Raw genomic sequence first — 57,671 nt, forward strand, 5'->3', positions numbered from 1 at the left:
TATGTCGTGGTATCCGTCGGTGAAAATCGAGGACGGCGGGTCGCCGGTCGTGTCGCAGGCGGGGGCGGGATTGCTGCTGCGGACGATGGAGAAGACCGGGCTGAGCAGGGAGTTGTCCGAGAGGTTGTCGCCGTGGCGTAGATCGGGTGCGGTGCATGATCCGGGCAAGATCGTGGGTGATCTGGCGGTGATGCTCGCGCTCGGTGGGGATTGTGTCTCGGATCTGGCGTTGCTGCGGGCCGAGCCCGGTGTGTTCGGTGTAGTGGCTTCGGATCCGACGGTGTCCCGGTTGATCACAGAGTTGGCCGGTGATCCGCGCAAAGCGTTGGCGGGGATTGCTTCAGCTCGCGCGCAGGCGCGAGCCCAGGCGTGGGAATCGGCGGGAACGGCTGCCCCTGATTACGGGGTCGACGCGGCGGCGCCGTTGGTGATCGATCTCGATGCCACTTTGACCGAGGCGCACTCAGAGAAACAACACGCGGCACCGACGTTCAAACGCGGTTTCGGTTTCCACCCGTTGTGGGCGTTCATCGACCACGGCGAAGCCGGGACCGGGGAACCGGCCGCGGTGATGCTGCGCCCCGGTAACGCCGGCTCGAACACCGCCCATGACCACAAGCAACTACTGGCTGATGCTTTGGCGCAGATACCGCAGGTCAACCGGTGGCGAGTCGGCCGCAAACTGCTGGTCCGCGCCGATTCCGGTGGCGGCACCCACGAATTCCTCGACTACTGCCACCGCCGCCGAGTCCAGTATTCGATCGGGTTCGTCCTCACCGACGACATCGTGGCTGCCCTCGACGAACTCGGCGGCGGCAACTGGATCCCCGCCTGCGATGCCGACGGGAAAGTCCGGCCCGGTGCATGGGTTGCCGAGGTCACCGGCCTGCTGAATCTGTCGGGTTGGCCGCCCGGGATGCGGCTTGTGGTGCGCAAGGAACGACCGCACCCTGGTGCGCAGTTGCGGTTCACCGACCATGACGGTCTCCGGTTGACCGCATTCGTCACCAACACCACGGCCGGGGCGCTACCGGAGCTGGAGTTGCGGCACCGCCGCCGCGCCCGGTGCGAGGACCGGATCCGCGCCGCGAAGGACACCGGCCTGCGCAATCTCCCGTTCCACAACTACAACGCCAACCGCATCTGGACAGCGATCGTCGCACTCGCCATGGACCTGACCGCCTGGACACAGACACTGGCCTTCGCCGGCCATCACGCACGCCGATGGGAACCGAAAACACTACGACTGCGACTGTTCTCGATCCCGGCGCGCCTGGCCCGTCACGCCTGCCGGGTCCACCTGCGCCTGGCGGCCCACCACCCGTGGACCGGTCTCGCGCTCACCGCTTTCACCCGCCTCGCAGCTCCCTGACCAGTATCAACCCGTCCCTGCGAATCAAGAAAGACACCCTCCGGGCTCGTGGAACCCGGCAGCCCACCCGCTGGTCGGGGCGGCTCACGCCGCCCCGACCAGCGAAAACAACCACCTCGAACCCCTTCGGGCCAACTCCCACCCTCACGAAAGATCGAGGCTAGCGAACGCCGCGGGCCATCTCCAAGGCCGAAGCAGCAGTCGCCAACCTGTCGGCTGCCCAACCGGCACCGACGACGATGACTCCGGTGCACCAACGAGATTCAGCGTATCTATGCGGGCATAGGATCGTCACTCGGATCAGTCGGCGCACTGCGCCACCGACAAACCGTCCACTCCGAACCGGATTGATGGCAAAGGCCCGCAGCGTAATCACCACCGGTGCCCAGAACAGCCCCAGACCGGACACCACGGTGATCACGCGGTCTGCCGTTATCGCTGTTCCGTCGAAGAACATCGATACCATGGCTACGGTCAGCGTAGCGAGCAGAGCTGTCACGCTCAGCGCGTAGGCAGCTGCGATGACGCGATGCTGAAAGATGAGCGCGGCCATCGTGGCGACGATCATCGTGACGAACAAGGCGTCGATCAGCAGCACCAGTCCAAGGGTCGAAACCATCGATGAGAGAATTTCACCCCAGGAGGTTCCGCTGCTGCGGCTGGCGTAGGTCAGGGCAGCAGTCGGGATCGCCAGCGTCATCAGGAGGATCCCGGCGATCTCGCGGACCCACCACAACCATTTCCAGGCATTCGGGTAGGGTGCCGCCGTCCTCGCATCCGACCAGCGCGCAGATGGATCCTCAGGGCCAGGGGAACCGTCGGCGGGGGAACCCACGAGGCGGCGTAGCCGCCTGAGCTCGGCCGCATTGCGGTCGCGCCGAACCTCGGCTTCAAGGTCCTTGCCGTCACGCAGGCCGGCCTCCGCATCGAGGCTGAATATCGCGATCACTATCGCAACCAGCAAGATGGCGACTCCGGTGAGAAGCTTGCCCTTCAACGCCACGGCATCGACGAAGGACGAGAGCCCGACCACGATCGCACCCACCCCGCACAAACTGGCGGCTTGTGACATGACAAGATGACGAGCATAGAGAGCAGCTCGCGCATCGTATTCTTCCGGGGAGAGGCCGGTGGCCGGCTGGGGTTGGGGATTTGCCGTGCGCAGCCACCACGCAACTACATGGAGCGCGATCACTACGGTGACGAACAGTCCCAGGAGGGCAGTCCCCTCGTTGTGGTCGATCACGAGCTGAATGTCTATCCGCGATAGCGGTGTGTTCGGCAGGGTGGACGAGAGCGCGAACCCGCCGGCCAGCACCGCGTAGAGGATCGCCGCACGGACTGTGAAGTACACGACCCGCGCCGTCGTTTCGCCCAGATGCGTTCGCACTCTGGGCGCCAGAAGCTGGCGCAACTGCTCCTCTGGACCATTGCCCGCGCTGGATCCTGTTGTGCCACCGTTGTGTTCGTCCATATCCCCACCTGTCCCGGTCTCGGCTCAGCTTCTCAGTCTGCATCGATCTCGATCGCCACGATTGTGCCCGACTATGGCAGTGCGATCCGCGGAACCCGCCAGCGTCCGAACAGCGGTGCAATGGGCTATCTCATGCTGCTATCGACGGATTCATGAAATCGGTGTGCACCGGCCGCCCGATCTCCAGCTATTCCGGCAGGAGCGCTCACCGGACAGGTTCCGCAACACTTCATGCCCTGCCCGGCCGAGGGCCTCCCAAGTGACGTTCGTCCTCGATTGCGAGGTTGCCGCCATCGGTACGGACCGCAACGTAGGATCCGAATTGCGCTGCTTCCAGGCGTTTCAGCTGGGCGGCTAGTTTTCCGCTGCGCGGGACGATCTCTACGATCCGGTCCGAGGACCGGAGGCCCCGGGCAACAGCGAGGACGTCGGCGACAGGAACATCGGCTTCGGCCAGCACAGCGACTGCGGAGCGTGTGCCGGTGTCCTGGACGAGCCCGATGATGCGTTCGAATCCGATCGAGAACCCACAAGCAGGAGCGTCCCGGCCGACGGTGCGGCCGATCAGGTTGTCGTAGGGGCCGCCGGCGGCGACCGAGCTCGACATTCCTGAATGCGAGATCTCGAAGATCTGACCGGTGTAATAACCCATCCCTCGCACCAGCGTCGGATCGAAACACCAACCCGCGCGGCGCTGTTCGCCGAGCCGATCCAGGCTGCCCATCGTAGCGGCGAGATCATCCAGCACGGCGATGTCGAGGCACGGCAGCGCGTCGGCGACGGTGTCAATGAGCTTGCCCGCCGGGACTTCCTGGAGTCGGTCGATGATCTCGAGTGCACGGGTGGTCGCAATGGCGGGCAGGCCCAGGCTGTCGAGTTCGGTGCGGACGCCGTCCCAGCCGATCTTGTCGAGTTTTGTCCAGGATGATGAAGAAGCGGTCCCAGCTGGCCTCGGGCAGTGCGGCGTCGGCGGCGAGTGCGGTGAGGAAGCGCCGATCGGACAGCCGTACGGTCATGTCGTCGAGTCCGACGGTGGCTGCACCGATGTCATCGTGTCTCCCATGCTCGGCGAAAGGTGATGGTCAGCGATCGTCATGGAGCACTGGTGGGTGCGAGCTTCTCGACGCTATGCCATGACCACTCCGAGTGCACCAGGATCACGCTGCTGCCGCAGATCGGTGGCAGGGCCCGGTGCAGGTCTGCGGGATCAGCGGAATTGAGGATCAGCAAACGGCTGGCGTCGGGTGTGCACCATTGCTCGGTCAGGTACACGATCTGCGTGACAATCTTGTTCTTCTTGCCCACATGGGGCGCGAGCCAGTCGCCAGGACGATATTCCCACAAGTACAAGCCGATCTCGACGGTCTGCAGGTCGATTTCCGTCAGCCGTTGCATCCGCTGGCGGTAATCCGCGGAGCGAGCAACACTCACCAATCTCTCCGGTCTGATCGCGATCGATGGGATATCAATTCGTCCTACACTCGGACCGATGGGCTCGATCCGCCGGGCCGGGGACATGTTGTTCGGCACGCCAGGGTGATCGACTGTCGGGCCTGCAATCGCTGTGAATACGAACTGGTCCGTGCGATAGTCGCTTCGCATGTCGGCATAGCGATACGACCTCCGGTGGGAATGCGGACACGTCCGGACCGGACAACGATTCGACGTCGCTGACCTGCAGTTGTTTTGGTCCAGGGGGGCGGCCTTCGGGCAGTTGACCCAAGATGGTGACGTTCCTGCACGGCACAGCCGGTTCGCCCGAGCGAGGCGTTCGCGGCGGAAAGGGGGGGTAGTGGATTCCGCGATCTTGGTCCATGCGAGTTTGCGGGAGGTCTTCGCGTCGCTGGACAACGGTCGGGACGGCACATCAGGCTCAGGGAGGGTGGAATTCGTCGACGATGGGAAAATCGACGCCTTGGACGACATATCGGATCCGATCATCTTTCTCCCGGTCCATACCGAACGGCAGGGCGATCGGGTGCACGAGGTGCGGTCGCGCCAGCCAGCCGCTGTGATCGTCGCGGTGACCAACGATGTCACGGGGCATCCGACCCACTACGCCATCCGGTCCGGCGCCGATCTCGTGGTCAACCTCGCGATTGCGAATCGGAGGCAGCAAGACGTCATCCGCTGGTTCACCACCGGCACCCGGAACCTACCCGCGCGCGCGGCCGGTGGCTCCTCCCAGTCGGGCGAAGCCCCGGTTCGGGCGTCGGTATCCCAGATCTCCCCGCCCGATCCGATGATCCGCGGGCGGTCCCTTGGGGTGGCCGAGTCGGAGCTCGTCGGCATGCTGCTCGGTTCGATGACCGTGGCGGAGATCGCCCGGCGCGCGTTCATTTCCGAGCGTTCGATGTACCGGCGCATCAGGGCGCTGTATCGCAGGCTCGGCGTCAACGACCGGGCCGAACTGCGTCGATCGATGGGCGGCTTCGCTACGGATCTCAACGCGGGCACCGCGTGACGACGCAGGTCAGCCCATCAGCGCCGCGTCCGGAGTCTGCAGTAGTAGTGCACCGGTAGACCGGCGCAGTCTGCGGTCGTGGAACATCAGTTCGGCGGCACGCAGGTCGCGCAGGGAGCGTTCCAATCCCAGCTCCGAATCTCGCAGGTAGCCTTCGTCCCATCCGACGAGTCGCACCATGCGGTCCACGGCGGTGAAACAGTGCCGGCTTGCCACGGTTTTCAGCACGTTGAGGTGGATCTGGTCGGTGGAGCCTGCCAGATCGGCGTCGTCGGCCGCCCGGCGCACACAGGCCCCCAGACAGGCGGCAACGACCTCGATATCCGCTCGGATGCGCGCCAGATCTTCCAGTGCCGCGTCGGATTCGACCAGCCGGCGTCCGGCGCCCCGGCGAATCCACCGCAGCACCTTGGCGAGGGCATCTTCGGCGCATCCGAGCCAGGCCGATGCCCAGCCGATATGCGCCAGCGGTGCGAAATAGGCGGGCAGCAGCTCGGGGAGCGGGGTGCGGAGCTCGTTGGCTCGCGGCACCGACCCGGCGAAGTCCAGCGCGACGTTGCCGGTCGACCGCATGCCCATCATGTCCACGCTCGGGCCGACGGTCACCGTCAGGTCCTCGCGGTCCGCGTATACCAGCGCGGTGTCACGCGGCGAACGACTCGCTGTCGATTGCGTCTTGATCAGGAAGGAGTCGGCGAAACATCCGCCGGTGACGACGGGCGCGTGACGCCGGATGGCGATGCGCTCGCCGTCCGGCACCGGGGCGACATCACTGGTGTGCAGGTCACCGCCTGTCGATGTTTCGGTCGTCACCGAGCCGATGTAGTTCGCGCCCCGGCGGACCGAGTCGAAGACCCGGTCCCGGAGCTCGTCGGCGGCGTATCGGCGAATCGTCAAGACCTGCTGGCTGTGCATGACCCAGATCAGCGCGACCGAAGCCGAGGCCCGGCCCAGGACACGAGCAACCGCCGAGTACGCGACCGGGATTCCGGCTGCGCCGATATCGTCCTGCGCGAACGTCGCGAGCAGGCCGGTCGACCTGATCGCTTCGAGTGACTCCGCGGCGAACACCCCGCGGCGGTCGGCCTCGGCCGACTCCGAGCGGGCGACCGCGGCCACCGCGGCGGCCGCCGCGAGAGCGTTCGATCCGGCTGTGGCTGTTGTCACGACATCTCCTGTCGGTCCGTGGATTCGGATTGCCGGGGGGTGTGGAATTCCCCGGCCCCGGCCGCCATCCTCAGCACGCCGGTGGCCTGTTCGGTCAGTGCGGCGCGGTGGCCGAGCACGATCAGGGTGATTCCCAGCCGTTGGATGTTGCCGAAGATGGCCTGCTCGGTGGCCGGATCGACCGCGCTGGTGGCCTCGTCCATGATGAGTAGCCGGGGCTTCTTGACCAGCACTCGCGCCAACGCGATTCGTTGTCGCTGGCCGCCGGACAATCCCGCGCCGTCAGGGCCCAGGATGGTCTCGTATGTCATGGGCAGGCTCGATATGAACCCGTCGGCTTCGGCGAGTGCGGCCGCGTCGCGAATCTGTTCCAGGGAGGCGTCGGGCGCGCCCAGCCTGATGTTGTCGACGATGCTGCCCGCCATCAGGCCGGCGTGTTGGTCGACATAGCCGATGCGTCGACGCAGCTCACTCGGATCGAGATTCGCGTAATCGCGGCCGGCGATCGTGAGCGCACCGGATACCGGCCGGATGAGGGCGCCGAGCAGCATGCCCAGCGTCGACTTGCCCGAGCCCGAGGGACCGATCACGACGAGAGTTCCGCCCGGCGGGACGGCGGCGGAGATATCGGATATCGAGTCGGACGCAGCACCGGGGTAGCGGTAGGTCACACCGCGGATATCCACCGACGGCGGTTCGTCGAGCCACGTCGACGCCGCGCCCGCGGGTTCGGGCGCGGCGGTCAGGATATCGTTCATCCGCATCAGGTCGGGGGCCAGTTCGACCATCGTGGTCGCGGCGGTCGCCACATTCGACAGGGAGACGAACAGGCCCGCGGTGAGCACGCTGAGCGTGACGGCGGCGGGGAAGGCGGCCGGGTCGCCGCCGGAGACCGCGATCGAGCCCCACAGCACGGCGAGCGGCGCCGCGAACTGAATAGTGGCGACGAAGGACGTCAGGATTCCGGTGTGGCGTCGCTTCCGGGTCCCTACGCTCAGCTCCCTGGAAAACGAGTTCATCCACCGCAGATGGGCGGCGCCCTCGGCGCCCAGCGCCTTCACCGTGGTGATCCGCGTGAGCAGTTCCTGTGTCTCGCCGGTGGTCCTGATGTGCGCCTCGAGCATATCCGCGGACAACTGCCGTTCGCGGCGCCACGACAGGCCCATCGCGGTGCCGAAGAGTGCGATGAATCCGCCTATCAGCAGCGACAGCAGCGGTTGGCGGTAGGCGATCATCGACAGGTAGCCGGCGACCAGCAGCACATCGAACATCGCGCCCAGGGTGGCCACCGAGATGACCTGCTTGAGCCGGGCCGCGGCCCGGACCCGGTGGGCGAGATCGCCCGGATGCCGCGCGAGAAAGAAGTCCAGCGGCAGCCGGGTCAGCCGCGCCATCAGCATGTGTCCGGCGCGCTGTTCGAGCAGGCTTTGGATCGACACGATCAACCGGGACCGTGCCACCTGCAGCGCCCCGAACGAGACCACGACGAGAACCAGCAGTACGCCGAACCGCACCGGCTGGTCGGCGAACGGCTCGCCGCCGGCGCCGCTCGTCGCCGCCATGCGGCCGAGGGCCGTGGGCAGGACGAGCGCGTAGCCGAGCAACAGGGCGGAGACCGCCAGCGCGGCGAACCATCGCCGCGTGCGGGGCAGGAACCGCCGCGCCACGGCGAGACTGTTCGGAGCGGACGAGCGGTCCGGCACCACCGGCTGCCCGGTCCGGCCGGGAGCGAATTCTATTGCCACCCCGGTGAAATCACGGTCGGCTTCGTCGTAGCTGAGGACGCGGCGACCGACGGCAGGGTCGATGATCGACACCCCGGATCGGGACGCCCGATCCAGCACGACGAAGTGATCGAAGCGCCAGAACAGGATGGCGCCGGGCGTCAGCCGGGTGAGACCGGCCAAGTTCGTGCGCACGCCCCTGCCGTCCAGCCCGTGTCTGCGGGCGACACGCAACAGGGCCAGCGCCGAGACCCCGTCCCGCCCGGTGGCGGTCTCGTGTCGCAGTTCCTGAGCGTCCACCGCTATCCCCCGGTGCACCAATACCATTCGCAAACAGGCAGCGCCGCAGTCGGCGGCGCCGAGCTGGGGGTAGAACGGAATATGACCGTCGGCCCACCGGCGGCGCAACGGGTTCCGGCCGGGAATCGGGTCGCGCCCGCCCACGAAGGTCGGTGCGCCGAACGTGGCCGCGCGTCCGTGCGCTTCGCGAGCGGCCCTGCGGAATCGGCCGGGCGAGGTCTCCTCGGACGCGATGCTCCCGGTCATCCGTGCACCAATCGGTGCAGCATCCGGTGGGCGTCGGCTACGGTATGACGGGCCACGTTCATCTGCACGGTGACCTCGAAGGACCGGCCGGTGTCGTCGATTCGGACCGCCACCGGCCGGGCCGTCGCCCGGCGCGGCCGGAATGTTCGGGTCTGCACGGTGGCGGTGTGGTGCGATCGTGGTTCCTCGGCGCGCTGCACGAAGTTGAAGGTCGGGAACGGCCGGTTCGGCACGGCATGCCGGCGCTCGAGTGCGCGGAGCCGGCAACTGTCGACGTGCTGGTGTGCGGCCGTGCGCATGAGCTTGCCGCCGACGCGCCGGCGCCAGGCCGGATCACCGAGGTCCACGATCATCGGTCGCACCGTGCCGAACATCCCGATCTGGCGGGCCAGGCGGTCTGTGCGATAGCTCAGTCGCAGGTCGACGAGGCTCGGACCCGGGTGGTATCGCGCCCATTCGGTGAGCAGCCGTTCCAGGAACAGAGCGGGGCTGTGCCAGGGGCCGGCGGACGATCCGGTCAGCTCCGAGTACGCGGCGGACTCGATGACAGCGTGCGCGCTGTGCGGAGGAGCGGCCGGGAGTTGTTCGTGTTCGGCCAGAGCTTCTGCCGCACCGGCGAATTCGCGCTCCCAGTACCGTCGGGCGGCGGCCGCCGTCTCGGGTGTGGGCAGCGCCTCGGCGACCGCGGATTCGTAGTCGTCGAACGGGGGCGAGGGCGCGGTACCGTCGGCCGCCTGCAGTATCGCGTCGACGAGCCCGCGCAGCAGCAGCCGGATGGACATCCGGTCGATCGCCACCTGCTGGAGGGAGATGACCAGATGATGGATTCCGCCCGCGGCCTTCACGACGACGAACCGGTAGACGGCGCGATTCGCCCAGTCCCATTCCTGTGCGTCCCGGTGCTGTAATACCTCCAGGTAACGGGTGAGGGTGGCCGCATCCGCGTCCGAGACGTCGTGGAATTCGATGGCGAGGCGGTGCTCGCCGATGTCCTGGACCTCCTGGTCGTAGCCCCCGTCCGCGCGGCGGAAGAAGCGCAGCCGCAGTGCCGCGTAGCCGCGGACGACCGCGTCGGCGCCCGACACGATATGTTCCGGTCGCACATCGGCAGGAAAGGCGACGGTGAAACCGAGATGGCTGCTCGAACACCCGGGCCGTTCCTGCTCAAGCAGTAGATCCTCCTGGCCCGCCAAGGCCGAATATCGCACTGTGGTGTCCTGTCGTCTCGGAAGAGCTCTGGAGGCTCCGGAACCCCCAGAGCCCTGATCGAGCGGATACGGATATCCGCGTAACCGGGATCACATCACCGGGCAGGGCACACTGGTGCCGCCGACGATATCGTCGAGCTCGATATCCTCGATCCCGGCGATATCGATCTTCTGGAAATCGATTCGCATCGCTGTCACCTCCTTTCGCTACTCGGATGGATCCAGCGCCCTGGCGACAACCGTCCGAAGGCTTTCCAGCGTTCGAAAGGTTGCGGGCGCCAGGTCTTCGGGCGGAAACTCGACCTGGAATCGATCCTCGATCGCCACCAGGAGCCGCACCGTGGACAGCGAGTCCAGTCCGAGGCTCGGCAGCGAGGTCGCCGGATCCAGTGTCGTTTCGCCGCCGAAATCGGGCAGATGGTCGGCGACCATGGCTTCGAGATCGGATTCCCAGTCGGGGCGCGTCATTTCGGGCATCACTCGACGTCTCCTGTCATGGCCGGTGCTAGATCGTGGTCTTCGATGTCGGCACGTCCGACAGTGATGCCGACGAGAACATCCGCTCCGGGAACGGGATCCGCCACCGCAGCGGCGTGGGTTCCTCCGATGCGCCGTACTGGTCGAGAAAGTCACGGCTCACCCCCGCGCCGAGTTCCGCAACGACGTCGTCCGGAGCGGAGCCGGGGAACAGCTGGTTCAGATGCGTCAGTGCGAAGTAGCACGGACCGTCCAGATCGGCTGCCGCGCAATTCTTCCGAAACGCGGCCCAGTCGAAGGACTCGCGGTGATGGCGCAGCGCCTCGCGCACGTCGCAGTACTGGATCAGGCGCTGATGCTTGCGCCGGTGGATATACCGAAGGGTGGTGGACTCCTTGTAGATATGCGCGCAGAGGTCGAGTACGAGATCCTCCGGAGCTTCCACCAGCGCGGTCGTCCCGCCGATGTCCAGTGCCACGGAGCGGTCGAGGATGTCCGCGGTCGAGGCGCGCCCCGCCGCGGCGGTGGGCGTGATCGAGGTGGAGAAATCCACCACGAACAGTCGCACGTGCGGATCGCTCGTGGGCCGTCGCAACGGCGGCAGATTGTTCGTGTTGATCTGCCAGTACCGAAGCTCGGCGCGGGAGATCGGCGTGATGCGGCGAAGATCGTCGGTCGGACGGCCGGCGTGGTACCCGAGCTGCTCCATCGCCTTGAGCGCCTGTGCGGAGTCGGCCGGGTCGATCAGCAGGTCCAGGTCGGCCATCGGCCGCAGCCCCGCGTCGCGGTAGACGCAGTTGGCCAGATACATCCCTTTCCGGACGGCCACCCGCGGAACATGCGTCGACAGGTGCCGATGTATGTCGGCGAACTCGGCCGTGAGGGCTCGGTTGCGCTCCCGGTGATAGAAGTACGAGCCGATGGCGGTGTCGAAAGACGCATGGACACAGTGGGACAGCCGTTCGAGGCCCAGGCGGGACATGGTGCGCGCGACGAGCGGAAGCACCCGATGCCGCGAGCAGAGCGCGACGACCCGATCCCAGTCGAACGAGTCGGCCCGCATGATGTCCCGGCACCGAGCGATATCGACATCTGCGCTCCGCGCCGTGGCCAACTCGAGGACGAATTGCACCTCCGGCGATCTCTGCACCATTTCTCCTCCACTGCGGCATATGCGACAGTCCCGGAAGGACGTCGCGGGAGCCGGGTCCAACGGACGATCGGCGTGAGTCAAACTATGGACGAGCTTTCCGGAAATACAAGAGGCTCAGTCACTTTCGCCGATTCTTGGCAGTTCCTCCGGAACGGCTGCCGGATCTGTCATGGTCTGCCGCGGGGGAAGTGGCGGCAGCGAGATACGAGTGGCGGATCTCCGCGTCGCGGAAACGATCCGGTCGCCGTCGAGCAGGATTTCCGCGGGCGCCGGGTGACCGAGGAAATCGGTCAGCCCCGCGGTCAGGCCGTAGGCGCCGACGTTCGGGATGGCCAGCAGGTCGTCGACGGCGAGTTCGTCGAAGGCGGCGTCGGGGACGAGAATATCGGCCGGCGTGCACAGCGGCCCGGCGAGGGTCCCGGCGAACGGCGCCGCGGAGCCGGCGGACGGGGCCGTGGATATCGACCCGACCCTGGTCGGCTCGAATCGGCTGGGCAGGATCCGGCCCGTTGCCGCCATGCCACCGAGGTGATTGATGCCCACGTCCAGGATGGCGAAAGACTTTCCGTGCGAACGCTTGATATCGCGGACCGCGGTGACCAGAACGCCCGCGCCGCCCACCAGGTAGCGCCCCGATTCGAAGGACACCGTCAGTCTCCCGTCGCGCGGGCCGGGCAGCTGCTCGTTCAAGATCCGGGTGAGTTCCGCGGCCAGTCGCGGGTAGTGGTGTCGCGGGCTCGCGGTGCCGAAGGGCGCCGCGAACCCGCCGCCGAGGTCGAGTTCGAGCATCGTCAGGCGATAGCGGTCCACGAGCCCGCGTGCGGCCGCGGCACTGACACGAAAGGACGTCAGCAGCTCGCTCTCATCGACGACATTGCTCGCCGGAAAGAAATGCAGCCCCCGGAAACGGGCGAACCGGCCGCCCCGCAACAGCGGCGTGTCGCTGTCGAACGTCTCGGGGTCGACTCCGAATTGGCTGGGGCGACCGCTCATTCGCATCGCCGCACGTCCCTGCGCGGGCGCGTTGACCCGAACGAGATAGTCGACGGCGGTGGCACACTCTGCCGCGGCGCGCTCGAGGTTGCCGTGATCGGTCGCCGATTCGACGGAGAACTTCCGCACCCCGCTGCCGATCGCGGCGCGGTACTCCGCCCGCGATTTTCCCGGCCCGGTGACCATCGCGCCGTCGAGCGCCGCCGCCGCGGCGGCGGTCTGCACCTCGCCGGTCGAGCTGAGCTCGAGAGGCAGGCCGTGCGAGCGCATTCGCGCGGCGATCTCGGGCAAGGGGTTGGCCTTGACCGAATAGTAGAGCCGGGCACCGGCCGGCAGTTGCGCGCCGAGCTCCCGGACCGCCCGATCGATGGCCGCCGCGTCGTACACGTAGAGCGGTGTGCCGAAATGGCGGGCGAGCCGCCGCACCATGGTCGGAGTCACGGTGAGACCGGTGGCGGTCACCGTGGTGATCCGTTCGGGCTGACCTTGCCGTTGGCATTGACCGGCAGCCGGTCGACGATCCGTCGCGACGCGGGGATCTTCATCGAGTCGAGGTGGCGGGCGAGCGTGTCGAACAGCTCGGTCGGCGAGGTGGAACCGACGAGCCAGAGGGTCACCTCACCGTCGGCGCCGACGCCGACGCAGGCCTGCAGGGCCCCGGGCGCCTGTTCGGCGGCGCGTTCGATCTCCGCTCGGCTCGCCCGCACGCCGTTGATCTTCAGCAGCTCCGCGGACCGGCCCTCGACGTACAGCAGACCCTCGGCGTCCAGCCGGCCGAAATCACCGGTTCGCAATTCCGGCACGTCGTCGAGAGCCGAAGTGGCCGTTGTCCGTTCCAGGTCCAGGCGCGAGATCGCGGGCCCGCGGACGACGATCTCGCCGTATACGCCCGGCGCCACCGGACCGCCCGGACCGTGAATCGCGACGCGGGCACTCGGAATCGGCGTGCCGACATCGGGCCGGGGCAGGTCGGCGGCCGTGTAGACGCCGATCGAGACCCGCTTGCATTCGCTCAGCCCGTACATGAGCGCCAGCTCGACGTCGGGGTGTGCCTCGGCCAGCAGCGACTGGAGCGGCGCGGGCATCCGCTCGCCGGTGTTGGTCACCAGGCGCAACGGTGGCAGCGATCGACTTGTCCGCGCGGCCAGCAGGTACGCCCGCAACAGGGTCGGCACCACCGGCAGTACTGTAACGCCCTTGCTGGCAAGCAGTCTCGGGTTGACGGCGGTCGCGCCTCCGGCGGCGAGCACGAGATGACTGCCGGCCAGGACACTCAGCAGGATCTGGTAATAGCCGTAGTCGAAGGCGAGCGGCAGTGCGCACAACACGATATCGCTGTCGCGGTATCGGAGCCGCCGCTCGATATCGGTCACCAGCATGCCCATCTGACGCTGCGAGAACCCGATTCCCTTCGGCACGCCCGTCGAGCCCGAGGTGTACACGCCGAAGGCCGGCTCCGCCGGATCCGTACCGCGGCCGGCAATCGCGATGTCCGGCCTCTCGTAGGGCGCCGTGAGGTCGGCCGGATCGAGACAGCGGGGCGGCTCCGTTTCCGTCGGCGACGACGGTTCGGCGTCCGCGGCGCTGACCATGGCGACGGCGCGGCATCGTGCCGCCACGGCACGGAGGTGGCCGGCCGGAGCGGTCGAGCTGACCGGCACCACTGCCAACCGCTCGAGGTGGCACGCCAGGGCGATGGTCATGAATCGGCACGAGGACTCGGCCGCGACGACGACCACCGAACCGGGTGCCGAACAGTCGATCCGGCGGCGGAGCCGGAGACGGACGGCGTGCACCGCGCGGGCCAGGTGCGCATATGTCATCTGCGTTGCGCCGTCCGAACACGCGATTCCGTCCGGATCGCGTCGGCAGTTCTCATGGAGAGCGGTTTCCAGCAAACTCGACAAAGTATCGATGGCGGCCTCCTCGATAGTCCCGATGCGCGAGGCGCTTTCGACGTGTCACTGTACCCACGCCGCAACGCCGAATCGGCCGTCCGACAAAGAATGGCAGAGGCTGCGACAGCAGTGACATGGCATGACATCAACTTTTTCGGCAGTTCCCGCCGTTCCGCCCTGGGCTACGATCGTCGTATCGCCGAGTTCGGCGAATCATATTGACAGTGGGGTGATTTCGTATGCCGCCCCGAGTTTCCCGAGCACGCCGCGACAACAGTTCAGGATGGGCAATACAGGATGGACACAGTAATGCAGCGAGTGACGGCCACCTTGTTGTTCGTCGCGACCACCGCCGGATTCCTCATGGTGTCCGGTGCATCGGCTCCGCCGGCCGTGAGCGAACAAATCCGTTCGGCGACGACGACAGTCGCTTCGGACGGCTGTTCCTGCATGATCTGCCCGATCCTGTGCCCACCGGAGTTGTTCGATGACCACGCTTGAGGGTATCGGTGCGATATCGTCGCGCCACGGTGCACCGCCCCGTTTCGCGCTCGATGAGCGACAACGATCACTGGTCGCGCTGCTGCTCGCGGGCCACACCGATTCCAGTGCGGCCCGCAGGCTGGGGGTGAGCCCCCGCACGGTCACCAACATCATCCGGTCGTTGATGAACCGCCTCGGGGTCAACAATAGATTCCAGCTCGGCGTGGCGCTGGGTGCGCGGATGGATATCCGCCGGTCCACGCCGCACGAGGCGCATCAGCCCGGATTCCTCCGGCCGGGTGCGGATCAGGCGCGCTCGGACGCGCATGCGCAGGGCAGCTGAGGAGTAGGCCGTTGTTGTGCCAGGGCGGCCACGAGAACCTCCGTCGCCTCGTCGATCGCGGAAAAGTACCCGTCCCAGGCCACGCCGGGCGCCCGGTCCAAACTCATGTCGAGCACTCGGTGCGCACTGCCGGTTCGGCCGCAGGAGAGCAGGCTTTCGTGCAGGGCAAGCCGAACCTGCTGCGGCATGGAAGCTTCGGCCGCGGTGAGCGCCCGGCACAGTGCCGCCGCGGCGGCACCGTGTTCGGCCGCATCGCGGGGCAGGACGCCGACCTGCCGAAGGGCGGGCTCCGGGGCGGTGTCCGCATCGTAGAAGTGGCCCTGGCAGCTGTCGTAGGTGATGAGCTGCCAGGGATCGGAGGTCAGGAGGACGACCAGCGGGCGGACACCGGTTTCGAGGCCCGCCACCCAGTCGGGGTGGGCGGGGTCGAGATCGTCGGCCTCGTGGATTCCGGGCAGGCCGACGGTGTTTATGTTGCCGTATCGGCTGACCCGCAGCCGGGCCGCGACGCGGGTGGCTCCGGGGCGATTCCAGCGCATCAGGAATTCACCGACATCGGGCATGATATTGGGCGTTCTCAAACGAAATTCGATAATACGGCACGTCGCCTGCACGGTACTGTCCTCCCTCGATCCTGCCGAGTCCACATTACTGTTCCGCGCCCGAAATCTGTCGGTCAATTGCCGTGTCTCGCTTCCGATTTCCGCATCTATGAAGACCTCGCACCGCCGGGCGGGCGGTTCGGCGTTCGTAATTCCGCACTGTGCCGGCTTCCGCCGCGGTCGACCTGATATTCCAATTTCCGGGCCGTAGGGCCGAGCAGATCAACGAGAAACAGAGGATTCCAGCCGTGGACGGACAATGGGACGTTGTCGTGGTGGGGCTTGGCTATGTCGGCCTGCCGCTCGCCGTGGCGGCCGCCGCCGCCGGAATGCGGGTGGCAGGGCTGGATCAGGACGCGGCCCGGGTCGCACAGCTGCGGGCGGGCACCAGTTATATCGACGACGTCCGGGACGAGGAGATCGTGCTCGCCGTCGCCCGCGGATTCGTGGCCACCGTGGATCCCGCCGTGCTGACCCGTGCCGACGCGGTCGTGATCTGCGTACCGACCCCGTTGCGCAACGCCGAGCCCGACCTCTCGGCCGTGCTCGAATCCGTCCGCATGGCGGCGATCAGGCTGCGGCCCGGGGCACTGGTGGTATTGGAATCGACCACGTATCCGGGCACCACCACCGACGTCGTACTGCCGATTCTGGCCGGCACGGGCAGGCAGGTCGGCGCCGACTTCCTGCTCGCCTATTCGCCGGAACGGATCGACCCCGGCAACCCCGGCCTGCAGTTGTCCAACACGCCCAAGATCGTGGGCGGGGTGACGGCTCGATGCGCCGCCGCCGCCTCGGAACTCTACGGGCGGATGGTGCAGAAGGTGGTCGTCGTCAGCAACCCGGCGGTCGCCGAGTTGGCGAAGTTGCTCGAGAACACCTATCGGCAGGTCAACATCGCGCTGGTCAACGATCTCGCGGTGTATTGCGCGCGCAGGGGTATCGACGTGTGGGAAGTCGTCGAGGCCGCGGGCACGAAACCCTTCGGGTTCCATTCCTTCCGCCCCGGCCCCGGTGTGGGCGGGCACTGCATCCCGGTAGATCCCATGTACCTGACATTCTCGGGTTACGGCGCGGGACACCGCTTTCGGCTGGTGGAACAGGCGCAGGAGATCAACGAGCGGATGCCGCACTTCGTGGTGGACCGCATCGTCGGACTGCTCCACGGCCGCCGCCCGGTGCGCGACGCGCGCATTCTGCTCCTCGGCGCCACCTACAAGCCCGACCTCGCCGACGATCGCGGCGCGGCCATCGTGCCCATTGCCGAAGGGCTGATCGAACTGGGCGCCGCCCCGGAGTTCCATGATCCCTATGTCCGGCAAATCACCGTGCGGGACAGGGTGTTACGGCGAGTGCCTAGGCTGGACGAATCGGTGCGGGCCGCCGATATCGTCGTGCTGTTGCAGCCCCACTCGGCCTACGACCTCGTAGCGATATCCGACGCGGCCGCGCTGCTGTTCGACACCAGCGGACGGGTCGTCGGCGACGGGGCAATTCGACTGTGACACCACCGCGATATTGCGGATATCGGAAAAGGTGGAGGCACAAAAGCATTGAGGGCCTTCACAATCGCTGATAGCTATTTGATGGAGAGTTTTCTGCTCTCGTTCACAGAGAAGAAAAGAGGAACCACGATGTATCAGGACAGCGGACTCGAGTTCGACGCCTTCGTCACCGCCGTGCAGACCTACGACCTCGAAGCGGTAGGGGCGCGCGACACGGCCCACTCGTCGGCGGTCAGCGTCAAGCCCTGGCAGCACGTCGAGAAGCACGCCGCAGAAGGCGCGACCGAGAACTGACCCGAACGCGGCTCGACGGGTGGTCGTTCACCGGCCGCCCGTCGGGCCGTCCGCCGCCGCTGTCGGCGCTGATGTGGAAGGGGCCATCGCCCATGCCGGACCTGGTGGAAACCGAGGTGCTGATCCTCGGCGGCGGCCTGGCAGGTCTCACCGCGGGCGACGTGCTCGAGCATCGAGCCACGGTCCTGGAGGCGCTGGATCGGCCCGGCGGGCTGGTGCGCACCGAGCGCGTCGGAGACTTCTGGTTCGACCGGGTCATCCATCTCCTCTATTTCAGTCATCCCGCCGTGGAGGAGTACGTCCGCGGCGTGCTCGGCACCGACTTGCAGCCGTGCCCGCCGACGGCATGGGTCGAGACCGCGGCGGGCACCGTCCGATTCCCCGTGCAACTGCATCTGGCCGGACTCGAGGCGCAGGCGCGTGACAGGTGTGTCGCCGATCTGATGGCCGCGCACCGGCACGCGGAATCGGGCTCCGTGCCGACCGACTACGAACAGGTGCTGCTCGACGCCTTCGGCGCGGAGTTGTGCGAATTGTTCTTCTTCCCCTACAACCGGAAGCTGTGGCGGCGACCGCTGCGGCAGTTGTCGGCCGACGGCTTCCACTGGAATCTGATGCGGCCCGGCATCGCCGAGGTGCTGCGGGGAGCCGATCCGGAACAACCGCCCACCGCCGCCTATAACTCGCGGGGCTGGTACCCGCGGAAAGCGGAATCCGGCCACCGCGGCATGGAAGTCCTCTCGATCGCGCTCGCGGATCGGGTCGCCGATCTGCGGTTGCGGCACCGCGTGGAGCGCATCGACCCGGAGTCACGCATCGTCTGGGCCCGAAACCCCGTCGGCCTGACCGGTTTTCGGTACCGGCACTGCGTGTCGACGCTGCCCCTGCCGAACACGCTGGCCGCATGCAGCACCGCCCCCGCGGACTTGATCTCGCAGTGCGAGTCCCTGCCGCGCAATCGGGTTCGCTCGGTGGCCGTGGCGATCGAGGGCGGCAGGCCCGCGGACACCGGGCATTGGCGGTACTACACCCGTGAGGACGTGCCGTTCACCCGGCTCGTGTTCATGACCGAATTCGACGCCGCGATGGCGCCGCCTCTGGGCTGGGGGGTGCTGGCCGAGGTCGTCGAGCCGTCGGAAACAGCCGGCCCGACCGACGCGGAGCTCACGGCGCAGGTCGTCCGCGGACTGCGCGCCGTCGGACTGCTCGACGCCGGCGAGGTCGTCGCCACCCGGGTGTTCACCTCCGACCCGGCCTATGTCGTGTTCACCGACGCGAGCCGGGCCGTGGCTGCCCGAGCCATCGAACTGCTCGACTGCTTCGGAATAACGACCCTCGGTCGCTACGGGGAGTGGACCTACTCCTCGATGTCGCAGGTGATCGAGTCGGCACTCACCTGGTCCCAACGATATCTAGAACGCAGGAACACACCATGCTGAACCCGAACGCACACCGGCACGGCTTCATCGTCCTCGAAGGTGTCGACGGGGCCGGAAAGACCACCACCGGGCGCCATATCGCGACGCATGTCCGCGCCCGAGGGCGTCCGTTGAACCGTATCGGCCAGCACTCCTGGCTGGACCCGGAGGCGGCGCGAGTGATCATCGACGTCCGAGAGCACGAGCGGCACCGGCGCGGCAGCCGCGAGATCACCGAGGCATACTTCCACGACAAGCAGCTGCAGTCGAAGGTCGTCACGGATCTGCTACGGGACCGCAGCGTCCTGTGTGATCGCTATATCTTCAGCGACGCGGTGTACCTCGAAGTGCTGTACGGCATTCCGGCGCGCGAAACCCTCGACCGGCATCACGCCGCGGGAACTCTGTTCCCCGATGCGATTCTCTATCTGGATGTGCCCGTCGACGAGGCGGTCGACCGGGTGGTGACGCGCGGCAAGGGGGCCCGCCACTACGAGAACGGCTACACCCTCGACCGGGTCGGCGCGGCTTACCGTCGCCTGTTCTTCGAGATGCCGCCGGACTACCTGCCGCCGGTCCATATCTTCCGCAATACCGCGGGCGCGCACGAGGACGAACGGTTGACCGACCTGCTCGAGTATGTCGATTCGGTACTGCCGCAGCCGCAGCCGGAGGTGCCCGCGCTCTCATGAGACAGGCCGCCGTCATCATTCCCTGCCACAACGCGGCGCACTGTGTGGGCCGTCAGCTGGCGGCGCTCTCGCGCCAGCGTACGTCTCTCGACTGGGAACTCGTCATCGTGGACGACGGTTCGACGGACGAGCTGCGCACCGTCGTCGCTCGCCACGAATCGAATCTCCCCGCCGTGACTGTCGTCACGATGGCCGACCGCGGCGGCACCGGGGCCGCCCGCAACGCGGGCGCGGGCGCGACGGACGCGGCGACCCTGCTCTTCCTGGACGCCGACGATCTGATCGACGCCGGCTACCTGGACGCGATGGCGTGGGCTTTGACGACAGCCGACATCGTCACGGCCCGAGTGGATTACGTCCGCCTCAATTCCGCCGCCGTGCTGCGGAGCACGCCCGCCGACCAACTGTGTGATGTGCTGACGCCGAGCCTGTTCCGGCCGCATGTGCTCGGCGGGCTGATGGGGGTGTCGCGGGAATTGTTCATGCGGCTGGGCGGTTTCGACGACGCCTTTCCGGCACTTGCCGATATCGACTTCTCGTGGCGGGCGCAAATCGCCGGCGAACGGATCGGGGTGGCCGACACCGTCGTCGCGATCAGCCTGCGGGCCACGCACCGCGCGCGGTTGCGCCGCGGTCTCTTTCAAAGTCGCGACATCGTGGCGCTGCGGGACAAGTTCGCCGCATACGGGGTCGATCCCGTGGACCGGCGGTCCCACCTGCGCGGTTGGGTCGGGGTGGCGGTCGCGGCCCGCCGGTTCCGAGACCCGGCGGGCCGGTCCGAGACCGTCTGGAACCTCGGTTGGCAACTGGGCGAATTCCAGGCTCTGCGGGCGCGTCGACGCCGCGCGGACCGGGCGCGGCGGCGCGGGCCGAACGCGGACCGGATTGCGGAGCTCCGCTGAACGCCGACCCTCACAACCCTGGAGATGCCATGCTGGACAATATAATTCTCGACAACGCCGCCCGATTCCGCAGGGTCCTGATCACCGGCGGCGCGGGGTTCATCGGTGGTCACCTGGCCTCGGCACTGTCGCGGTCGGGGTGCCGGGTCCGGGTGCTGGACGACTTTTCGTCCGGAACGCGCGACACGGTGGCCGCACTGCCCGGGGTCGAGATCGTCACCGGCAGCGTCCTCGACGCCGACGTGGTCACCGACGCAGCCGCCGGCTGCGGTCTCATCGTGCACATGGCGGGTGTGGTCGGCATGCGCCTGGCAACCGCGCAGGCGTGGCACGCCTTCCGGGTCGCCGCCGAGGGCACCGCGACCCTGCTGCGGCACTCCGGTGATACGCCGATCGTCCTGGTTTCCAGTTCGGCGGTCTACGGCATGTCCGACAGCGGTGCACCGATGTGCGACGACGCGACCGTCGATCGATCCGTGCCCCTCCGCTACGACGGCGGCCGGGAAGGCTATGCCACCGGAAAATGGGAACTCGAGCGGCTGGGCGCCCGAGCAGCCGCGCGTCGTCCGGTACTGGTCGTGCGGCCGTTCAACGTCGTCGGGCCGGGGCAGTCGAGCCGATACGGAATGGTCTTGCCGACCTTCGTCGAACAGGCGCTGGCGGGCCGTCCGCTCACGGTGCACGGCGACGGCACCCAGCGCCGCTGCTTCACCGATATCGATCAGTTCGTCGGCCGCCTGTGGCGGCTGATCGAAAGTCCCGGCGCCTGGCAAGCGGGCACACACGTGTACAACATCGGCGCCGACGTCGAAACCGGTATCGGCGACCTGGCCGCACTGGTGCTGGCCGAAACCGGCAGCGCGAGCGGCGTCACGCATGTGCCGTACGAGCAGGTGTTCCCCGGCCGGACCGATGTCGTCCGACGCGTTCCGGCGCAGGACCGGCTCGCGAGCGTCATCGGCCCGACCGAATGGCTGCCCGCCGCGGCGATCGTCGCCAAGGCGGTGGCGGAGCGAAAGTCCTCGGCGGAGCGACAGTCCGCCACCACAGGTGCTGATTCGCGCAACAATCCCGTGCCGCATTGACCCGTCCCGCGGCGACCGGAAATAGTGACAGTGATCCCACCGCTGCCTCCCGCAGCGCGTCGTACATCGAGGAGTCATCCATGGAGTTGCGGCTACCCGCTCCAGGAGAGACCGTTCTGGCCATTCTCAAACTCCCGGGCGAGATGTGCAATATCAATTGCCATTACTGCTACGAGAGGCGCAAGCCCTACCCCAACGCGGTGATGCTGAACCCGGAAGTGCTGCACCGCTTTCTGGATCTGTGCGGCAACCGCCCGCTGGCGGTCGAACTGCACGGCGGGGAACCGCTGCTGATCGGCCGGCGAAAAATGCGCGGCATTCTCAAGACGCTGCGCGGATACCCGGGCCCGATGACCCTGGCAATGCAGACCAACGGCCTGCTGCTGGACGACTCGTGGCTGGACCTGTTCGACGAACTGTGGCCGGATATCGAGATCGGGGTCAGTCTCGACGGCGACGAAGCGGGTAATACCCATCGAGTCGACTTCGCCGATCGGCCGACCTATCCGAAAGTGGTTCGTGCACTGGAATTGCTGGCCGCACGCGGCCGGCAGGTCGGCGTCATCGCCGTCGTCACCAGGCGGCTGCTCGGGCGCGCCGACGAGGTACTCGACGCTCTGGGGCGGTTCGAGGCCGTCAAGGTCATCAAGCTTTCGGGGTGCCTGGATTTCAATGTCCGGACCAAGGATTACCGCACACCGAACCGGCAGTCACTGCGTGTGCTGAATCCCGACGGGGTCGGGATGCCGGGATGGGCGACCTCGCCCGAGGAATACGCGGAGTTTCTCATCGAAGCGTTCCAGCACTGGCGTGGGACGAACGCCTACCGTTCGTATGTGCTTGAGCCCTTCTTCAGCATCATCCGCTCGATCTCCGGCCTGCCGACCGAGTACACCAGCTTCAGCGAGCGCAAGGAACCCTTCGTCGTCACGCTGTACCCCGACGGCCGGATCGGAAGCTCGGACGAACTGGGCATGCCGTCCGCCCTGCTCGGCACCGTGCAGAGCGCCGAAACAATCGATGACCTGCTCACCCTGGACAGCAATCCGGAGCTGCGCTCGAACCTCACCGCTCTGCTCGCCAAATGCGCCGGCTGCACGCACGAACAGAGCTGCCGCGGCGGGGCGCTGCCCGACCGGCTCCGGTTCGAGGGAACGGGTTTCGAAGACGCGTACTGCGACTACCGCCGCAAGGTTATCGACCATGTTTCCGCCGCACTGCCGGCTCCGGCCTGAGGAGGCACCGTGTTTCTGCTGCCGGATTCCGGAATCGACTTCGACCACACCGACAACCGCTCCTGGAACGCGTCGCTGGACGGCCGGGCGATCCACTCTTTCCTGTTGTGGATCGAGCCGCTGCTCGACTCCCGCGACACCGATGAAGTGTCCCCGGCGGACGCCGCGAGGTCCACACCGCTGCACCGAGGCATGCGCGCCCTCACCGAACATGTGGCGCGGCACCCGAACGGCCTGCGGCCGATGGCCTTCGACTGGTCCGAGGCATCGGTACCGGTGCCGAACGGGCCTGCGCTGGCGGTGCTGGCCACGCGGTCCACCGGAGACGCCGCGGCCGCGAGTATCCGCCTCGACCCCGCCCCGCCCACGCAGGCGTGCACCGTCCTGGACGCGCTGGACGTACTGGACGAAGTGGGCCTGCGCTACCTCGTCCACCTGGCGGTCGGCGTGGTGGTGTTCACCGACCGCCCGCATACGCCCGCCGCGGACACCCCGTACACGGTGTGGATCCACGAGCCCCCCGCACGCGCCGTGGACCTGGCCGAGGCGCTGGTGCGGGCGGCGGCCGGCGCGTGGATCGACCAGTGGCTGCGGGCCGAGGCCGCCGCGCGGGTCCGGCTGGACCGGCCCGACGGCGTCGAAGCGGCGTGGCTGTCCGAGGTGCTGGGGGAATGTCTGGCCTACCAGCTGTTCGACCGCCTGGCCGCGGCCGATGGGCCGAATCCCGTGGCGACGCAGGAGTGGCGGGAGCGCGCCCGCGCGAGCTACGACGAGCTGTCCGCGCTGCGTGGTGTGCTGGCCCGGCGGCTGGGAGACACCACCGGCTTCAGCGTGGTCTCCGAGCTGGTGGCTCTGATGTATCCGGTATGGAACCGCAGGCAGTTCGCCACGAAATCGCCGTTCGACTACATGCGTAGCCTGCGGCCCTTCAGCGACGACGAGAAGGCCGACCACCGGCGGCGGTGGACGGATCCGCACGCCGTGCGGTAACGCACGCTCCGCCCACAGGAAATGGACGACATCATGGCAGCGACAACCGCCCGCTGTGCAGATCTGCACAGCGAACTCACCGGCCGGATCCTGCGCAAGCGCGCGGATCGCACCCGCCGAATACTGGCCGCGCTCGGCTCGCTGGCGCCCGGAATCGACCTGCCCGTACCGGAATACGACCCGGAATCGGGCCCGGACGCCTTCGATACCGCCCTGTTGCATCACGCCTTCCAACTGGCCCAGTTCGCCGTGAACACCCGGGCCGCCGCGCTGGTCCGGCGCGCGCTCCGGCTCTGGCTCGAGCGAGATCTGATCCGGGAGCGGGCGCTGCGCACCGCGGTGGGCCCGGTATTCGTGGTCTCCGCGGCCGACTGCCTCGCGGTCGACGACGACCGGCTCGGAAACCGGATGTACCTGCTCGCCGACCCGCCGTCCGCCGACGAACGGGACACCGGCCGCCTCGCCGCGGTACTCGATTCGGCCGTCGAGGCCGCACTGGGCGCCGGGAGCGCGGTCCTGTCGTCCTCGACGGCGTTCGTCATCGTGCCCGAGACGCGTGAGCTGCACGAGGTCTGCCGCAGCTACACCTTCGACTTCCTGCCCGGCACCGCGGTGCTGAGCTGGAGCGAGCAACCGTTGCGGCTGGGCGAGACGCTGGTCCACGAAGCCACACACTCCTGGCTCAACGAGTGTCTCGACGCCGAGGGCGTGACATTCCCGGAGGGACGGACGTACTACTCGCCGTGGCGGAACGAGGATCGCCCCGTCTTCGGCATCGTGCATGCGGCACTTGCCTTCTCGAAGGTGATCGACTACCTGTCGCGGGTCCAGCCCGCCGCCGCCGACACGAGCTACCTGGCATCGGTTCTGCGGCAACGGCTCGCCGACGAACGTCGCTCCCTGGAAATCGGCCGGGAAGCGGCGAATCGGTGTTTCGCGATGGTCGGCAGCGAACCGCTGCGCGCCTACCTCGAGGAAGCCGTCCGGCGAGCCGGGACCGTGGACTAGGCTGAGCGACCGTGTGCCGCCCACCCTACCGCACGGACGCAATGCCGCCGCCGGCCGTCGAGAGTGTGACGCGAGCCGTGCGGCGGCTCTGGAACGATCCGCGCGCCAGTATCCACGAATACACGGTCGACACAATCGATTACACGAGCTGGAGTAGGTCCAGCGCCGGGTTGTCGGTGGTGCGCGGCGCGGCATACGACGGCGAGGGAGCGAAACGCGACTGGCAACTGGTCGTCAAGGAGCTGCGTCACCGTCGGTGGCAACCGACCGAAGCCGACCTGAGTCGACAGATCGACGACGGAGGCGACGGGCCGGGCGACTGGGGCTATTGGCGTCGTGAGCCGCTGCTGCGGGAGTCCGGCCTGCTGGACCGGCTGCATGAGCGGTTCGCGACCCCACGCTGTCTGGAGATCGAGCGGGTCGGGGGCCGGATCCGCCTGTGGCTGGAGCGGGCCGACGGCCGCCCGGGCGACCGCTGGACCAGGAAGGATCTCCTGTCGGCCGCCGCGGACCTGGGCAGTTTTCACGCCCTGTACCGGAACGCGCCGCCGCACCGGGACTGGTTCTGCCGCCCGTTCCTCGAGCAGTCGGCCGTGCGCAGCCGGGCCGCCCTGATCGAGCGGGTCGCCGCGGCGTCGACGAACGCCGATCGGCGGCTGCGGCAGTTGTTTCCCGCGGCCACGGTGTCCGCACTGGAACGCCTGTGGCGGCACCATCCGGCCGCGGTGGCGGCCCTGCGGGCAGGTCCCACCACCCTGGTACACCGAGACCTTATCCCCGGCAACCTCTTCCGGCGCGAGAGCGGCACGGTGGCGCTCGACTGGGGCCAGGTCGGGGTCGGTCCGGCAGGCGAGGATCTCGCCACCCTGGTCCTGGCTTCCGCGGTCGCGCAGCCGCTGTCCGCCGAGGACCTCGACGCGCTCGGCGCCCGGGCAGCGGCGTCCCATGCCGAAGGTCTGGCCGCCGGCGGCGCAATGATCGAGCCCGAGTTCGTACACCGCGACTACCTGCTGACGGCAGCGTTTCACTACGGTCTGCCGATGGTGCGGACGGCGGCCGGACTCCTGGCAATGGACCCCGCCGCGCGGGAGACGGCGCTGCAGGACGGCAGCGTGCAGGCGAAGGTCGAGCGGATGACCCACCATGTGGCGGCCGTGCAGCCGTATCTGTCAGGGCTTGCGAATATCGCCCGGTAGCTCCGGCGTGTGCGCCGATATGGACAGCGCGCCCCGATTCAGCTCGAGGCGATACCAGCCGCCACGGTCCACCGGCGTCGGCAGCTCGACGGCGTGAGCGGCGGCGAGATAGGCCAGTACCACGGGGATGGTGTCGCCGTGCGAGCAGGCGACGATATGTTCGCCCGCATGCCGGGCCGCCAACGGCACAAGTGCGCCCACCGCCCGGCCCGCGGCCCAGGAGCCGCCGAGCGGATCGCCGATCGGGCCGAAGACGCCGTCGATCCAGCCGCGGGGCTCGGCGAAGCCGCGTGCCTCGCCGAGTCTGTCGACGACGACCACCGGCCTTCCCGCCACCCGGGCCAACGGTTGCACCGACTGCCTGCAGCGCAGCGCGGGGCTGCTGTACACGGCGTCGGCGACGAGGCCGAGCACGTGGGCCAGCGTGTCGGCTTGGCGCAGGCCACGTTCGCTGAGCGGTCGGGCGTCGTCGTCCGAGCTCCACCCCTCGCGCGGGGTGCTCGAACAATGCGGCACGACATCGAGAATCAGCTCCGCCGCTACGTCGAACATGGTGTGCATCATGACGAGAATCCGGGCCGAAGTCCACAAATCAGCGTGAATACGCAACGGCATCAGCGTGAATACGCAACGGCGTTGACCGAGCAACGCCCTCGTCGACAGGATGGCACCAGACGAGCAGAAGTCCGGATATCGGCGGCTACCGAGGGAATATGAAGATACGAGAAACCGCACCGGCCGGACCGGCCGAATTGGCCGAGTTGTTCCTCGAACACGGTGTGTCGGTGGTGATTCCGCACGCGCCCGAGCTGAGCACGCTGTCGCTCGAGCAGATTGCCCGCCTTCCCGGGCTGCCCTACGCCGATCCCGATTTCAGCAGGCGCCTGCTGCGGCAGCAGCTCGATCCGGGCACGACCGACTCCTCACGGCCGCGGCCGCTGGTGGCCCGCCAGCTGGAATGGATTCGGGCACAACTGCGTTCGGACTGGCGGCCCCGGGCCGTCTACCATCCGTTCTGCGGACCGGGAACCTACGCCGCGGAATGGCGATCGGCGGGTGTGCGGCGCTACGTCGGCGTCGATCTCGGACCGGCCGTGATGCAGCACGCCGAGCAACGATTCCGGGACGACCCGGATATCGCCTTCCTGCTCGGAGACGCCTCGGACCCGGAATTCCTTCCAGCAGACTACGTCTTCGACACCGTCCTACTGTCCTACGACGCAATGAACTTTCATCCCTGGCGCCCGACACAGGCCATGGTGGCCCCGCTCGCAGCACGCCTACCGGAGGGGGGAACGTTGCTGCTCGACCTCCTGGTGGCCGAGGACGGCGCGGCCGGCTTCGACGACGCCAGGCAGGCCCGCTTCGAGCCGCGTGGTTCGGTCTTCCACGACGGCCCGCACCATCTCCTGTCCGAGGGCCTGGTGCACCGGACCGGCGCGGCGCTGGGACACCGATTCATCGCGCTGGGGCCGGAACCCGGCAGACCACAGGTCTTCCACTCCATCCTGTGGGTGCCCCGCCTGGGCGAGGTCCGTTCGCTGCTGGAGAGTTCGGGGCTGACGGTGATCGCAGCGGGCCGCCCGTTCCCGGCCACGGACGACCCGAACCTCAACCGGCACACCGTGGTTGCCCGCAAGCTCGGGCAGCCCACATTCGCCGGGCGGCCGCGATGAAGATCACCTTCCTGGGCCACGCAGGTGTCCTGATCGAGTCCGGCGATATCCGGCTGGCCTGCGACCCGTGGTTCTCCGACCGCGGCGCGTTCCTTTCCGGCTGGCATCAGCTGCCCGACAACAGCGCATTCGCTCCCGTGCTCGACACGGCGACCCATGTGTACGTGTCGCACGACCATCAGGACCACTTCGATTTCGCCGTGCTGGCCGGTCTGCCCCCGTCGGTCCCGCTGATCATGCCGAACTATCCGCTGCCGAGCTGGCATCGGCTCGTCGCAAGCCTGCCGAATCCGACGATAATCCTGCTCGACGACGACGGCGTGCTGAATCTGGGCGCACTGCGACTGCGACTGATGGTGTCGCCGACTCCCCGACACCAGGATTCGGCGCTACTCGTCGAAGAGGAATCGACCGGCCAGGTGGTGGTCAACCTCAACGACTGTCAGGTCGGCCGGGATCAGCTCGGCGCCATCGCCGCGCGGTACCCACGAATTGATGCGGTGCTGGCGCAGTTCTCGGGCGCAACATGGTTCCCGTTCGTCTATGCCTTCCCGGCCGCGGAACGTGCGGCGGCGGCCGCGCAGAAGAAGCTCAATTCGATGCGCCGTTGGGCCCACTACATGCGCGGCCTGCAACCGCGTACCGCGGTGGCTTTTGCGGGCCCACCCGCACTGCTCGACCCGACGCTGGCCCCCTACTTCCGCGGCGATTCGTCGGTGTTCACCACGCCCGTGGAGCTGCAGGAGTGGCTGCGTCGGGAACAGCCCGATCTCGCCGCGCGGTGCATCGCCCCGCTGCCGGGCGATGCGCTCGACGTGGCGACGGCGGAAGCGATTCCCAACGCCGGGATCAGGGAGCAGTTCGGCTGGGATCGCGTCGACGAATACCTGCTCGCCTACGCCGAACGCCGGGGTGTGGCCCTCGAGCGGGAGCTGGCGCTCTATCCGGAGCAGCAGCACGACCTTTTCGACGATTTCGCCGCCGGTTTCGAGGCGCTGTTCGACGTCGCGGAGAAAGCCTGCCGCGAGGTGGACGCCGTCGTGGGTTTCGAGATAACCGGCGCCGGCGGCGGATCATGGTTGGTCGATTTCCGGGAACTCCGCGTCATCCGGTCGGCCGAGCCGGACGAGATCACACCCGACTATCGGTTCACGCTGGCGTCCCGGTTCCTGCCACCGATCCTTCGGGGCGAGCTGAGCTGGGAGGAGTTCTTCTTCTCCTTCCGTTTTCGGGCATGGCGGCCGTCGATCGGGAGCTACAACGAGGCGCTGATGTCGATACTGCGATGCAGTGCGCCCGACGATCTCGCCGAATACCTCCGCCAGGTCGAGTCGCGGAGCCCGGAAAGTTCGGGCACATTCCGCTTGGACACCCGTCACGGCACTTTCCTCGTCGCCGACACCTGCCCCCACCTGGGTACCAAGCTGGCCGCGCAGGACTACGCCCCGGAGCGTGATGTGGTGGTGTGCCCTCAGCACGGATGGTGCTTCGAGGTACCGACCGGACACTGCCGCAACGGCCGGACACAACTCGACATGACCCGGATCGACGACGATTCGGTGAATGGGGAATAGACCTGACTCGTGCAGCTGATCCCGGATACACGTGCGCCGCAGCGGTGACGTGTATCCAGTCCGAATCAAGGGATGCCGCCAGGGCTTCTACGGTTCAACGAAGCAGCCGCGGGTTCAGCGATACGTAATTCCACGCGCGGGTCTGATCAGTTCGATCGCTTTCTCGATCGGTCCACCGCGCGGAAAACAATTCGTCCAACCAGGTTCTGAGCGGTGGCCAGGTCAGCACAAGATCGTGGCTCAGCTGCATCCAATGACGATCCAGGGTGATCAGTCGCGCTCCGACCAATATATCGAGCACTCCCGCTGCGTCTTTGAACGGTACCGGTCCACCCTGGAGCGGGATGCGCCGACGGATGTACCCGATATCTGTGTGTACATCGATCAGCAGCAACATAATTCGCTTCGCTTCGGTACGTTCACGATGGGACATCGCTGCCCAGGCTGCCGCGGCCATGGCGTGGACCACGCCCTCCACTCCGCCCAACTTGCGATAGCTATCCATATCACTTTGCGCTCCGTGCGGGTCCGAAGCCATCGAGCCCAGAACACGAGCGAGGATCGACACTTCGCCCGGCTCGCGTCCGAATTTCTCCGTGTCGCCTCGTATTCCACAAATTGTCGCTATTAGCATCTCTTCGATGCCCGAGGTGTCTCCGCCGCTCCACATGCCAATACCCGTCCGAACGACTGCGCGGAGCTCTGCTGTGGACATTGGTTCGAGCTGGTACTGCCGGGTTTCCAGTGCATCGGACAGCAGTGGGTAGCTGACGCAATTGGGAATGTAACCGCTGCGCAAGCAGATCAGCACGACCGCAACCTCGGCCAATTCTGCTAGCGCCGCAACTATCTCTCCTCTGGCAGCCTCCGGAATCGAAGCAGTGAAGATTGCCTCGAATTGGTCGACGATGACCAATTCAGAGGTGCCCGCCGGGACCTGAACCGTCGGCACCTGCCCCCGCTGACCTCTGTCCGCGCACCGGGACTCGGAGAGAATCGAGGTAAGCATCGACACCGCATCCGGACTGATAACGGTCGAACGGACCGAAATCGGCTGTGCGTCATTCTCCTCCAGAGCAGGCATCAGGCCGGCTGTAAGCAACGAGGTCTTGCCGACTCCGCTTGCACCGGTCAACGTGATCACGCGGCTCTCTCGCCCTCCCCCGATCGCGTCACCCACCATCTCGGTCAAGGACCTGATTGCCGTTTCCCGACCGGAGAACAACGCGAGACCATCCAGATGAGGGGACGCAACCTCGGATGCACGCTGTTTCCGCCTGCCGCGCGACGGGCTGATCCGAGCGGCCTGGACCCGGTCCCACAGTTGCTTCCACTCTCGCACGTTCAGTACGACACCAGTGACATTGCCACGTAGACGTGCGGCGTCGATGAGGGTCAGCAGCACCGGATGCAGCGTCTCGAACCGTGCCGGCACGTTCCGGCCGGCTTTCCAGTCACTGATCCGCTGGGCTGTCACCGAAACCGAACCCCTTGGTGCGCGACCTGCCTGTGTCCTGTATCGCGCCTTCATCGCCAGCGCCCGCAATGATGGAGAACCCGCTGCCGTATACAGAACATTCAAGTGCTGCGCGAACGACTCCCGCGGCGACACCGCGCCCGCGTTGAGCGGATGGGCCAGATCTGCATGTGTCATGAAGTAACCCCACCGGAGCTCGTCCGGTTCAATCCCACCGAGCGATGTGCTCAGCTCCAATATCGACCTACATAGACTTCGACGCGGCTCAGATCTATCTGGTTCCATTGAGAGAGAACGTTTTTCGATTGCCGAGGTCGGAGCACTACCGCGTCCCTGCAGACCACGACTTGCACCTGAGCACCTGGGAGAGCGAGGCATACAGCCCGGTTTGGATACCTCCTTCGATAGCCGAAGCTGCAATCCGACGAACGTCCACGAGATTTCACATCTGTCACGGTTCGGCGCTCACGCACTTCGATTGGAGCGGCCTCGATCAGGGCTCTGATCCTATCGCATGCCGATCTTATCAGATCGCATTTCGTTAGCATCCTATTCCGGGTGATCTGATCCTTGCCTGGAGCGATACGATGGGTATGGGCTTGACGACGGATGGGAGGGGCCTGTGCCTGCTGACCCTGGGCGCTCGGACGAGGCTGCCGACGAGCAGTCGGGCGCGCTCGGCCCGATCGCGTGTCACCTGAACCGTGTGATCACACTTGCGCAAGAACGTGACTCGCGGACGTACTCCAACAAGGACATCGCGGAGCGTTCAACCGAACTCGGTTACCCGTTGAGCCCTGCCCAGGTCTCGCATATCCGCCTGGGTCGCGTCCGTAATCCGAGCTTCCGGACGATCGAAGGGATCTCGGTGGCGCTCGGTGTAGATGTTCGGGAATTTCTCGACGGCGCCGCCGCACATCAGGCCGAGGAAGAGTCGCGTCTTCTGGCGCAATTGGAGGATGCTGGCGTCGAAGCGCTCGGCTTCCGGCTCTCGGAGCTGAGCAAACTGAATGCGCTCGGGCGAACCACCTTCGGCTCGATCGTCGGGAATATTCTGCGCGACCTGCAGGAGCATGAACTCTACCGCCAGCCGCCCAGGCCGGAAGGTCCGGGCGGGCGCACACCCGATTCCCCGTAGCCGAGCCACGTGCACTGACATTGAACCAGCGGCGCGGCAAGGAACGGTCTTATAGCCGAAGTTCGGCGGCGGTCGCTGCCTGCGCCCGACGACCTCCTTCTGGTCGATAGGTGGCTTGTGCCACGGGGCGCCGGATCGCCGTGTAGGAATCGAGTCCGGCAGCAACGGAATCCGCTTCACGGAGGCACCTCGCCAGAATGATGGCGTCCTCGATCGCGGACGTCGCACCACGGCCGGCCGCCGGGGATACGGCGTGCGCGGCGTCGCCGATGAGCACGGTGTTGTCGTTGTGCCAGGTGCCATCGGGATCGAGCTCGAACAACGCGATGGGCACGCTCACCTCGGAGTCGTCGAGGATCGCGGCGACCGGAGTCTCGCGAAGTGGCCCGAGGAAGCGCTCGCTGTCGGCCATTGTGGTGGGCGTCGACACGTTGCGCCTGCTGAACCAGAACGAACCGTCACGGTCGTCGCCCACATAGCCGACGACTCCCTCGGGGTCGGTCCAGAAGTGCAGGATCCGCGTCGGCAGGCCCGGTATAGGTTTCCGGTAGTGGCCGTATCGGATCTGCTGGCTGGTGTAGGCGGGTTCGCGTTGATTGCCGAGTGATCTCCGGGTGAGAGAGCGGGCGCCGTCCGCACCGACCAGCACGTCATGGTCGTCAACGGCGCATGGGTCGACCCGAAACCCGTAGTGGCAGTCGATGCCGGACTCGTCGAGGCGCTCACGCAGTAGAGCCAACAGATCACGTCGCCAGATATGGGTGCTCGACCAGCGATGGCCGGGCTCGGTACGAGCAAACGAATTCGTCCGACCGGAGACCGTGTCGGTCGTGCTGACCTCGAGGACAGGAAACCCCGCCGCTCTCACTGCGTGGGCCAGATCCAGTTGGTCCAAGCCGGTTAACGCCGCCGGCCCGAGCGTGACCCACCCACCGGCATCGGCGGCACGGGAAGCCGCCTCGTAGGCCTGCACGCGAGCACCGATTCGATCCAAAGCCAGTGCTGCACAAGCACCCCCGATACCACATCCGACAACCGTCGCACGAACTGCCACGACGGTCATATCCTCCCCGCAACGCGCGCCCGCCGCCAGAAAACTCGAGCCGCGGCATCCTGCAAGCCTTCAGCACGGAGATGCGCAGCCAGCGTGACGAGCAGTTTGCGGTCGGAGTCGAAGGTGTCAGCGGTATCGACCGCTGCCCGGGCTGGTTCACCGTAGAGAACCGGGCGGTCGAAATTGGCTGCGGCCACGCGCCGGAGTTCTCGCGCGTAACCAGGTACGGTGATAGCCGCAGCAGGATCAACTTGGGGGCTGAGGAGCAGCAACGCATCTCGAATATCCACCATCATCGCCTGACGTCGCTCGAGCAGTGAAGACAGTGGTTGCCATGTCCGGAACCTGGGCAACCGACGTACGGGGAGAAACTCAGCAATAACTGCCGCGGCGACGATCCATAGGCGTCGGAGCAAGATGATGTCAACGAGTGCGCCGAACCCTGCCCCGATGGCGCGGGTGCGCATGACCAGGCCATACCAAGACACTCCCAGAATGAAGACGAACTGCCCGATGTAGACCTGCCATCGTCCCAACGCGACAAGCGCTCGGGCGGGAGTTGTCTCCATCAGGTATTGGATCAGCTGGATTGTGAACGTGACGGTCGCGGCGAGCATCAAAAAGGCGCCGATCGCAGCGAGGACCATGCCGTGCGCAGGAGTGCCGGTAAGCAGCCGTAGATACGCGATGCAAGAGAACAGGATCGCCGCCCCGAGCGGCAAAGTCACCATCTTCTCGCCCAAGAAGAACATGACCACCGCGCGATCGGAGAAACCGTACGGTTGGGCGTCCGTTCCCGCCGATATGACGCATATCAGCATCAGCAGAACAGCCGTGCACATCACCGTCCCCAACGCGCCGAGAACCCATTTGCTCTGCTCGGCGCGCTGACCAGCGATCATGAAGAAGCCGACGATGCAGAGTTTGGCCGCCATGAGCGAAACGGTGCCGATGAGTTCGTACCCCATGGCCGACAGCATCCACGGGTCGCTTCGCTTTTCCGCGTACTCACCGACCGCGTAGCCGACCGCCAGAAAAATGAACGCGCCGACGACAGCCCCGAGCGCTGCGTCGTTGGTACGCCGGTACTGCACGGCCTTCCAGATCGCCGCTGCGGCGAAAACCGCGATCAGCCATCTGTGCGGGATGTAGATCACAGCCACCCCATTCGTTCCCGCAGCGGCAGCGAATGATCAGGGTGCAGGGGGCGAAGCGCCCGTTGCCGGTCGAGCACTCGACCGATCTGATACGACCACCGCGACAGGAGATTGGCTGTGTACTCGGCTTCCCACTCCATCTCGGCCGACATCGCCGAATGACCACGGATCCCGTCCACCTCGTAGTGACCGGCGATGATATGCCCGAACTCGTGGCTGATCCCGTGATCCTGATGCCAGCGTGGGGTGGCCTGCTGGTACGCGATCAGATACACGTCCGGTCGCGACGACAACTTCAGGGTAATGGCAAAGAAACTATCCACCGGCAACAAGCGTTCTTGGAGAACCAAGGTCGTGCCCGTGGTAGCGGAATACCTGTCGATCAGCTGCCGTACGGTGAACTGCTCCCGAATATCCAACTGCCGCAGCAGATGCCGCACCCGATCCTCGACCTGGCGTACCTTTTCCTCATCAGGACGCACGGTAACCGCGTTCCCTGCCTCCCCGCCGTCGCCGAGTCGCTCCCGGCCACTACCTGCCAGGTCTGCTGGATATCCCATCAGATTCCTCCCCTACGGCACCGGCCCCACAACGCCCCCGCGAATGGGATCCTACTCAGCCCAAGTCACTGCCACGTGGAACAGATCCGCCCGCATCTCGCCATAACCTACCATCGTGCTCGGATTCATCGGGTCTGCTTGGCGAGGCAGATCTCATCCCCGCGCTGGCGCAGATCGAAGAAGTCGACCTCGCCGGGCAGCCTGCCCGGCCCCAACATAGGACTACATGGACTTCGACGCGGTGAAGGTCTATCGGGTTCCATTGAGAGATAGAAACTCCGACGGACGGAGATCAGAGCACTATCGGATCGCCGTAGACCACCACGGTCTCATCGGCACGGGCCGACTTGGTGGTCAGCACCGCATACGAGCGGATCGCCGCCGGACCTACGCAGCCGTTGACCGTGATCCGTGTGCGGTCGATTCCGGCCAGGGCACGCGAATCGCGCAGGTCCGCACTCGCAAGCGGGATATCGGCGACGGTACCGACCTCGAGGTTCACGGTGGCCTCGGGTTCGACTCGAAGGCCCGGATAGATCCGGCTGCGATTACGCGCTGGCCCTCCCTGGCGGGGCGTGACCACGATCGTGGACCGGCTGGTGAACGGCTTCTGGTCCACGCTTACCCCGATCGCCGACAACAACGTCCCCAGCTCGGCGGCGATCTTGCCGACCGCCACCGCACACCCCACGTGATACCCGATCCGCAGCTCCGCCTCGCGCGCCCCCGAATCCGTGGCTGTCACACGCGCATACGCTTCGTTGCTGACCAACGCCGTTCGCTCCACAGCCTTTCCGGAACCCACCAACTCGACGTGTTCACCGTGGTGACCGACCTGCAACGTCGCGCCATCGGCGGCCGTCACGGTGCGCTCGTGCGGGCGGACTTCCACGACGTCCGCGTACGCGGGCGCGGCACAGAGGTGTACCAGCAGCACGCCCGCGACACCGATCACCCATCTCGAAGCACGCACAGCTCCCCCACTCACTTGCGGCCCCGCGATCAGAGCGCGACGGGGTCGCCGTACACGGCCACCGAATCATCGGCCACGTCACTCTTGACCGCGACGATGGTGTAGGAGCGGATGCTGGCCGGTGCGATGCATCCGTCGATCTTGACGTGCGCGTCCCGATGGGTGACGAACGCCTCCGATCCCTGGATCGCCTTCTCACCCAGCGGCAGATCCACCACTTGCCCCGGTGTCAGCGACACACTGAAACTCGGTGCCACCGAGGCGTTCGGACCGATGTTCGCGCCCACGGTCGGCGTCGGGATGCTCGGTTCGATCACGATCCCGGGCGAAATCCCCACACTCACCGTCGCACCCACCGTGATATCGGTGATGTTCATACCGCAGCCCAGGTGATACCCGGTCTTGACCACCGCGCCCTGCATCGCCGACCCCGCGCCAGCGAGTTTCCCGTACGCCTGATTCGTGACGAACACTTCACGGGTCGTGCCGACACTGTTCAACGGCAACACCCTGTTAGCGGTCTCCGCCTGATGGCCGACCGTCACCCGCCAACCATCCGGCGTCGAAATCGTCTGCTCATGCGACGGCAACACCAGCATCTCCGCCCGCGCCGTACCCGCACTCGATCCGACCACCGACAGCACTGCAGCCACCGAGAACCAGAACTTGACCTTCACTGGGAACCCCCACCCTCTCGCAGAACAACCGATCCACCGCCCTGCCGGCGATCATCGGACTCGTGCCCGAACGCTAAAGGCACACGAGATCACCCAGCAATCCGGAATACGCGGAAACCGTGTCGTCCGCGCACTTCACAGCCGAAATCGACCAAACGTCCGGACCGGACACGACACCCTGACGAACCGGACGGATCCGATCGTTCAGTGTGCACGTCTGCTCGGATTGTCACAGCCGATTCACAGAACCCCGCCCAGGCCGTTCTTGAGGCAGGTGAGACAACTTTCCACTCCGAACATGACCGCGCCGCAGCACCGCAGGCTGTCGCACGGGCCAGCGAGCGCAATCCGTCTTTACAGGATATGTGTGACTTCGGTCATACACCAATCGAGGATGCGTCGCCAAGATGAGCGGCTGGACCCCGGTCCGGTGGCCACTACACCGACAGGAAACGGACCCTCACACCGAGAACTTCGGTGTGAGGGTCACTACTGTCGTAGAAGGTGTCGTAAACCCGTCAAATCGGGCATACCGAATGGATATAACCCCTGGTGGAGCTAAGGGGACTCGAACCCCTGACCCCCACACTGCCAGTGTGGTGCGCTACCAGCTGCGCCATAGCCCCTGGTGGGTTGCGCTGCGGTATTCCCCGCCGCGCTTGAATGAAGTTACACCAACGGTGCGTCAGCGACCAAATCGCCTCCATTCGGCCGCGACGGGGGCTAGGAGAGTGCGTCTTGCGTCAGTTCGGCGCCACACTTCGGCCGTGGACGATCGACTGTGTGAGCGGGTGTTCGCGAATGCGGGGAACCGACCGCTTCCCGGCGTGCACCAACGGACAACAGCGCATGTGCGAATCGAACAAGGACTACCCTCGGCCCACGACTGCGCGCCGGCTAGCGGCAGCACCGAACCATTTGCGCAGCTGGCTGAGCAGATCCTGCTGATCTTCACCGACCCACGCCACGTGACCGTCCGGCCGTAGCAGCACTGCGGGCACCTCCAGTTCCTCGCTGACGTCGACGACGTGGTCGACTCGATCGGCCCATCCCGCAACCGAGAGCCGGCCGGTCTGGTCGAGCAGTAGCCCGCGACCGCCGTGCATCAATTCGTAGAGGCGCCCGCGCTTCAGCGTCACGTCCCGCATTCGCCGGCCGAGCAGGTCATGCCCCTCGCCGAAGTCGTAGCGGACCCCTACCGCGGTGATGATCTCGGTGATGTACCGGTTCACCTCCTCGAAGTCCATCAGCGTCGAGAACAGCTCGCGCAGCGCGGTCGCACCCGGATCGGCGCCCAGCAGCGTCATCTGCGCCCGGGTGTTCGCCAACACACGGGCGCCCACCGGGTGCCGTTCGGCGTGGTAGCTGTCCAGCAGTCCCTCCGGCGCCCAGCCGTTGACCTCTGCCGTCAGTTTCCAGCCGAGGTTGAACGCGTCCTGGATGCCCAGGTTGAGCCCCTGCCCGCCGGTCGGCGGGTGAATGTGCGCCGCGTCCCCGGCCAGCAGCACCCGGCCGATCCGGTAGCGCTCGGCCTGCCGAGTGGCATCGCCGAAGCGGGACAGCCAGCGCGGTGAGTGCACGCCGAAGTCGGTGCCCGCGAACGTCCGCAGCCGCTGCTTGAACTCCTCCAGAGTCGGCGCGGCCGCACGGTCCGCGGCCACCCCGTCGGCGGGCACGATGACGCGGTACAACCCATCCGCATCGTCACCGACGCGGACGGCACCGAACCGCTTCTGGGTCTTGTGGACCTCCTCGACGACGGCGGCGACGGTCGCCGGGTCCTCGGTCATCTCCATCTCACCCAGCAGCGTCTCTACCGTGGCGGGCTCACCGGGGAAGCCGACGCCGAGCAGCTTGCGCACCGTGCTGCGGCCGCCGTCGCAGCCGACGAGGTAGCGCGAGCGCACCCGCGTGCCGTCCGCCAACTCGACGGTCACCCCGTCTTCGTCCTGGCTCAGCCCGACCACTGCGCAGCCGCGCCGAATCTCGACACCGATTTCGAGGGCGTGCTCGTTGAGCAGCCGTTCGGTGACCGGTTGCGGAGTGGCGACACCGTACGGGTGCGCCGTGTCCAATCGGTCCGGCCACGGCTTGATGATGCCGCCGAAGAGACCGCCGGCCTGGAACTTCTTGCTGACCGCGAGAAATCGGTCCAGCAGGCCGCGCTGGTCCATCAGCTCGACACTTCGCGCGTGTAGGCCTTGTCCGCGGGACTCGCCCGTCGGCTTCGCCTCCTTTTCCAGCACGAGCACACCCACGCCGTGCAGCCGTACCTCACAGGCCAACATCAAACCGGTCGGCCCGCCGCCGGCAACTATCACATCAATCATGAACACCCCTATTACGTTTCGCCCGCCGCTGCGCACATCCACGTCGAGCGCCTGCCGCCGCGAGTCCCGCGAAGCGGTTCGACGTCCACGAGACCTGGTACGTCGCCGAGCACATGGACTTCGCGAATCCCTGATTCCCGCAGCTTCTGGTTCGGCTGGAGATTCTGCAGCACGACCGGGGTCTTGCCGCAAGACCCCGGGTGCGCTATATGTTGAAAGTGGCAGGGAGTCAGCGATCTCCTTGCCTTCGCTTTTGGTTGTGGGTTGCGACCCGGATTTTCCTAGCGAAGCCACATGAGCGTTGTTCGAGCTCGGGCGGTCAGCGTTCCGGTAACGCCTGTTCCAGTAACGCCTTGAGTGCCGCCAGGTCACGTCGGACCCAGTCGGTGTCAGCATCGAATCGCGCCTCGTCGACCTCGGGCTGCCGCAACAACGTGAGCGTCACCGTTGCCCCGTCGCCGTTGCGGATCACACGCAGCGGGATGTCCAGCGTCGGGCCAGTCGGGAAGCGCACGCGGTGATCAGCGACGCCGAACTCGTTGGGCGGGCTGAAAAGGACGTAGGCCTTGCCTTCCGGCGCGTCCGCGACCCACTCGCCGGGCTCTGCGCCGGGATCGCCGGAGCCCGGTTCCAGGCCGGCGGAAAGCCCGCTCGCCCACTGCGGATAGTTCCGCGGCTCCGCCAGAAAGGCCGCGACCTCTCCATACGGACGCGCGACGTTTTCACTGAGCCGCCGCCCGGCCCATGGACCAACGGAACGCTCGGTGGGTGGCGATCCGCGGGAGCTGGGGATGCCGGACCGCTCCGTCGAGTGGGCCGGGTCGTCGATGTGGTGGAGTCGACGTCCCGGCCCTCGCCGAAAGATCACTTGGTGAGTGAGGTCACCCAGTTCTCGTCGTTGGCGTCGATCTTGGTCGTGCCGTAGAAGACGGCGGGCGTGGCCGCGGAGCCGCCGAGTGCCTCGCCGAGCGCGGTGGTCTGCGCCATCGCAGTGGTACGTGCGAAGTCGACCTTGGCGCCGGTGGTGATGCACTGCAATGCCGATTCAGCGGCTCCGGCATCCCGGGCGACGGCGGCGAGTTCGTCGTTGTTCAGGTCGCGACCGCCTTCGCTGGGACGCTTCGTGGTGAACAGCTCGCTATGGAACTTGGCATAGACCGGGCCCGAGCCTGCTTCGGCGACACACTGATTCGCGGCGACGGCGCGGGTGGAGTAGTCCTTGCTCTGGGAGCGGGCATCGAGGAAATTCACCAGTCGATAGCGCACCGCGAGTGCGCCCACATCGATCTGCTGGGCGATTTCCTGGCTGTAGATGCGCTCGAGGTTGCCGCAGCCCGGGCACAGCGGGTCCTCGAAGAGGTCGATGGTCTTCTTCGCGTCCGGGCGGCCGAGCAGGATCGAGCCGCTCGGCTCGAGCATCGAGTGCACCGCCTGGTCCCGTACCGGGCCGTAGCCGTCGTTGCGGACCGTCGGTTCGTCGCGCCCCCAGCGGACCGCCGCGATCACGATCAACACGATCAAGGCAAGTGCGACGGCGCCCAATGCATAGGTGGTGGTACTCGACATCGGCCGAGGCGTGTAGTTCGAACGCGATTCGCTCACAGGGACACCCTGCCCCACCGATTCATCCGAGCCACCGGCGGACCCTACATCCGCAGCTCAGTGACGTCCTGGCCCGGCGCGCGGCTGCGCCGACAGCCCACCGGCACCGACGTGCCAGCGGGTTCATCGATCGGGGTGGATTCGGTGTGCGGTCCGCTGATATCGGCGGCGGGACGTCGCCGAGTGTGCGGTGGCGGGTGAGGACTCCGATTCGGCAACTGCGGTACCCGGCACGGCCGCTGCCGCATGGACAGCTGTCCCTACTCCTGCGGAGTGCCCAACCGCGGCGCCCGGCCGAGCTACCGGCGCCCCGTGTGTCACAGGCTCAGCGGCGACCAGTCCTGGATCGACCGCCCCCGCGGCGGCAGCACCCGCTGGCACTCCCGAGGAATCCGTCGACGAGCCACCCGCCGCCGTTTCGGACTCGACCGAAGCCGCCACCGGAGCGCCGGAAGCTGCCTGGTCGGCAGGCGTGGGCAGGTTTTCACCACCGGTCCGATCCGACGGCGTCTCGGCGTGGACGGGTCCGCGGCGCAAGGGCTCGGGGACGACGGCCCAGCCGATCGCGGCCATAGCGAGCAGAGCCCCGGTCACGCCGAGGGCGAGCTCGTAGGATGCCTGCTGCGCGAGGGCACCGACCGCGACCGGTCCGAGGACGGTGCCGAGATCAGCGGCCATCTGGAAACCGGCCAGCACGGGGCCGCCGCGCGCCTTGGGCCCGATGATATCGGCCACCGCTGCCTGCTGGCTCGGGGTGAACAGGCCGGAACCGACTCCGGCGAAGAACGAGGTGGCCAGCAGCCACGGCACGCTCGTCGCCATGCCGATTCCCGCGGTGCCCGCGGCGCACACCAGCGAGCCGACGATCACGAAGGGTTTTCGCCCCCACCGATCGGACAGCCGTCCCGACGCGAACAACACCGCGACGTTTCCCGCCGCGAATACCGTCAGCGCGACACCCGCCATCCCGGGAGCCTGGTGCAGCACCTCGACGACGAGCAGCGGCACCAACGCCATCCGCACACCGAACACGGCCGCGCCATTGGCGAAGTTCGACAGCAGCACCGCCCGGTACTCCGGCCGCGCCCACCCCTCGCGGAACGACATCATGCGGACCCCGCCGACCGGTTCCGGCGCGGCCAACGCCGAATTCCGCAGACTCAGATGCACCACGACGCTCACCAGCAGCAGCGCCACCGCGTAGATCACGAACGGCCACCGCAATCCGAGGCCGGACAGCGCGCCGCCGACCAGCGGTCCGCTCACCGAGCCGACCAGGAAGCTGGTCGACCACAGCCCGGATACCCGGCCGCGCTGCTGCGGCGGAGACATCCGGATTACCAGTGCCAGCGACGACACGGTGAACATGGTCGACCCGATTCCACCGAGCGACCGCAACACCATGAGCTGCCAATAACTTTGCGCCAGCGCACTGGCGCCGGTGGACAGCGCGACGATCAGCAGCCCACCGAGATAGACCGTACGCTCCCCCAACCGCTGGACCAGTCGCCCGCTCACCGGTGCGAACAGCAGCCGCATCAAAGCGAAGGCGGAGACGATCGCCGAAGCGGCCGCGACGCCGACCCCGAACCCGCGCGCGAACTGCGGTAGCACGGGGGCGACCAAGCCGAACCCGATAGCGATGACGAACGCACCCCCGACCAGCACCCAGATCTCCCGGGGCAGGGGTTTGGAGCTACCGGTCACCGCACAGCGCCCGTCCGACCAATTCCTCCGCGGCCCGCTGCACCTCGGCCAGGTGCTCGGGGCCGTGGAACGACTCGGCGTAGATTTTGTACTTGTCCTCGGTGCCGGAGGGGCGCGCGGCGAACCACGCGTTCTCCGTGGTCACTTTGAGGCCGCCCAGGGGCGCGCCGTTGCCCCGCGCCCTGGTGAGCACGGCGGTCACCGGTTCGCCGGCGATCTCCTTCGTGGTGATCATGTCCGGAGTCAACTTCCCGAGCAGCTGTTTCTGTTCCGCGGTGGCGGGTGCGTCGATCCGGGCGTAGGCCGGAGCACCGTAGCGGCGTTCCAGTTCGACGTAGCGCGCCGAGGGACTCTGCCCGGTGACCGCGGCGATCTCACCGGCGAGCAGTGCCAGCAGGATGCCGTCCTTGTCGGTGGTCCACACGGTGCCGTCCATCCGCAGAAACGACGCGCCGGCGCTCTCCTCGCCGCCGAAAGCCAGGCTGCCGCTGAACAATCCGGGCACAAAGAACTTGAATCCGACCGGTACCTCGTGCACATCCCGGCCGAGTACGGAGACCACCCGGTCGACCATGGACGACGTTACGGCGGTCTTGCCGATCTTGGTCAGCGCGTCCCAGCCCATCCGGTTGGCGACCAGGTATTCGATGGCCACCGCGAGGAAGTGATTCGGATTCATCAACCCGCCATCGGGCGTGACGATGCCGTGGCGGTCGGCGTCGGCGTCGTTGCCGGTGGAGATGTCGTAGTCGTCCTTGATCGCGATCAGCGATGCCATCGCATAGCGCGAGGACGGGTCCATCCGGATCTTGCCGTCACTGTCCAGTGTCATGAACCGCCAGGTGGGATCCACGAACGGGTTGACCACCTCGAGCTCGAGGTCGAAGCGCTGACCGATCTCCTCCCAGTAGTCGACGCTCGCGCCGCCCATCGGGTCGGCGCCGAGCCGGATGCCCGCTCCGCGGATGGCGTCCAGGTTCAGCACATTGGGCAGGTCGTCGACATAATGGCCGAGGTAGTCGTAGCGTTCCACGCCGGTTTCCAGCGCGCGCCGCAGCGTGGTGCGTTTGACCTCGGCCAGCCCGCTGAGCAGGAGTTCGTTGGCGCGCGCGGCGATGGCGTCGGTGGCCGTGTTGTCGGCCGGGCCGCCGTGCGGCGGGTTGTATTTGAAGCCACCGTCGCGCGGCGGGTTGTGCGAGGGGGTGACCACGATGCCGTCGGCCTGGTGCTTGGCGCCGCCCCGATTGTGGCGTAGCACCGCATGGCTCAGCGCCGGAGTGGGGGTGTAGCGATCACGCGCATCGATCACCGCGGTCACGTCGTTGGCGGCGAGCACCTCCAGTGCGGTGGTCCACGCGGGCTCGGACAGCGCGTGGGTGTCCCTGGCCAGGTAGACCGGGCCGGTGATACCACGGGTGGCGCGGTATTCGATGATCGCCTGGGTGATCGCGAGAATGTGCGCTTCGTTGAAGGCGCCCTCGAGGCTGGATCCGCGATGTCCCGAGGTACCGAACGCTACGCGCTGGGCCGGATCCTGCACATCGGGGATGCGGCTGTAGTACGCGGTCACCAGGTGTGCGATGTCCTCGAGATCGGTGGGACGTGCGGGACGCCCGGCTCGATCGTGAGCCATGCTCGGGTCTCCCTTCCATATCGGCTGCGCCCGGCTCGTCATCAGAATCATGTCCACGACCGCCTGGTCACCGCCGGCCCCGCGGCCACGTCGATCACCTCGGCCACCAGCCGGATCCTCTCGTCGCCGAATGTGCTGAACGTGGTCGGCGCGGTGCGGGAACCCGATCCCGCGGCGGCGAGCCGCTGCGTACCGGTGCTCGCGTTGCTGCGATCGCCGAGCCGCGCCGAACCGACAATGCTAACGGTCGACGTCCCGTCCGGCATCGGCACGTCGAAATCCACTGGTGCGCCGCGCGGTACCGTCATCGCTCACCTTCCTGCCACAGTTCCACCGGTGCCAGCGTGACGTTGACCGAGGCGAATAGTTCGGCGTTCTGCTCGACGAACCCGCGCAGGCGTTGCGGCTCGTCGACCAGCACCAGCATCAGCGGAAGATGGTCGGCCATATCCAGGAGCCGGGTGGTGTGGACATGCGCGGACGCGCCGTATCCCTCGATGCCGCGCCACACGCTCGCACCCGCGATCCCGGTGTCCCTGGCACGACGCACGATCTCGTGGTACAGGGGCGTGTGCCGCCACTTGTCGTCCTCGTCGAGCAGCACGGTGAGCCGCGCCGCCGGCCGCCACCGCTGCGGTACGGGAGAACCTGTTTGCGGATCACTCACTGCCTGACCCCCTTTCGTCGTGCCGTTCCGTCGATCGCCGAGCCGAACCAGGTAGCCGCCGAACATGCCTCGCGCCGGGCTTCGACGCCCCGGCCGCACCACCACTCCCCTTGGCGGGCGAGCGCGGAGCACCGCGCCTGATCCGAGGAGTGTACGAACCTCACGGGCGGGGTGGAGAAGGTGGTGCCGCCGTCGCGCACGCCGGTGCCCCAGAAGGGGACGTAGCAGTCTCTTGGCTACCCACGCCGCGGCCGCGGGAATCATCGGGATTACTGCCGCACAGCATCCCACGGTGATTACGCCGGGGCGCAGCGCCCATCCCTCGCGGCCGGAGGGGCAACCCACAGACAAGCGGCCGAACAGCACCGGATCGACGGTGCCGCCGCGGCATCGGTGTCGCGGTAACGGAGTAGATACCTCCAGTTAATTTCCCGGCGTTGATAGAATGACGACGTGAATCACGTCATGGTCACCTCTCCACCTCGACGTCTACGGGCCGATGCCGCGCGCAATCAACAGCGGATCATCGCCGCTGCGCGCGAACTGTTCGCAGACCGTGGACTCGAGATCACCCTCGACGACGTGGCCGAGCGCGCGGGTGTGGGCGTCGGCACGGTCTATCGCCGCTTCGCGAACAAGAAGGAACTGATCGTCGCGGTCTTCGATCAGAACCTGCGCGATTTCGCCGATGCCGCCGATGCCGCCTACCGGCATCCGGACCCCTGGTTCGGAGTGGTCGAGTTCTTCGAATACGTCTGTCGGCACATGGCGACCAATCGCGGGTTCAGCGAGGTGATGCTCGAACTCGAGGACGACGCGACCGAACGATTCATCATCGTGCGTGATCGAATCAAGCCCACCGTGACAGCCATCTGCGCACGAGCACGCGATGCGGGAGTGCTCGCCGAGGGCATCGAGCCGGCGGACTTCTTCGCGCTCGTACACATGGTCGACGCCATGGCCGAGTTCGCCAAACCGGTCAATCCCGATGTGTGGCAGCGCTATATGGCCGTCATGCTCAACGGCCTGCGCGCGGACAGCACGCCGCGCCGGCACCTCGTCGTCCCGCCGCTGACCGACGAGGAAGTCGAGCACGCCAAGCAGCACCTCACCTGCGGGGGCCGCAAGCGGTAGCGAAATCGCACGATAAGCAGTGTGCGGCACCACCGCTCCCGTAAATTTGGTCATATGACCAATTCTTGGGTGAACTGGGCCGGCGATCAGCAGTGCACACCCGCGGTTCTCGCTACGCCGCATTCGGTCGACGAACTCGCGGATCTACTCGGCAGCGCCGGCACAGCCGGCTACACCGTGCGCGTGGCCGGCACCGGTCATTCGTTCACCGACGCGGTACTCACCGACGGCATGCTGCTGAATCTGGCGCGGCTGAACCGGGTTCTCGACGTCGACCGCACGAGCGGCCTCGTCCGGGTCGAGGCGGGCATCACGTTGAACGCCGCGAGCACCGCCTTACACGAGCACGGGCTCGCCTTTCCGAACCTCGGCGACATCGACGGGCAAACCGTGGCCGGCGCCACGGCCACCGCCACCCACGGCACCGGCGCGACATTGCCGAACCTTTCGGCCGCAGTGCATTCCGTGGAGCTGATGTCGGCCGACGGCAGCCGGATCGAACTGAACGAGCACAGCGACCCGGACGGCTGGCGCGCGGCGCGGGTCAGCGTCGGCGCCCTAGGGGTGGTCACCGCCGTGACGCTGCGAATGGTGCCCTCCTTCGTGCTGGAAGGCATCGAGCGCCCGATCCCGGTGGCGGACGTGCTCGCCGACCTGGACTCGTTCGTCGACGGCAACGAGCATTTCGAGTTCTACATGTTCGCGCACAGCCCGCTGGCCATGACCAAGCGAAACAACCGCGTGAGTCGACCCGAGCGGCCGCGGGCCGAGCCTATCGACTGGTTTGCCGATATCTTGCTGTCCAACTACGTGTTCGACGCGCTGTGCAAGCTGAGCCGCAGACAACCGCGCCTGGTCCCGTGGATCCATCGCGGCGCTGCCTACGCGGGCAGCTACCGACGCCGAGTGAACCGGTCCTACCGGGTGTTCGCCTCGCCGCGGCTGCTGCGCTTCACCGAGATGGAGTACGCCATCCCACGCGAGCACTCCGCCGACGCGATCCGCGAGATCAAGGCGCTGGCCGCCGGATTCGATACGCCGATGCCCATCGAGGTGCGGTGGGTCGCGCCGGACGACGCTTTCCTCTCCCCCGCGGGCGGCCGGGAAACCTGTTACATCGCCGTCCACCAGTACCGCGGGATGGACTTCGAGCCGTACTTCCGTGCCTGCGAATCGGTTTTCGATCGGTACCAGGGACGACCACACTGGGGTAAGCGCCACTTCCAGACCGCGGCGACCCTGCGCGAGCGCTATCCGGAGTGGGATCGTTTCGCCGAGGTCCGCCGTCGCTTCGACCCCGAAGGGCGCTTCGCCAACGCCTACCTCGATCGAGTGCTCGGCCCCGTCAGCTGAACCGAATCCACCGAAACGCCAGGGACGGCGACCGGTTCCCGGTTGCGATCAGGCGGCGAGGATCTCGGCTACGAGGCGGGGAACGGCCGTTCCGATGGGCTCGCGGATGACCTCGGTGGCCAGCTCGTCATACGGCGTCGGCTCAGCATTCACGATGACCAGGTCGGCGCCGCCGCGCACGGCGATGGCGCACATCGAGGCGGCGGGCTCCACCTGCAGCGACGTTCCGATAGCCAGGAAGATCTCGCTCGTCTCGGCGGCAATGGTGGCCGCGGCCATGGTCCGGCGGTCCATCTGCTGACCGAACATCACCGTCGCGGACTTGAGAATTCCCCCGCAATCGGGACACGGCGGGTCGGGTTCGCCCGCGCTGACGCGCTCCAGAGTGGCGGCCATCGTGGTGTGGAAGTCGCATTCGATACAGACCACGTCGAACATGTTGCCGTGGATCTCGATCACCCGCTCCGGCGAGGATCCCGCCCGCTGATGCAAGCGGTCGATGTTCTGCGTGATGACGGTGACCGCCCGACCGGCCCGCTCCAGATCGGCCAGCGCCTTGTGCGCCGGGTTCGGCACGGCCTGCCATGCCGGATTGTCACGCCGGGCCAGCCAGGCGCGCTCGCGCAGACTCGGATCGGCCACATAGTTCTGATACGTGGAAAGCAGTTCGGCGATGGGGTCTTTCGTCCACACCCCGCGCGGGCCGCGGAAATCCGGGATACCGGAATCGGTAGAGATACCCGCGCCGGTGAGTACCCCGATCCGGCCGGTACGACTGCGCCACTCGGTCGTCATATCTGCCAGCGTAGGGGCAACGACGAGCCGTCAGCGTTCCGCGTCACCTCGCGCCGACGCACGGCCCGAGGTAACGATTCGCGGCACGCTGGTATACGTATCTCGTACGCTACGAAAGCGTTTCGGCTCCACCACCACGTCGGACACCGGTCCGGCAGCTGGCACACGCAGGCTCCACCTGTACATCGAAAGGCGTTCGCATGTCCCACAAACCCAGTGTGCTGTTCGTCTGCGTGCACAACGCGGGCCGTTCGCAGATGGCCGCCGGGTTGCTCACCGCGCTGGCCGGGGACCGGTTCGACGTTCGATCGGCGGGCAGCGCACCCGCCGGGACGCTCAACGCGACCGTGGTCGACGCGATGGCCGAGATCGGTATCGACATCTCCGGCCACACGCCCAAGCCGCTCACCGTGGACGCGGTCGGCATCTCCGACGTGGTGATCACCATGGGTTGCCCGGACGCCTGCCCGTTCTTCCCCGGCATCAGCTACCGCGACTGGGTGCTGCCGGACACCGCCGGCCAGAGCATCGACGTGGTGCGCACCATTCGCGACCGCATTCGCATCCTGGTGGAGAATTTGATCGCCGAGCTGGTCCCCGCGCCTGCGCGCTGAAGGCTGTCCGAATCGTTCTGCGTCCTCCGCTCGCAGTAACCGTCGACGGCGACCTCTTCCACCGAGCCGACGCTACAACGGCCCGCCGACACAACTACCACGGTGTCGGCGAACAGGAGCCGCAACCCACACCGCTACCCACTGCCCTTTCGATGCTGGCGCGAACCTTCGTCGCCCGGGTGCCTGCACCCCACGGCACCTGCGGCTCAGCAGGCTAACCGGTGGACTGGGTCGCCACGCAGCCATCGGCACGGTTGCCCACAGCAGATACCACGCCCGCACGACCGGAATCAGCAGCACGATGGCGCCCAGCGCCACAACGAGCGAGCCCACCACATGCGGCCGCGGCGGTTCAGCGAGGCAGCGGGGCGACCGGGACGATTGCGCGTGGGACGACCCGGAGATACGGGTGCGGATCGGCCGCGACGATTTTCGACGCCGGATCCTTGCAGCCGACGGTGACATCTCCGTTCGGCGCGGAGGAAAACGTCCACAGCGTCATCCATTCTGTACCGCCGACCGTCTCGGTTTTCTTCGCGTCCGACGACAGCAGATCTTCATTCCGTCCGGAACTATCGGTAACCGTGCAGCGAATACCGCTGGCGGCCTGTCCCCACGCGGCCGGCGCCCGGATATCGAGCACCGAGTCCGCCGGCACCGGGACTTTCTTCGTGTCGCCGAGCAAAACCCGGACCGCGCCGGCCGCTTCGTCGTGGTCACTCGCGGCCGTTGCCGTTGCCGTTGCGGTCGCCGCGGCGACCGCGCTCGTCGACGCCGATTCCTCGCTCGCCGGGGTGTCGTCGGAGCACCCCGCCGCGGTAACGGCGAACAGCGCGGCAAGCGCCAGCCAGCTCAGTTTCACGGTTCGGACCTCTCGTCGCGCCCACTCGCCAGGCGATTGGTTCGGATCAGCCAGACCACAGAGCATGACAATGCCGACCGGGAAAATCCCGGCTACACGCCGAGACATCGGCAATTGGGCCGCAAACGTCCGAATCGGCTTTCTCGATCGCGCTTTCTCGCCCCGCCGGTTCCAGAGAGCGCCGCCACCGGTTCCAGAAAGCATTGCCCTGATGCCGCCGGGTCCGCATAGTGTGTCGGTAGGTGATCATCGGGAGGCCACCATGGCGAGATTGTCGTGGGCGGGCAGACACGCCGCTGGGGCGGAGCACGGCCATGTCTGACGAGCAGGGAACTTCCGGCTCGCGCACGCTGCGCGCCGGCACACTCAGCGGCTACCGGGACGCCGCGGTTACCACCCCACCTGCGGCACGGGCCGTGCTGGTTGCTTCGGCGCTGCTGATCGCCGTGGTGCTGGCCTACGAGGCGCGTCTGACCTCGCACGACGGGGTCGATCACACCTGGTTCGCCGCCCTCGCGGTGTCCGGCCTGTTCGTCGCTCGCGGGCTGCATCTGCGCCGCCCGATCACCCTGCCGCACGTCACCGCCGCCGTCTTGGTGCTGGCCGTCGCACACCTCGTCTATCGGGCCGGGCATCCCGATGCCGGCTTCGTCCTGTTGTCCGCCACGGGCTTCGTGGTGGTGCTGCCGCTGTCGAGCAGGCCGCAGCCCGAGGAGTTGGAGCGGGTGGCCGCACTGGTCGGCCACACGGCAGGGGACCCGCTGGCGCCGTTCGCACTGCATTCGTCCAAGTCCTACTTCTTCGACGCGTCGTCCACCGCGGCGATCGGCTATCGCACCCGCTTCGGCATCGCGGTCGTCGCAGGCGACCCGATCGGCGATCGGACCGTATTCCCGGCGCTGATCACGGCGTTCTCGGTATTCGCGGCCGAGCATGGCTGGCGGGTCGCCGTCCTGGGCGCGAGTCCCGAACTGGCGGATCTATGGCGGCTGCGCGCACGGGAGCACCGCGGGTTGCGCGCGGTCCCGATCGGCCGCGATGTGGTGCTCGACGTCGACGAGTTCACCCTGGTCGGACGCAAGTTCCGCAACCTGCGCCAAGCCGTGAGCCGCACCAAGAATGTCGGCATCGACACCGAGGTGCTGGAAGAGTCGGCGCTGAGCCGCGCACAGCGCCGGGAACTGCTGGCCATCGTCGACCAATGGGGCCGTGGCAGGCAGAACCGGGGCTTCTCGATGATCCTGGATCACCTGCTCGACGGGCGAAACCCGAACATGCTGGTCGTCATCGCCAACCGCGTGGATGGCGTCCCGGCGGGTTTCCAGCGCTATGGCAGTTCCGGGCAGGGGCGGGAACTGAGCCTCGACGTTCCATGGCGGCGCCGGGACGCGCCCAATGGCCTCGATGAACGGATGATCGTCGATCTGGTCGACTATGCCAGGGCGCATGACATCCACCGGATCTCGCTGGCTTTCGCGCCGTTCCCGGAACTGTTCGCCGAGAAACGGACCTCTCGCACGGCCAAGTTGCTCGCCCTGGCGGTGCACGTGGGCGACCCACTGATCCGACTGGAATCGCTCTACCGCTTCCTGCGCAAATTCCACGCGCTGGCGCGGCAGCGCTACGTTCTGATCCGTTGGCGCGAGGTGCTGGTCGCCGCCGCTGCGCTGTTGACCCTGGAGTTCGCACCGCACCGTCACGAGCGCTCCAGCGCGACCCCGACCGACTCCCGAGGAGCGTCATGGAACTGACTCACAGCGACGTGAAAGCCGCGGCCGAACGGGTGACGGGCCGGGTCAGACCGGTCGCGGTGGCGCAGGCCGACAGTACCGGCGAGCTCTGGTTGGCGCTGGAATTCCTGCAGCACACCGGAAGCTTCAAAGCCAGGGGCGCGGTGAACTTCCTGCTCACCCACCAGGACGGCGGCACGCTGCCGCCGGTCGGGGTGACGATCGCCTCCGGCGGCAATGCCGGGCTGGCGTGTGCATGGGCGGCCCGCGATCAAGGGGTTCCGGCGACCGTGTTCCTGCCGACCACGGCACCACGGGTCAAGATCGACCGGCTCACCTCGTATGGCGCCGAAGTCCGGTTGGTGGGTAACCGATACGCGGACGCGCTCGCCGCCAGCCGCGAGTTCGCCGATGACACGGGCGCTCTGCTCTCCCACGCCTACGACAATCCACTCGTCGCGGCGGGCGCGGGCACGCTCATGACCGAGATCCACGAGCGAATTCCGGATCTCGACACCGTCGTTGTCGCGGTCGGCGGAGGCGGGTTGTTCGCCGGAGTCGCCACCGCCGCCGATCACTACGGTGTCCGCACCGTCGCGGTGGAGCCTATCCACTGCCGCGCCCTGCACGCCGCGATCACAGCGGGACGGGTGGTCGACGTCGAGGTCGACTCGATCGCCGCCGACTCGCTCGGCGCCCGGCGCGCCTCGGAGCTGGCACTGGCGGCCGCGCGACAGTACGACGTGGCATCGGTGCTGGTCGAGGACCGCGCGATCAGCGCGGCCCGCCGCAACCTGTGGCAGGAGCGTCGCATCGCGGTCGAGCACGGTGCGGCGACCGCTCTGGCCGCGGCGCTCGGCGCGGAACCAGCATTGCGGCGCGTTCCCGGTGAGCGGGTGTGCGTGGTCTTGTGCGGGGCGAACACCGACCCGTCGGATCTGGCCGGGTAGAATGACCCGCCACGCCGTCGGCGTATTTCCGACGAATCGGGCGAGACAGGGTTAGGCTCCCGCTGTCGTCCTCGATCCCGACGGAAGGCACTCCATGGCGCATACCTCTCTCATGGTTCCCCTCGGCACCGCACTACCCGATTTCTCGCTTCCCGACCTCGACCAGCGGATCTACGGCCGCGACGACTTCGCCGGCGGACCGGGGCTGCTGGTGGTCTTCGCCTGCAACCACTGCCCCTACGTCAAACACATCGAGGCGGCGCTGGGCGAACTGATCGACTCGCTGCCGTCCATGCCGACCGTGGCGATCTGCAGCAACGACGCGACCGCCTACCCCGAGGACGCACCGCTGCGGCTGCGCGACCAAGCGATCCGGGCGGGCTGGACCTTTCCCTACCTGGTCGATGAGGACCAGCAGATCGGTCGCGCAATGCGCGCCGCCTGCACCCCGGACTTCTTCCTCTATGACGCGAACCTCGAACTCGCCTATCGCGGCGCCTTCGATGAATCCACGCCGGGCAACGGAAAACCGTTGACGGGCAACGACTTGCGTGCCGCGATCGAGGCTGTGCTGGACGGCAAGCCCGTCCCCGAGCCGCAGCGGCCGAGCATGGGTTGCTCGATCAAATGGCGAGCCGGCTGACGCGCTGGAGACACGCCCCTCCCTCGGCCGCGCGGGAGCTCGGAGCACTGAGCCTCGTCGGCTATTGATCATCCTGTGCCAGATGGCTTTTCGCGTCCTCGTAAGTTCCGGCAGGCGCGGCCTCGGCGCGGGTGTAGACCAGGTGGAGCACGCCGGTTGCGAAGGTCTGCGAGGACAGCAGGCGCAGTGCGATGGTGGGCGCGCCGTCCTCGAACAAACGCTCACCCTTGCCGACGGCGATCGGGTGGACCAGCAGATGCAGTTCATCCAGCAGGCCGGCGTCCAGGAGCTGACGGACCACCGAGACCGAGCCGCTCATAGCGATGTCGCCACCCGGCTCGTTCTTCAAACCGGTCACCGCTTCGACCAGATCTCCCTGCAGCACTTCGGAATTGCGCCAGGTGAAATCGAGATCCTGGTGTGACACCACGATCTTGCGCGCATCGCCCAGCTTCTTCGCGAAGGGCGCGTCCGGTCCGCCGGCAGCTTCCCGCTCCGGCCACGCGCCCGCGAAGCTGTCGTAGGTCTTGCGCCCGAGCAACAGGGTGTCGGCGGCGCCGAGCTGGGCGTCGACGGCCGCGCCCATGTCATCGTCGAAGTACGGGAAGTGCCAGTCCTGCGGGTCCTCGATGACGCCGTCGAGCGCAATGAACAGACCTGCCGTGATTTTCCTCATCGCGTTTCTCCTGAGATCGGTGGGTGCGTGTGTCGCTTGCTCTGACGGAGTAGCGCGCGAGAACTCATCGGTGCGCGGAAATGCCTCGGTCCCGATCGGTTTCGCGGCCCGGCCGCGAACCCTAACCGGATCGATCCGCGCCGGAGCCGTGGAAGGCCGCTCGATAGCTATGTGGACTGGTGCCGACCACCCGCTTGAAGCGATCGCGGAACGCGGTCGGTGAGCCGAAGCCGACCTGGCCCGCGATCCGGTCGACCGGGTGGCTGGTGGATTCCAGCAGGTGCTGGGCCTGCCGGATGCGCGCACGCAGCAACCACTGCAACGGCGTGGTTCCGGTCTGCTCGCGGAAGCGGCGGTTCAGCGTGCGGGTGCTCATCCGGGCGTGTGCGGCGATGTCATCGAGGGACAGATCTTGCGCGGCATTGTCCTGCATCCACCGCAGCACCGGCTCCAGTGCCGAGCCGCGCGGCGTCGGCGGCTGGTCGTGCACGATGAATTGGGCCTGTCCGCCTTCCCGCTCCAGCGGAACGACCGACTTCCTGGCCGCGTCGGCCGCGACGGCCGAGCCGTAGTCGCGGCGAATCATGTGCAGGCACAGGTCGATTCCCGACGCCGCGCCTGCCGAGGTGAGCAGTGATCCATTGTCCACGTGCCCTCCAACTCGCAGTTAGCTATGTTCTCCCAGTTCATTCGATATGGCGAGAATCAAGCGATATATGGCATTTTTGCCAGTTCCTCCGGCTCGCCACACTGGCTAGCCTCGACCGCCGTGACGAAATTTCTGCTCTCGGTCCACGTGCTCGCCGCGATCATCACCGTAGGCCCGGTGACGGTGGCGGCGAGTATGTTTCCCGCCACCGCCCGCCGTGCGGCCGTCGCCGAACACAGCCCGGCCATCCTCGGCACATTGCATCGAATCTGCCGGGTCTATGCCCTGATCGGCATCATCGTTCCGGCGTTCGGTCTGCTCACCGCGCTGAGTCTCGGCGTTCTCGGCGACGTGTGGCTGGTGACGTCGATCGGGTTGACCGCGGCCGCGGCGGGCGTGCTGGCCCTGCTCGTACTGCCCGGGCAGCAGAAGATCCTCGCCGATCTCAGCGGCACCGGCCCGTCGCTAATCCGTCGCCTGGCGATGGACACCGGGGTGTTCAACCTGCTGTGGGCGGTGGTTACCGTGCTGATGATCGTGCGGCCGGGCTCGACGACCGGCGTGTGACGCTCATTCGGGCAAGTGCCGGATCATGATCGTGCGGTCGCGCACGATCATGATCGGACACTGCACCGATAGCAGCAGTGCCTGGCTGGTCGAGCCGAAAAGCATGCCGGCGAACCCGCCGCGACCCCGACTGCCGACCACGAGCAGCTGCGCCCGCTCGGAGCGTTCGAGCAAACAGCGTTCCGGCCGGTCGGTCGCTATCTCCCGCTGGATCTCGACATCGGGAAAGCGCTCCTGCCATCCGGCCAGGCTTTCCGCGAGCACGATCTGTTTCTCGGGTTCGGCGGCCGGCTCGGGGCCCGCCCCGGGCAGTTCGACACCGGTCCACACATGCAGCGCGAGCAGGGGCACACTCCGCGCCGACGCTTCGTTCAGTGCCGCCTCGATGGCGGGTTCGCTGATCTCGGTGCCGTCGACGCCGACGACGACGGGTTGCTTCCCGGCTTCCCGGCTGAGCGGCGCGCCCTCCCGGACCACGACCAACGGGCAGTGCGCTCGTCGCGCCAGCGCCGCGCTGACCGAGCCGAGCAAGGCCCGCCGCATGGTGCCGCGCTCGCGGGTCCCGACCACCATCGTCCGCGCCTCGACCGTGCGGTCCAGCAGCGTCGGACCGACCGCCGCGTGCGCCAGCTCGGTACTCACCTCGATGTCGCGCAGGCGGCGGACCGCGATCAGCGCCTGCTGGGTGGCAGTGTCCAGCACCCAGCGTCCATGGCCCTCCATCCGGGCGTAGTCGGTGCTCGTCAACGGTTCGGTGCTGCCGGGCCCGTAGTCGGAGACGGGATCGAGAACATGGACCAGACGCAGCGGCGCGCGATGCTGCGCGGCGGCCTGTGCCGCCCACGTGATCGCCGCCCCCGCCGCCGCGGAGCCGTCCACGCCGACCACGATCGGTCTGTTGGTTCGCATGATCACTTCCTTTCCCGGCGAAAAGGTCGAGCTCAGCACCGCCGGTTTCGACACTACCGGCGCGGCGCACCGGCGAGCGCCGCCGTCAACCGCCGCTGACGATGCACGCGTAGCCCACGTGGATGCCTTCGCCGACCCGGAGGTCGATACCCGCCACATACCGTGTGTACGGCTCTTGTACCGCGTTGACGGTGTGCGGCCCCGGTGTGGCCGGCACCCAGTCGATCAGTGCGACACCGCCGGACGGCCGGACCACGCCGAACGGAATGCCGTTGTCATAGAACGTCACCGGTGCGACGGTGTCGGTCACCGTGGCTCGCGCGGCGTAGGTGCAGCCCGTCCCGTAGTTCGTCGCCAAGCCGAAGTTGATACCGGGATACATCCCTACCTGGGTCACGGTGGCTCCGGCCAGGGGCGGGCAAGCCAGCGCGACTGCCACGCCGGTTCCGATCGCCGCCGCAATCGCGGCAACTCCTTTTCGCATGCGGAATAGTCCTATCGGTCGTGATGTCGGTCTTCGTCGAACGGACGCCGCCCGCGCACCCGCGCGATGACTAGATACTCACTCCCCCACGGCTTCGACGGGGGGCAAACCGCGGAATCTCGATCAACTGGACCGGGCCTCGGCCCCTCGGCCGACGGAACTGTCCGCGCCTCCGCCGGTATGGCCGTATTCGGTGGAGCTGGAAGCGCGGCGGCGGACCCCGCCCGCGTGTTCGGCGTGCTGTTGAGCCTGGAGCCCGCGGTGGCTATCGCGGGGCTTGGTGTGCTCGGTCAGATCATGAATCTCGGACAGTGGGTGGGCGTCGCGTGTGTGGTCGAGGCGTCGGCGGGGGCGACACCGAAGCGAAAGTCCGACGTCCGGGCGCGGACCGCTGCTCAACGCGGCTGCCGAGACACGTCCGGTTGCCGCTCGTCACCGGCCGTCTCGGGGTTGTCCGCGATCAAACTGCCCAGCAGGGCCAGCGATCGCTCCGAGGGTGATCCCGGTTCCGCGTGGTAGGCGATGAGCATCTGACCCGGCGCGCCGTTCACGCTGAACGTCTCGAAGGACAGGGTCAGGTCCCCGACCATGGGGTTACGAAATTCCTTGTCGCCCGCGGTCTTCGCCCGGACGTCGTGGCGCGCCCACAGCTGCCGGAACTCCTCGCTCTTGAGCGACAGCTCCCCGACCAGCTCGGTCAATCGCGGGTCGTCCAGGTCCGCGCCCGCAGTCGCCCGCAAGCTGGCGACGGTGTCGGCCGCGATGGTCGGCCAATCCAGGTAGAGGTCGCGCGCCTCCGGATCGAGGAAGACCATGCGCACCTGATCGACTCCGGGAACCGAGCACGAGTTGACGGCCGCGGCCAGGGAATTCGCCGCCAGGACGTCCAGGTATCTGCCCAGCACCACCGCGGGAGTGTGCGGCCACGCGTTCATCAGGCGCAGCAGGCCGGGCGCGACGCGTTCGGGCCGCCGCGGAGCTCGCGGGCGCTTGGCCGTCGGCCGGGCCAGTTCGCGCAGGTGCGCCGTGCCCTCCTCGTCCAGCGCGAACACCCGTGCGAGCGACGCGATGACCTGTTCGGAGGGGTGCCGGTCACGCCCTTGTTCCAGCCGCACGTAATAGTCGGCGCTCACCCCGGCGAGCAGAGCGATCTCCTCGCGGCGCAGCCCCGCGACTCGTCGCTGGCCGCCGCCCGGCAGGCCGAAATCCTCCGGTCGTACCAGTTCGCGGCGCGCGCAGGAAGGCGCCGAGTCGATTGTCGGAGTCAATGATCCGAGCGTAGGTCAGGGGCGCCGCTCCTGGGTGGCCCCGCGACTACCTCGGCACGTCAACATCGCCGAGATCGTCGTCGTCCCGACCCAGCAGGGTTGATCCCCGGTGCGTGCACCGGTTCCGTCCGGCGGATGACGGATGTCGCCCGGGTGCGGCGCCGCGCCAGCCCGTCGACGCCTCGGGGTCGCCGAGGTCTGGTGTCTCGGCTGGCGCGACGCGCATCTGGGCAACGTTCCCGACACCCTCCTGGCCGTGCGTCCGCGCGACTCGTTCGACGTCCGCGCGGCCGAGCGCGTCGGCGACACCGTCGACGGGCTGGTGGCGGGATCTCCGGCAAAGCACCGCACCACATTGCTAGTCGATGTCCGCCCACCCTGGCCACGGGCGCATACCCTCGTCGCCGCGGATGCAGGCGAGGCGGCGCAGCGCCTGCCGCTGATAGGTGGGGTCGAGGGCGGCGGCTCGCATCGACTGCAAGGCCATCCGGAACTCCTGGATATCGCGCAGTAGGTAGAAACCGTCCCACCGCGTCACATCCCGGCCGTACCGGGCACAGAACTCCGCGTACTGCGAAGCGTT

Annotated in this window: 54 protein-coding genes, 1 tRNA gene and 3 pseudogenes (1 of these 58 running past the window's edge); 23 read left to right on the top strand and 35 right to left on the bottom strand. The window is 67.1% G+C overall.

Annotation, left to right across the window (positions count from 1 at the left end):
- The first annotated feature begins 1 nt into the window (after window position 1).
- Complete coding sequence (locus tag ACT86A_RS14245; protein ID WP_445092586.1) at window positions 2-1,372, top strand: IS1380 family transposase; 1,371 nt, start codon at window positions 2-4, stop codon at window positions 1,370-1,372.
- Window positions 1,373-1,532: 160 nt separating this feature from the next.
- Here ACT86A_RS14245 and ACT86A_RS14250 read toward each other — a convergent pair whose 3' ends face one another.
- From ACT86A_RS14250 to ACT86A_RS14260, 3 genes are all read right to left on the bottom strand, one after another.
- Entirely contained in the window at window positions 1,533-2,846 is a 1,314-nt protein-coding gene (locus ACT86A_RS14250) for a hypothetical protein (protein WP_445092587.1), read from the bottom strand.
- Window positions 2,847-3,075: 229 nt separating this feature from the next.
- A complete protein-coding gene (locus tag ACT86A_RS14255) occupies window positions 3,076-3,843 on the bottom strand; it encodes an ATP phosphoribosyltransferase regulatory subunit (protein WP_445092791.1) in 768 nt (255 codons plus the stop codon).
- A gap of 95 nt (window positions 3,844-3,938) precedes the next feature.
- Complete coding sequence (locus tag ACT86A_RS14260; RefSeq protein ID WP_445092588.1) at window positions 3,939-4,448, bottom strand: 2OG-Fe(II) oxygenase; 510 nt, start codon at window positions 4,446-4,448, stop codon at window positions 3,939-3,941.
- Window positions 4,449-4,638: 190 nt separating this feature from the next.
- Here ACT86A_RS14260 and ACT86A_RS14265 point away from each other — a divergent pair, with 190 nt between their 5' ends.
- The gene (locus ACT86A_RS14265) at window positions 4,639-5,310 is read left to right on the top strand and encodes a helix-turn-helix transcriptional regulator (RefSeq protein WP_445092589.1); all 672 of its coding nucleotides are present in this window, start codon (window positions 4,639-4,641) and stop codon (window positions 5,308-5,310) included.
- 9 nt (window positions 5,311-5,319) lie between these two features.
- Here the strand turns inward: ACT86A_RS14265 and ACT86A_RS14270 are convergent, their stop codons facing one another.
- From ACT86A_RS14270 to ACT86A_RS14300, 7 genes are all read right to left on the bottom strand, one after another.
- Entirely contained in the window at window positions 5,320-6,477 is a 1,158-nt protein-coding gene (locus ACT86A_RS14270) for an acyl-CoA dehydrogenase family protein (protein ID WP_445092590.1), read from the bottom strand.
- A complete protein-coding gene (locus ACT86A_RS14275) occupies window positions 6,474-8,747 on the bottom strand; it encodes a peptidase domain-containing ABC transporter (protein ID WP_445092591.1) in 2,274 nt (757 codons plus the stop codon). Before ACT86A_RS14275 ends, ACT86A_RS14270 begins: the two co-directional genes overlap by 4 nt.
- Window positions 8,744-9,955, bottom strand: coding sequence for a condensation domain-containing protein (locus ACT86A_RS14280; RefSeq protein ID WP_445092592.1), 1,212 nt, complete (start codon window positions 9,953-9,955; stop codon window positions 8,744-8,746). The genes ACT86A_RS14275 and ACT86A_RS14280 overlap by 4 nt, the downstream gene beginning before the upstream one ends.
- Window positions 9,956-10,162: 207 nt before the next feature.
- Window positions 10,163-10,432, bottom strand: a complete 270-nt coding sequence (locus ACT86A_RS14285) for an acyl carrier protein (RefSeq protein WP_445092593.1) — start codon at window positions 10,430-10,432, stop codon at window positions 10,163-10,165.
- A 28-nt stretch (window positions 10,433-10,460) separates the two neighbouring features.
- Window positions 10,461-11,582 carry a nucleotidyltransferase domain-containing protein gene (locus ACT86A_RS14290; protein ID WP_445092594.1) on the bottom strand — a complete coding sequence of 374 codons (1,122 nt, stop codon included), beginning with the start codon at window positions 11,580-11,582 and terminating at the stop codon, window positions 10,461-10,463.
- A gap of 117 nt (window positions 11,583-11,699) precedes the next feature.
- The gene (locus ACT86A_RS14295) at window positions 11,700-13,040 is read right to left on the bottom strand and encodes a type III PLP-dependent enzyme domain-containing protein (RefSeq protein WP_445092595.1); all 1,341 of its coding nucleotides are present in this window, start codon (window positions 13,038-13,040) and stop codon (window positions 11,700-11,702) included.
- Complete coding sequence (locus ACT86A_RS14300) at window positions 13,037-14,485, bottom strand: class I adenylate-forming enzyme family protein (RefSeq protein ID WP_445092596.1); 1,449 nt, start codon at window positions 14,483-14,485, stop codon at window positions 13,037-13,039. Before ACT86A_RS14300 ends, ACT86A_RS14295 begins: the two co-directional genes overlap by 4 nt.
- A 478-nt stretch (window positions 14,486-14,963) precedes the next feature.
- On the opposite strand from ACT86A_RS14300, the gene ACT86A_RS14305 reads away from it, so the two are divergent.
- The gene (locus ACT86A_RS14305; RefSeq protein WP_445092597.1) at window positions 14,964-15,302 is read left to right on the top strand and encodes a helix-turn-helix domain-containing protein; all 339 of its coding nucleotides are present in this window, start codon (window positions 14,964-14,966) and stop codon (window positions 15,300-15,302) included.
- On the opposite strand, the gene ACT86A_RS14310 is transcribed toward ACT86A_RS14305, so the two are convergent.
- The gene (locus ACT86A_RS14310; RefSeq protein ID WP_445092598.1) at window positions 15,266-15,865 is read right to left on the bottom strand and encodes a hypothetical protein; all 600 of its coding nucleotides are present in this window, start codon (window positions 15,863-15,865) and stop codon (window positions 15,266-15,268) included. The genes ACT86A_RS14305 and ACT86A_RS14310 overlap by 37 nt on opposite strands.
- Before the next feature lie 287 nt (window positions 15,866-16,152).
- On the opposite strand from ACT86A_RS14310, the gene ACT86A_RS14315 reads away from it, so the two are divergent.
- The 10 genes from ACT86A_RS14315 to ACT86A_RS14360 all read left to right on the top strand — a co-directional run bounded on the left by ACT86A_RS14315 (window position 16,153) and on the right by ACT86A_RS14360 (window position 26,229).
- Entirely contained in the window at window positions 16,153-17,409 is a 1,257-nt protein-coding gene (locus ACT86A_RS14315; protein ID WP_445092599.1) for a nucleotide sugar dehydrogenase, read from the top strand.
- 129 nt (window positions 17,410-17,538) lie between these two features.
- Entirely contained in the window at window positions 17,539-17,703 is a 165-nt protein-coding gene (locus ACT86A_RS14320) for a hypothetical protein (RefSeq protein WP_445092600.1), read from the top strand.
- Between the two features lie 92 nt (window positions 17,704-17,795).
- Window positions 17,796-19,142 (top strand): protoporphyrinogen/coproporphyrinogen oxidase, encoded by a 1,347-nt coding sequence (locus ACT86A_RS14325; RefSeq protein WP_445092601.1) that lies wholly within the window; start codon window positions 17,796-17,798, stop codon window positions 19,140-19,142.
- The gene (locus tag ACT86A_RS14330; protein ID WP_445092602.1) at window positions 19,136-19,813 is read left to right on the top strand and encodes a dTMP kinase; all 678 of its coding nucleotides are present in this window, start codon (window positions 19,136-19,138) and stop codon (window positions 19,811-19,813) included. Before ACT86A_RS14325 ends, ACT86A_RS14330 begins: the two co-directional genes overlap by 7 nt.
- On the top strand, window positions 19,810-20,715 hold the full coding sequence (locus ACT86A_RS14335; RefSeq protein WP_445092603.1) for a glycosyltransferase family 2 protein: 906 nt from the start codon (window positions 19,810-19,812) through the stop codon (window positions 20,713-20,715). The genes ACT86A_RS14330 and ACT86A_RS14335 overlap by 4 nt, the downstream gene beginning before the upstream one ends.
- A gap of 29 nt (window positions 20,716-20,744) precedes the next feature.
- The gene (locus ACT86A_RS14340) at window positions 20,745-21,800 is read left to right on the top strand and encodes an NAD-dependent epimerase/dehydratase family protein (protein ID WP_445092604.1); all 1,056 of its coding nucleotides are present in this window, start codon (window positions 20,745-20,747) and stop codon (window positions 21,798-21,800) included.
- An 80-nt stretch (window positions 21,801-21,880) separates the two neighbouring features.
- Entirely contained in the window at window positions 21,881-23,035 is a 1,155-nt protein-coding gene (locus tag ACT86A_RS14345; RefSeq protein WP_445092605.1) for a radical SAM protein, read from the top strand.
- Window positions 23,036-23,044: 9 nt separating this feature from the next.
- On the top strand, window positions 23,045-24,025 hold the full coding sequence (locus ACT86A_RS14350; protein ID WP_445092606.1) for a hypothetical protein: 981 nt from the start codon (window positions 23,045-23,047) through the stop codon (window positions 24,023-24,025).
- Window positions 24,026-24,058: 33 nt separating this feature from the next.
- Window positions 24,059-25,033 (top strand): aKG-HExxH-type peptide beta-hydroxylase, encoded by a 975-nt coding sequence (locus ACT86A_RS14355; RefSeq protein ID WP_445092607.1) that lies wholly within the window; start codon window positions 24,059-24,061, stop codon window positions 25,031-25,033.
- Window positions 25,034-25,044: 11 nt separating this feature from the next.
- Window positions 25,045-26,229, top strand: a complete 1,185-nt coding sequence (locus tag ACT86A_RS14360; protein WP_445092608.1) for an aminoglycoside phosphotransferase family protein — start codon at window positions 25,045-25,047, stop codon at window positions 26,227-26,229.
- On the opposite strand, the gene ACT86A_RS14365 is transcribed toward ACT86A_RS14360, so the two are convergent.
- Window positions 26,203-26,838, bottom strand: a complete 636-nt coding sequence (locus tag ACT86A_RS14365) for a histidine phosphatase family protein (protein ID WP_445092609.1) — start codon at window positions 26,836-26,838, stop codon at window positions 26,203-26,205. The genes ACT86A_RS14360 and ACT86A_RS14365 overlap by 27 nt on opposite strands.
- 104 nt (window positions 26,839-26,942) lie before the next feature.
- On the opposite strand from ACT86A_RS14365, the gene ACT86A_RS14370 reads away from it, so the two are divergent.
- Together ACT86A_RS14370 and ACT86A_RS14375 are read left to right on the top strand one after the other, a co-directional pair.
- Window positions 26,943-27,905 carry a class I SAM-dependent methyltransferase gene (locus ACT86A_RS14370; protein WP_445092610.1) on the top strand — a complete coding sequence of 321 codons (963 nt, stop codon included), beginning with the start codon at window positions 26,943-26,945 and terminating at the stop codon, window positions 27,903-27,905.
- Window positions 27,902-29,479, top strand: coding sequence for a Rieske 2Fe-2S domain-containing protein (locus ACT86A_RS14375; protein WP_445092611.1), 1,578 nt, complete (start codon window positions 27,902-27,904; stop codon window positions 29,477-29,479). Before ACT86A_RS14370 ends, ACT86A_RS14375 begins: the two co-directional genes overlap by 4 nt.
- A gap of 94 nt (window positions 29,480-29,573) precedes the next feature.
- Here the strand turns inward: ACT86A_RS14375 and ACT86A_RS14380 are convergent, their stop codons facing one another.
- Complete coding sequence (locus ACT86A_RS14380) at window positions 29,574-31,133, bottom strand: ATP-binding protein (RefSeq protein WP_445092612.1); 1,560 nt, start codon at window positions 31,131-31,133, stop codon at window positions 29,574-29,576.
- A gap of 445 nt (window positions 31,134-31,578) precedes the next feature.
- Between ACT86A_RS14380 and ACT86A_RS14385 the strand changes: the two genes are divergently transcribed.
- On the top strand, window positions 31,579-32,094 hold the full coding sequence (locus ACT86A_RS14385) for a helix-turn-helix domain-containing protein (RefSeq protein ID WP_445092613.1): 516 nt from the start codon (window positions 31,579-31,581) through the stop codon (window positions 32,092-32,094).
- Window positions 32,095-32,143: 49 nt separating this feature from the next.
- On the opposite strand, the gene ACT86A_RS14390 is transcribed toward ACT86A_RS14385, so the two are convergent.
- The 13 genes and pseudogenes from ACT86A_RS14390 to ACT86A_RS14450 all read right to left on the bottom strand — a co-directional run bounded on the left by ACT86A_RS14390 (window position 32,144) and on the right by ACT86A_RS14450 (window position 44,454).
- The gene (locus tag ACT86A_RS14390; protein WP_445092614.1) at window positions 32,144-33,067 is read right to left on the bottom strand and encodes an FAD-dependent oxidoreductase; all 924 of its coding nucleotides are present in this window, start codon (window positions 33,065-33,067) and stop codon (window positions 32,144-32,146) included.
- Window positions 33,068-33,153: 86 nt separating this feature from the next.
- Window positions 33,154-34,305, bottom strand: a complete 1,152-nt coding sequence (locus tag ACT86A_RS14395) for a hypothetical protein (protein ID WP_445092615.1) — start codon at window positions 34,303-34,305, stop codon at window positions 33,154-33,156.
- Entirely contained in the window at window positions 34,302-34,745 is a 444-nt protein-coding gene (locus ACT86A_RS14400) for a hypothetical protein (protein WP_445092616.1), read from the bottom strand. The genes ACT86A_RS14395 and ACT86A_RS14400 overlap by 4 nt, the downstream gene beginning before the upstream one ends.
- Window positions 34,746-35,157: 412 nt before the next feature.
- A complete protein-coding gene (locus tag ACT86A_RS14405) occupies window positions 35,158-35,838 on the bottom strand; it encodes an MspA family porin (RefSeq protein ID WP_445092617.1) in 681 nt (226 codons plus the stop codon).
- Between the two features lie 29 nt (window positions 35,839-35,867).
- A complete protein-coding gene (locus ACT86A_RS14410) occupies window positions 35,868-36,515 on the bottom strand; it encodes an MspA family porin (RefSeq protein WP_445092618.1) in 648 nt (215 codons plus the stop codon).
- Between the two features lie 550 nt (window positions 36,516-37,065).
- Window positions 37,066-37,141 (bottom strand) — tRNA-Ala (locus ACT86A_RS14415).
- Window positions 37,142-37,384: 243 nt separating this feature from the next.
- A complete protein-coding gene (gene rox, locus ACT86A_RS14420) occupies window positions 37,385-38,845 on the bottom strand; it encodes a rifampin monooxygenase (RefSeq protein ID WP_445092619.1) in 1,461 nt (486 codons plus the stop codon).
- 319 nt (window positions 38,846-39,164) lie between these two features.
- Window positions 39,165-39,713: an SRPBCC family protein gene (locus ACT86A_RS14425; RefSeq protein WP_445092620.1), complete on the bottom strand. Its 549-nt coding sequence runs from the start codon at window positions 39,711-39,713 to the stop codon at window positions 39,165-39,167.
- Window positions 39,710-40,447, bottom strand: coding sequence for a DsbA family protein (locus ACT86A_RS14430; protein ID WP_445092621.1), 738 nt, complete (start codon window positions 40,445-40,447; stop codon window positions 39,710-39,712). Before ACT86A_RS14430 ends, ACT86A_RS14425 begins: the two co-directional genes overlap by 4 nt.
- Window positions 40,448-40,966: 519 nt before the next feature.
- A pseudogene (locus ACT86A_RS14435) lies at window positions 40,967-42,154 on the bottom strand (MFS transporter); the annotation flags it as partial.
- Entirely contained in the window at window positions 42,144-43,787 is a 1,644-nt protein-coding gene (gene pgm / locus ACT86A_RS14440) for a phosphoglucomutase (alpha-D-glucose-1,6-bisphosphate-dependent) (RefSeq protein WP_445092622.1), read from the bottom strand. The pseudogene ACT86A_RS14435 and the gene pgm, both read right to left, overlap by 11 nt.
- A 47-nt stretch (window positions 43,788-43,834) precedes the next feature.
- Window positions 43,835-44,095, bottom strand: a complete 261-nt coding sequence (locus ACT86A_RS14445; RefSeq protein WP_445092623.1) for a hypothetical protein — start codon at window positions 44,093-44,095, stop codon at window positions 43,835-43,837.
- Window positions 44,092-44,454 carry a DUF190 domain-containing protein gene (locus ACT86A_RS14450; protein ID WP_445092624.1) on the bottom strand — a complete coding sequence of 121 codons (363 nt, stop codon included), beginning with the start codon at window positions 44,452-44,454 and terminating at the stop codon, window positions 44,092-44,094. Before ACT86A_RS14450 ends, ACT86A_RS14445 begins: the two co-directional genes overlap by 4 nt.
- Before the next feature lie 453 nt (window positions 44,455-44,907).
- On the opposite strand from ACT86A_RS14450, the gene ACT86A_RS14455 reads away from it, so the two are divergent.
- Together ACT86A_RS14455 and ACT86A_RS14460 are read left to right on the top strand one after the other, a co-directional pair.
- Window positions 44,908-45,588: a TetR/AcrR family transcriptional regulator gene (locus tag ACT86A_RS14455; RefSeq protein ID WP_445092625.1), complete on the top strand. Its 681-nt coding sequence runs from the start codon at window positions 44,908-44,910 to the stop codon at window positions 45,586-45,588.
- Between the two features lie 54 nt (window positions 45,589-45,642).
- Window positions 45,643-46,941, top strand: a complete 1,299-nt coding sequence (locus tag ACT86A_RS14460; protein WP_445092626.1) for a D-arabinono-1,4-lactone oxidase — start codon at window positions 45,643-45,645, stop codon at window positions 46,939-46,941.
- A 48-nt stretch (window positions 46,942-46,989) separates the two neighbouring features.
- On the opposite strand, the gene ACT86A_RS14465 is transcribed toward ACT86A_RS14460, so the two are convergent.
- Window positions 46,990-47,736, bottom strand: coding sequence for an SIR2 family NAD-dependent protein deacylase (locus ACT86A_RS14465; RefSeq protein ID WP_445092627.1), 747 nt, complete (start codon window positions 47,734-47,736; stop codon window positions 46,990-46,992).
- A gap of 200 nt (window positions 47,737-47,936) precedes the next feature.
- Between ACT86A_RS14465 and ACT86A_RS14470 the strand changes: the two genes are divergently transcribed.
- The gene (locus ACT86A_RS14470; RefSeq protein ID WP_445092628.1) at window positions 47,937-48,350 is read left to right on the top strand and encodes an arsenate reductase ArsC; all 414 of its coding nucleotides are present in this window, start codon (window positions 47,937-47,939) and stop codon (window positions 48,348-48,350) included.
- A 222-nt stretch (window positions 48,351-48,572) separates the two neighbouring features.
- Here ACT86A_RS14470 and ACT86A_RS27540 read toward each other — a convergent pair.
- A pseudogene (locus tag ACT86A_RS27540) lies at window positions 48,573-48,695 on the bottom strand (hypothetical protein); the annotation flags it as partial.
- A gap of 7 nt (window positions 48,696-48,702) precedes the next feature.
- Complete coding sequence (locus tag ACT86A_RS14475) at window positions 48,703-49,212, bottom strand: hypothetical protein (protein ID WP_445092807.1); 510 nt, start codon at window positions 49,210-49,212, stop codon at window positions 48,703-48,705.
- Between the two features lie 314 nt (window positions 49,213-49,526).
- Between ACT86A_RS14475 and ACT86A_RS14480 the strand changes: the two genes are divergently transcribed.
- The 3 genes from ACT86A_RS14480 (at window position 49,527) to ACT86A_RS14490 (ending at window position 52,535) form a co-directional block, all read left to right on the top strand.
- Window positions 49,527-50,963, top strand: a complete 1,437-nt coding sequence (locus tag ACT86A_RS14480; protein ID WP_445092629.1) for a bifunctional lysylphosphatidylglycerol flippase/synthetase MprF — start codon at window positions 49,527-49,529, stop codon at window positions 50,961-50,963.
- On the top strand, window positions 50,954-51,892 hold the full coding sequence (locus tag ACT86A_RS14485; protein WP_445092630.1) for a threonine/serine dehydratase: 939 nt from the start codon (window positions 50,954-50,956) through the stop codon (window positions 51,890-51,892). The genes ACT86A_RS14480 and ACT86A_RS14485 overlap by 10 nt, the downstream gene beginning before the upstream one ends.
- A 94-nt stretch (window positions 51,893-51,986) precedes the next feature.
- Window positions 51,987-52,535: a thioredoxin family protein gene (locus ACT86A_RS14490; RefSeq protein ID WP_445092631.1), complete on the top strand. Its 549-nt coding sequence runs from the start codon at window positions 51,987-51,989 to the stop codon at window positions 52,533-52,535.
- A 61-nt stretch (window positions 52,536-52,596) separates the two neighbouring features.
- Here ACT86A_RS14490 and ACT86A_RS14495 read toward each other — a convergent pair whose 3' ends face one another.
- Window positions 52,597-53,211: a dihydrofolate reductase family protein gene (locus ACT86A_RS14495; RefSeq protein WP_445092632.1), complete on the bottom strand. Its 615-nt coding sequence runs from the start codon at window positions 53,209-53,211 to the stop codon at window positions 52,597-52,599.
- 121 nt (window positions 53,212-53,332) lie between these two features.
- A pseudogene (locus ACT86A_RS14500) lies at window positions 53,333-53,863 on the bottom strand (GlxA family transcriptional regulator); the annotation flags it as partial.
- A 117-nt stretch (window positions 53,864-53,980) separates the two neighbouring features.
- Here ACT86A_RS14500 and ACT86A_RS14505 point away from each other — a divergent pair.
- Window positions 53,981-54,427 carry a hypothetical protein gene (locus ACT86A_RS14505; RefSeq protein WP_445092633.1) on the top strand — a complete coding sequence of 149 codons (447 nt, stop codon included), beginning with the start codon at window positions 53,981-53,983 and terminating at the stop codon, window positions 54,425-54,427.
- 3 nt (window positions 54,428-54,430) lie between these two features.
- On the opposite strand, the gene ACT86A_RS14510 is transcribed toward ACT86A_RS14505, so the two are convergent.
- The 4 genes from ACT86A_RS14510 to ACT86A_RS14525 form a co-directional block, all read right to left on the bottom strand.
- Complete coding sequence (locus ACT86A_RS14510) at window positions 54,431-55,336, bottom strand: universal stress protein (protein WP_445092634.1); 906 nt, start codon at window positions 55,334-55,336, stop codon at window positions 54,431-54,433.
- An 85-nt stretch (window positions 55,337-55,421) separates the two neighbouring features.
- The gene (locus ACT86A_RS14515; protein WP_445092635.1) at window positions 55,422-55,820 is read right to left on the bottom strand and encodes a hypothetical protein; all 399 of its coding nucleotides are present in this window, start codon (window positions 55,818-55,820) and stop codon (window positions 55,422-55,424) included.
- 395 nt (window positions 55,821-56,215) lie between these two features.
- The gene (locus tag ACT86A_RS14520) at window positions 56,216-57,088 is read right to left on the bottom strand and encodes a helix-turn-helix transcriptional regulator (protein ID WP_445092636.1); all 873 of its coding nucleotides are present in this window, start codon (window positions 57,086-57,088) and stop codon (window positions 56,216-56,218) included.
- 358 nt (window positions 57,089-57,446) lie between these two features.
- Window positions 57,447-57,671: the final stretch of a phosphotransferase gene (locus ACT86A_RS14525; RefSeq protein ID WP_445092637.1), read on the bottom strand. Its footprint extends 666 nt past the window's final position; the window shows 225 of its 891 coding nt (coding positions 667-891); its start codon lies off the right edge, out of view; it ends in the stop codon at window positions 57,447-57,449.

The organism is Nocardia glycosmidis (genome assembly GCF_052545115.1).

Bases quoted from the DNA above. Each gene is read 5' to 3' on its own strand.
- ACT86A_RS14245 (WP_445092586.1), top strand. From the start codon at position 2: ATGTCGTGGTATCCGTCGGTGAAAATCGAGGACGGCGGGTCGCCGGTC.
- ACT86A_RS14250 (WP_445092587.1), bottom strand. From the start codon at position 2,846: ATGGACGAACACAACGGTGGCACAACAGGATCCAGCGCGGGCAATGGT.
- ACT86A_RS14260 (WP_445092588.1), bottom strand. From the start codon at position 4,448: ATGCGAAGCGACTATCGCACGGACCAGTTCGTATTCACAGCGATTGCA.
- ACT86A_RS14275 (WP_445092591.1), bottom strand. From the start codon at position 8,747: ATGACCGGGAGCATCGCGTCCGAGGAGACCTCGCCCGGCCGATTCCGC.
- ACT86A_RS14285 (WP_445092593.1), bottom strand. From the start codon at position 10,432: ATGCCCGAAATGACGCGCCCCGACTGGGAATCCGATCTCGAAGCCATG.
- ACT86A_RS14305 (WP_445092597.1), top strand. From the start codon at position 14,964: ATGACCACGCTTGAGGGTATCGGTGCGATATCGTCGCGCCACGGTGCA.
- ACT86A_RS14310 (WP_445092598.1), bottom strand. From the start codon at position 15,865: ATGCCCGATGTCGGTGAATTCCTGATGCGCTGGAATCGCCCCGGAGCC.
- ACT86A_RS14320 (WP_445092600.1), top strand. From the start codon at position 17,539: ATGTATCAGGACAGCGGACTCGAGTTCGACGCCTTCGTCACCGCCGTG.
- ACT86A_RS14325 (WP_445092601.1), top strand. From the start codon at position 17,796: ATGCCGGACCTGGTGGAAACCGAGGTGCTGATCCTCGGCGGCGGCCTG.
- ACT86A_RS14330 (WP_445092602.1), top strand. From the start codon at position 19,136: ATGCTGAACCCGAACGCACACCGGCACGGCTTCATCGTCCTCGAAGGT.
- ACT86A_RS14335 (WP_445092603.1), top strand. From the start codon at position 19,810: ATGAGACAGGCCGCCGTCATCATTCCCTGCCACAACGCGGCGCACTGT.
- ACT86A_RS14340 (WP_445092604.1), top strand. From the start codon at position 20,745: ATGCTGGACAATATAATTCTCGACAACGCCGCCCGATTCCGCAGGGTC.
- ACT86A_RS14345 (WP_445092605.1), top strand. From the start codon at position 21,881: ATGGAGTTGCGGCTACCCGCTCCAGGAGAGACCGTTCTGGCCATTCTC.
- ACT86A_RS14355 (WP_445092607.1), top strand. From the start codon at position 24,059: ATGGCAGCGACAACCGCCCGCTGTGCAGATCTGCACAGCGAACTCACC.
- ACT86A_RS14370 (WP_445092610.1), top strand. From the start codon at position 26,943: ATGAAGATACGAGAAACCGCACCGGCCGGACCGGCCGAATTGGCCGAG.
- ACT86A_RS14375 (WP_445092611.1), top strand. From the start codon at position 27,902: ATGAAGATCACCTTCCTGGGCCACGCAGGTGTCCTGATCGAGTCCGGC.
- ACT86A_RS14380 (WP_445092612.1), bottom strand. From the start codon at position 31,133: ATGACACATGCAGATCTGGCCCATCCGCTCAACGCGGGCGCGGTGTCG.
- rox (WP_445092619.1), bottom strand. From the start codon at position 38,845: ATGATTGATGTGATAGTTGCCGGCGGCGGGCCGACCGGTTTGATGTTG.
- pgm (WP_445092622.1), bottom strand. From the start codon at position 43,787: ATGGCTCACGATCGAGCCGGGCGTCCCGCACGTCCCACCGATCTCGAG.
- ACT86A_RS14445 (WP_445092623.1), bottom strand. From the start codon at position 44,095: ATGACGGTACCGCGCGGCGCACCAGTGGATTTCGACGTGCCGATGCCG.
- ACT86A_RS14460 (WP_445092626.1), top strand. From the start codon at position 45,643: ATGACCAATTCTTGGGTGAACTGGGCCGGCGATCAGCAGTGCACACCC.
- ACT86A_RS14465 (WP_445092627.1), bottom strand. From the start codon at position 47,736: ATGACGACCGAGTGGCGCAGTCGTACCGGCCGGATCGGGGTACTCACC.
- ACT86A_RS14470 (WP_445092628.1), top strand. From the start codon at position 47,937: ATGTCCCACAAACCCAGTGTGCTGTTCGTCTGCGTGCACAACGCGGGC.
- ACT86A_RS14480 (WP_445092629.1), top strand. From the start codon at position 49,527: ATGTCTGACGAGCAGGGAACTTCCGGCTCGCGCACGCTGCGCGCCGGC.
- ACT86A_RS14485 (WP_445092630.1), top strand. From the start codon at position 50,954: ATGGAACTGACTCACAGCGACGTGAAAGCCGCGGCCGAACGGGTGACG.
- ACT86A_RS14490 (WP_445092631.1), top strand. From the start codon at position 51,987: ATGGCGCATACCTCTCTCATGGTTCCCCTCGGCACCGCACTACCCGAT.
- ACT86A_RS14495 (WP_445092632.1), bottom strand. From the start codon at position 53,211: ATGAGGAAAATCACGGCAGGTCTGTTCATTGCGCTCGACGGCGTCATC.
- ACT86A_RS14510 (WP_445092634.1), bottom strand. From the start codon at position 55,336: ATGCGAACCAACAGACCGATCGTGGTCGGCGTGGACGGCTCCGCGGCG.
- ACT86A_RS14515 (WP_445092635.1), bottom strand. From the start codon at position 55,820: ATGCGAAAAGGAGTTGCCGCGATTGCGGCGGCGATCGGAACCGGCGTG.